We start from the raw sequence: 53,102 nt of genomic DNA on the forward strand, positions 1-53,102 counted from the left end.
CGGCGCCCTCGAGCAGAGCTGCCGCAGGCCCCCCCCCGCCCCCCCCCCCCCCCCCCCCCCCCCCCCCCCCCCCCCCCCCCCCCCCCCCCCCCCCCCCCCCGCGACCGGCGCGGGAGCGGCGGCGGCCTCCTCGGCGGCCTCGCTGCCCGCCGCGTCCTCGGGAACCGCGGCAGCCGCGGTGACCCCGGTGACCCCGCCGTCGCGGGAGCCGGACGCGGCGGCGGTCTCGGCGACAGCCGCGGCGGGCGCACGACCGCTCCCGTCACCGGACAGCTCGGCCACCTCGGCGCGGCACCCGTCCAGCTGCGCGCGCAGCTCCTCGTTCTCCGCGTTCAGGCGGCGCAGCTCGGCGACCACCTCGTCGAGGAAGTCGTCGACCTCGTCCTGCGCGTACCCCTCGCGCACGCGGGTGGGGTGGAAGCGCTTGTTGACGACGTCTTCCGGACTGAGCGGCATGGCAGGGCCTCCACCGTCTCGGCCGCCCCCGGCGGACGGCGGACCTCGTCACCGTAGCGGAGCGGCACCCGCGCGCCCGGGAGGCCGCGACGGTGGCTGGACGTCCGGCGGGAGGTCAGGCGTCAGGTCGGGGCGCTCAAGCCACGGCGGCCATGCGCTGCAGCACCGACAGCAGGATCGAGCACGCGATCGCCAGCACGAGGAACGCCAGGTCGAGCTGGACGGCGCCCAGGCGCAGCGGCGGGATGACGCGCCGCAGCGTCTTCAGGGGCGGGTCCGTCACCGTGTAGACGGCCTCGGCGAACACCAGCACCGCCCCGCGGGGGCGCCACTCGCGCGAGAGGGCCTGCACCCAGTCCAGCACCAGCCGCCCGATCAGGCAGAGGAAGAAGATCAGGACGATCAGGGCCAGGAACGAGAAGAGCGCAGACACCCGGTCATCCTGCCTGACGGACGGTGGTCGTAGAGGTCGTCACGACGGCGCAACGCCCCGCGGGACCCGCGGGTTCCGGCCGCTCACCCGTCCGGCGGGCCTCACGACTGGTTGAAGAAGGTGCGCTCCTGGGGACGCTCCTCCTCCTGCGAGGCCACCTCGACGTTCTGCGGCGACAGCAGGAAGACCTTGTTGGTGACGCGCTCGATCGAGCCGTGCAGGCCGAAGACGAGGCCGGCGGAGAAGTCGACGAGCCGCTTGGCGTCGCTGTCGCTCATGTCCGTGAGGTTCATGATGACCGGCACGCCGTCGCGGAAGCTCTCCCCGATGGTCTTGGCCTCGTTGTAGGTGCGGGGGTGGATGGTCGTAATGCGGTGCAGCTCCGGGCCGCTGGACTGCTGGACCACGTGGGCCACCTGCCTCCTGATCGGGGTCACCTGACCGGTGGTCTCCGCGCGCCCCGGCACCTCGGCAGGCTCCTCGCGCACGCGGTGCTCGACGCGCACCTGCTCGCGCGGCTCGGCGCGCACCTCGCGCACGGGCTCGGCGCGCGCACGGGTGGCCTCGGGCTCGTCCTCGGCGTAGCGGTCGTCCTCGGCGAGGCCGAGGTAGACCATCGCATTGCGCAGCGCGCCGGCCATCGCAGGCTCCTCGAGTGCTCGTCAGCTGGTGGTGCACGGTTCTTCTGCCGGGGCCGACCGGGGGCGGGCGGCTGCCCGGACGTTACCGCGGCGCCGGGCGCGGGCCGAGCACCGCGCTGCCGACACGCAGGTGTGTCGCCCCGGCCGCCACGGCCTGCTCCAGGTCGCCGCTCATGCCCGCCGACAGCCCCGTCGCCGACGGGTGGTCGCGGCGCAGGGCGAGGGACAGCTCGTGCAGGACCGCGAAGGCGCGGGCCGGGTCCACGTCCCGGGGAGCCACGGCCATGAGACCGGCCAGGCGCAGGGCGTCCGCCCCCGCCACGGCCTCGGCCAGGGCGGGCACGTCGGCGGCCACCGCTCCCCCGCGGCCCGGGTCGGCGTCCTGCCCCAGCGCGGGCGCGAGGTCCACCTGCAGGAACACGTCCAGCCGGCGCTGCGCGTCCTGCGCGGCCCGGTCCAGCGCCCCCGCCAGCCGGGCGCGGTCCACCGAGTGCACGGCCGCCGCGTAGCGGGCGACCGAGCGGGCCTTGTTGGTCTGCAGCTGACCCACGAAGTGCCAGCGCGGCGCCGCGGGCCCCAGCTGCGCGGCGACGTCGGCGGCCTTCGCCGCCGCCTCCTGGTCGCGGTTCTCCCCCACGTCGGTGACCCCGAGGCCGACCAGCTCGCGCACGTCCCGGGACGGGAAGTGCTTGGTCACCACGACCAGCGTCAGCTCGCCCGGGTCGCGGCCGGCCGCGCGGGCCGCGGCGCCCACCCGCCCGCGCACGGCCCCCAGGCGCTCGCGCAGCTGCTCGGCGCGGGCGGCCGTGTCCTCGACGGCGCTCACGGCGCGCCGGGCGCGTCCAGGACGACCGCGCCGCCGGAGCGGCCGGTCGTCCCCGAACGCCGGTAGGAGAACAGGGCGGGGTCCTCGACGGTGCACCCGCCGACCCGCGCCACGTCGCCGGCCGGCACGCCCGCCGCCGCGCACTGCGCGAGCACGCCCGCGGGGACGTCGACAGCCGCTGTGCCCCAGCGGGTCCGGGCGCGGGCGGCTGGCACGGCCGAGGCCACCGCGGCCGCCATCGGCTCGGGCACCTCGTAGCAGGCGCCGCACACCGACGGGCCCAGGCGCACCAGCGGGCGCCGGGCACCCAGGTCCCGCACCGCCGCGAGCAGCGCGGGCACGACGCCGGCCACCAGGCCGGGGCGCCCGGCGTGCGCGACGCCGACGACACCGGCGTCCGGGTCGGCGACCAGGACGGGCACGCAGTCGGCGACCACCACGGCCAGCGCGACGCCCGGGTCGGTCGTCACGAGGGCGTCGGCCTCCGGCGGGTGGGCCGCCAGCCGCTCCGCGTCCGCGGCGGGCACGTGCACGACGTCCGCGCCGTGCACCTGCGTGGGCACGAGGAGGACCCGGGCTCCCAGGGCGCGGCGCAGGGCGTCGCGGTGCCGGGCCACCCGGCCGGGGTCGTCGCCGACGTGCGCGCCGAGGTTCAGCCCGGCGAAGTCCCCGCCGCCCGCCTCACCGCCGGCCCGGGTCGTGAAGCCGCCGCGCACCCCCGCCGGCAGGCCCGCGTCCAGCAGGGGCGCGGGCGCGGCCCGTCCCCGGGTCGCGGCGCCCGTCGCGGTGGCGTCCGACGTCACTTCAGGAAGTCGGGGACGTCGAGGTCCTCCTCCTCGACCCGGCCGCGGCCGGGACGGCGGGTGGCGCCGGCGTCGGTGTTGGGCAGCTCGATGATCCGCGGCACCTGCACCGGGTCCTCGCCGGGCACCACGTGCGGCGCCGGCTGCTGCGCGTACGCGGGCTGCTGCGGCTGCTGCGGCGCCGGCTGCTGCTGCTGGGGCGCCTGCTGGCCGTAGTGCTGCGGCTGCTGCGCCGACGGCGCGTAGTGCACGGGCTGCTGCTCGGGCGCGGGCGCCTGCTGCGGGGCCTGCTGGGGCGCCTGATGCTGCGGGGCCGCCTGCTGCTGCCAGGCGTCCTGGCGGCCGCTGCGCGGGGGCACGGCGGCCGACTGCGGCACCGCGCTGCCCTGGGGCGAGCGGCCGGGCGCCTGCTGACCCAGGGCGCGCTCGTCGCGGCGGCGCACCGGGCTGCCGCTGTCGAAACCGGCGGCGATGACGGTCACGCGGACCTCGTCGCCCAGGGCGTCGTCGATGACGGCGCCGAAGATGATGTTGGCCTCGGGGTGCGCGGCCTCCTGGACCAGCCGGGCGGCCTCGTTGATCTCGTACAGGCCGAGGTCGGAGCCGCCCTGGATGGACAGCAGCACGCCGTGAGCGCCGTCGATGCTGGCCTCCAGCAGCGGCGAGGAGATCGCGCTCTCGGCGGCCTGGATCGCCCGGTCGTCGCCGCGCGCGGAACCGATGCCCATGAGGGCGCTGCCGGCACCCTGCATGACGGACTTCACGTCGGCGAAGTCGAGGTTGATCAGGCCCGGGGTGGTGATGAGGTCGGTGATGCCCTGGACGCCGGACAGCAGCACCTGGTCGGCCGACTTGAAGGCGTCGAGGATGCTGACCTGCTTGTCGCTGATGGACAGCAGCCGGTCGTTGGGGATGACGATGAGGGTGTCGACCTCGTCGCGCAGCTCGGCGATGCCCGACTCGGCGCTGTTGGCGCGGCGGCGGCCCTCGAAGGTGAAGGGGCGGGTGACGACGCCGATGGTCAGCGCGCCCAGGGAGCGGGCGATGCGGGCGACGACCGGCGCGCCGCCGGTGCCCGTGCCGCCGCCCTCGCCGGCGGTGACGAAGACCATGTCGGCCCCCTTGAGGACCTCCTCGATCTCCTCGGCGTGGTCCTCGGCGGCCTTGCGGCCGACCTCGGGGTCGGCGCCGGCGCCGAGACCGCGGGTGAGCTCCCGGCCGACGTCGAGCTTGACGTCGGCGTCGCTCATGAGCAGCGCCTGCGCGTCCGTGTTGACGGCGATGAACTCGACGCCCTTGAGGCCGACCTCGATCATCCGGTTGACCGCGTTCACCCCGCCGCCGCCGACGCCGACGACCTTGATGACCGCTAGGTAGTTCTGCGGAGCTGCCACGTCGAGTGCCTCTCGCCTCTTTCGCCGATGCCGTGCGTCGCTCCGGGAGGACCCGGACCGTTCCTTCAACCTTCACCCTCAGGTAGAGGGTCAACGTTATGTCATGTTCTGCTGGTGGAGGACCGTAGGGATCCGCAGGCTCCGCGTGCAACCGCCGCCCCGGCGTGTCGCCGAAGGACTTGCCGCAGGACACCGGATCGGCACAACTGAGGGCCCACACCCTCGAGCGGTGGTCGAGGGTCAGGAGACCGCCGGCACGTCGGGCGCCGACACGTCCACGCGCTGCGCCGAGGCGACGTCTTCCTCCTCCAGCATCCGCTGCAGGACCTCCGCCTTGCGCTCGGGGCGCTCCACCCCGCCCCACACGACCTCCGGGCCCTCCCGCAGCCGCAGCAGCACCTCGTCCGGCGAGCGGGCCGAGATGTCCGCCACCCGGTCGCGCACCACGGCCGGCAACGACGCGTTGACGTCCAGCGCCGCCTGCAGCGACCCGGGCAGCGCGCTCCCCACGTCCACGCTGATGAGCGGGACGCCCGGTGGCGGCACCGGCTCGGAGACCAGCACCCGGCCGGCGCCGTCCACGAGGTCGACACCGCCGTCGCGGCTGGGCACCGCCGCCACGGCCTGGCGCTCGGCGACCTCGACGACGAGCGTGTCCGGCCACTCCCGGCGCACCTGCGCAGACTGGACGAGCGGGAGCCCGCCGACCTCGGCGGCCAGGGAGCCCGCGGGGACGGCGGCCAGCGGGCGGCCCACCTGCGCCTGCACGACCCGCTCGACGAGCGCGACGTCGGTGCGCGCCGTCCCGGTCACCCGGACCTGCTCCACCCGCAGCCACGGCGAGCCCAGCAGCACCCAGCCGGCCAACCCGAGGAGCGCCACCAGCGGGAGCGCCACGGCGAGCAGGCGGCGCGGGCGACGACTGCCGGACCGGCGCGCGGGCAGGTCGGCGACGCGGTCCGGGCGCCGGGCGCCCGCGGCCGGCCGCACCGTGCCGCTCCCCCGCCCCGCACCACCGCGGGCACGACCGTCCGCACGGGCGTCCCTGCCGGTGCCCGCCTCGCGGCCCGTGCGAGCGCCGCGGGCCGGACCGGGGGCACCGGCGCGTCCACCGCCGGCGCGCTCCTCGGACGCCGGCGCCGGACGCGGCACCCGGCGGGCAGCGGGTGCGCCCGCCGACGGGCGGGCGGGACTCGCGCCGCCGGCCGCGCGCACGGCGCGCCGGCGCCGGGCCGGCCCCTGCACGGCGCCGGGCGGCGGGACGAGCTGGGAGGCGTCCAGGGCGTCGCCGCGCGCGGGGTCCACCGGAGGGCCGCCGGCCGCCCGGGGACCCGGCGCCGGGCTCGCGGGAGGGGTGCGGGGGCGGGTGGGGCGCGCCACTACGCCTGCCCCGGTCCGGCGGCCAGCCGCTCCAGCACGCGCGGCCCGAGCCGGGTGACGTCACCCGCGCCCACGGTCAGCAGCAGGTCGCCCGCGCGCAGCAGGCCGTCCAGCAGCTCCAGGGCGGCGTCGGCGCCGGGCACGTGGTGGACGCGGTCCGCCGGCAGCGGCACGGCGTCGGCCACCAGCGCCCCCGTCACCTCCGGGTCCGGGTCCTCGCGGGCGACGTAGACGTCGAGGACGAGGACGACGTCCGCCAGCGCAAGCGCCCGCGCGAACTCGCGCGCGAACGTGCGCGTGCGACTGACCAGGTGCGGCTGGAAGACGACCACGACGCGCCCGTCGCCCGCGACGGGGCGCGCCGCGCGCAGGAGGGCCTCCACCTCGGTGGGGTGGTGGGCGTAGTCGTCGACCACGCGCACCCCGCGCGCCTCGCCCTTGCGCTCGAAGCGGCGCCGGGCGCCGCCGAAGGAGGCCAGCCCGGCCAGGACCCCGTCGGCGGGGGCGCCCAGCCAGCGGGCGGCGGTCCAGGCGGCGGCCGCGTTGAGCACGTTGTGCTCGCCGGGCACGGCCAGCCGCAGCTCGTGGGCGCCGTCGCGGTCGTGCAGGAGCGCCGTCGGCTCCGCGCCGACGGCGACGTCGCTCAGGCGCACGTCGGCGCCGGCGGCGCGGCCGTACGTCAGGACCGCCCGGCCCGCGCGGCGCACGTCCTCGGCCAGGGCCCGCGAGCCCGGGTCGTCCGCGCAGGCGACGAGGACACCGCCGGGCAGCACCCGGGCGGCGAAGTCGGCGAAGGCCGCCGTGACGGCCTCCGCGGTGCCGTAGTGGTCCAGGTGGTCCGGCTCGACGTTGGTGACGACGGACAGGACGGGCGCGTAGGCCCGGAAGGAGCCGTCCGACTCGTCGGCCTCGGCCACGAAGACGTCGCCGGTGCCCTCGCGGGCACCGCCGTCGCTGCCGCCGACCAGCTCCCCGCCCACGGCCGAGGACGGGTCCAGTCCCGCGGCGCGCAGCGCGACGACGAGCATGGAGGACGTCGTCGTCTTGCCGTGCGTGCCCGCGACGGCCACGCCGCGCCGGTCCGCCATGAGCGAGGCCAGCGCCTCCGAGCGGTGCAGCACCCGCAGCCCGCGCCGGCGGGCCTCGACGAGCTCGGGGTTGCCCGGTCGCACGGCGGAGGAGACGACGAGCGTGTCGCCGGGGCCCAGGTCGCCCAGGTGCGCGGCGTCGTGCCCGACGTGCACGCGCGCGCCGAGCGCGCGCAGGCCGTCCAGGACCTCCGAGTCGGCGGCGTCGCTGCCCGAGACCACGACCCCGCGGGCGGCCAGCAGGCGCGCCACGCCCGAGACGCCCGCGCCACCGATCCCGACGAGGTGGACGCGGCCCAGCGCGGTGACGGGCACGGGCGCGGCGGTGCCCGGGGCGCCGGTGCCCGCGTCAGCCACGGACCCGCTCCTGCGCCCCGGAGGCCGCGGCCTCCACGAGGTCGGCCAGGCGCTCGGCCCCGTCGTGCACGCCGAACCCCGCGGCGGCGCGGGCGGCCACCGCCCGGCGCTCGCCGTCCACCAGCAGGGGCAGCACGCGCTCGCGCACCACGGCCGCGTCGAAGCGGGCGTCGTCCACGAGCTCGGCGCCGCCGGCGGCGACGACGCCCTCGGCGTTGCGCCGCTGCTCGCCGTTGCCGATCGGCAGCGGCACGTACACCGCGGGCAGGCCCAGGGCGGTCAGCTCGGCGACCGTCCCCGCGCCGCTGCGGCACACCACGAGGTCGGCCGCCGCGTAGGCGGAGGCCATGTCGTCCAGGTACTCGCGCACCAGGTAGCGGGAGCGGTCGACGCCCGCCGGCAGCGGCACGCCCTTGCCGCGGCCGCTGGCGTGCAGGACCTGGGCCCCGGCGGCCAGCAGGTCCGCGGCGGCGTCGGGCAGCACCTGGTTCAGGCGCTGCGCGCCCAGGGAACCGCCCGTCACCAGGAGGGTGGGGGCGTCCGGGTCCAGGCCGAGGGCGCGCCGGGCCGCCGCGCGCCGCTGCGCGCGGTCGGGCGCGGCGGCCAGGTCGGTGACCTCCCGGCGCAGCGGCATCCCGGTGCGCACCGCGCCCGGCAGCGGGGTGCCGGGGAAGGTGACGGCGACGGACCGGGCCCAGCGGGCCCCGAGGCGGTTGGCGACACCGGGCAGGGAGTTCTGCTCGTGCACGACGACGGGCACGCCGGCGCGGCGCGCGGCCAGGTAGGCGGGCACGGCCACGTACCCGCCGAAACCCACGACGACGTCCGCGGACGAGCGGGCCAGCGCGTCCGAGGCGGCGGCCACGGCCGCGCGCAGGCGCCCCGGCAGGCGCACGAGGTCCAGGGACGGCTTGCGCGGCAGCGGGACCCGCGGCACGACGGCGAGCTCGTAGCCGCGCTCGGGCACCAGCCGGGCCTCCAGCCCCTCGGCCGTGCCGAGGACGAGGAAGCGCGCGCCGGGCCGCCGGGCGCGCAGGGCGTCGGCCGTGGCCAGCAGCGGCGCGACGTGACCGGCGGTCCCGCCGCCGGCCAGCAGGACGGACAGGCTCACGAGGACCTCCGGCCGCGGCTGCGGTCGGGGGCGCCCGCGCCGCGCCGCGGCAGGACGGCGAGCGAGCGGCGCACGACCGACTCGCGGGCGCGCAGGGCTTCCGGCGCACCGGGTTCGGCGCGCGCGAAGGACAGCAGGACCCCGATGGCGAACAGGGTCAGGACGAGCGCCGAGCCGCCGGCCGAGATCAGCGGCAGCGGCACCCCGATGACCGGCAGCAGGCTCAGGACGACGGCGATGTTCAGCAGCGCCTGACCGATGATCCAGGTGCCGAAACCCACGACGGCGACCTTGACGAAGAGGTCCTGCGAGCGACGCACGAGCCGCACGCAGGCCAGGGCGAACGCCCCGAACAGCGCCAGGACGGCGAGCGTGCCGGGCAGGCCCAGCTCCTCGCCCAGGATGGCGAAGATGAAGTCGTTGTGGGCCTCGGGCAGCCACTGCCACTTCTCCCGGCTGGCGCCCAGGCCGAGGCCCCACCAGCCGCCGGAGGCCAGGGCGTACTGGCCCTGCACGGGCTGCCAGGCCAGGCCCTGGATGTCGGCCGTGGTGGCCGGGGACTCGGTGAGCCAGTGCGCGACGCGGTTCATGCGGTTCTGGCTGCTCAGCACGAGGGCGGCCGCGACCACCGCGCCCGCGCCGCCGGCGAGCGCGAAGAACCGCGCCGGGACGCCGACCACCCACAGCATCCCGGCGACCATCACCATCATGACGAGGGCGGTGCCGAGGTCGCGCTGCAGGATGACGAGCCCCGTGGTCAGGGCGCAGCTGGGCAGCAGCGCGCCCAGCAGCTGCACGGGCTTGTGCAGGACGTCGCGCTTGCGCACCAGGGCGAGCGCGCACGACAGCACGAGCGCCACCTTCGCCAGCTCCGACGGCTGCCCCTGCAGCGGGCCGAGCACGATCCAGTTGCGGTTGCCCTTGACCTCGTGGCCGATGCCGGGCACGAAGACGGCGAGCATGAGCACCGTCGAGACGCCCAGGACCGGCAGCGCCAGGCGCGACCAGGCGCGGGCGGGCACCCGGCTGGCCACCAGCAGGCCGAGGGCGCCCAGGACGGCGAAGGTCGCCTGGTTCTTGAACAGCGTGAACTGGGAGCCGTAGATCCGCAGGGACTCGACGCTGGAGCTGGACAGCACCATCACCAGGCCGATGACCACGAGCAGCGCCGTGGTGGCCAGCAGGATGTGGTGGGTCGCCAGCGGGGAGTCCAGCAGGCGGGTGCGCTCGCGCACCCACGCGTCGACGGCCTCCAGCCGGGCGTGGCGGGAGCGGGCGGGCGGGGCGGCCCGCGTCGACCCGCGCGGGGCGCCGCGGGAACCGGTGCCGGGAGGAGTGGTGGTGGCCACGGCTCAGCGCCCCGTCGCCCGCCGGCGCACGGCGGCGGCGAACTCGTCACCGCGGTGGGCGTAGGAGACGAACTGGTCCATCGACGCGCACGCCGGCGCGAGCAGGACGGTGTCGCCGGGGCGGGCGAGCTCCGCCGCGCGGGCCACCACGGCGTCCATCAGCGCGGGGGCGGCGGCGACCCGGGGGTCGGTGGGCGCGTCGGCGCCGGGGGCTGCAGCGGGCACCCCGGCAGTCTCCGGGAGGTCCACCTCGACGACCGGGACATCGGGGGCGTGTCGGGCCAGCGCCTCGCGCAGCACGTGCCGGTCGGCGCCCAGGAGGACCACGGCGCGCAGGCGCTCGCGGGCACCGGCGACGAGGTCGTCGAACCGGGCGCCCTTGGCCAGCCCCCCGGCGATCCAGACGACGTCGCCGAACGCGGCCAGCGACGCGGCCGCCGCGTGCCCGTTGGTGGCCTTGGAGTCGTCCACCCAGCGGACGCCGTCGAGGTCGGCGACGCGGGCGACGCGGTGCGGGGCGGGCACGAACCCGCGCACGCCGTCGCGCACCGCGGCCTGCGGGACGCCGTGCGCGCGCGCCAGGGCCGCGGCGGCCAGCACGTTGTCCACGGTGTGCGGGCCGGCGGGCACGCCGTCGCGCTCCAGGTCGGCCAGCGTGCACAGCTCGGCGGCGCTGCTGCGCCGCTCCGGCACGAACGCCCGGTCGCACAGCACGTCCTCGACGACGCCGAGCATCCCGACGGCGGGCACGCCGCGGGTCAGGCCGATCGCGCGGGCGCCCTCGACGACGTCGGCGTCGCGCACCAGCTGCAGGGTGCGCTCGTCGGCGTCGTGGTAGACGACGGCCCGCTCGGTGTTCTCGTACACCCGGCCCTTGGCCAGCGCGTACGCGTCCATCGAGCCGTGCCAGTCCAGGTGGTCGGGCGCGACGTTGAGGCAGGCGGAGGCCAGCGGGCGCAGCGACGCCTCCGTGTCGGTGGACAGCCAGTGCAGCTGGTAGCTGGACAGCTCCACCGCGAGGACCTCGTAGCCCTCGGGGTGGCGCATGGCCTCCACGAGCGGGGTGCCCACGTTGCCGGCCGAGGCGGCCTTCAGCCCGGCCGCGCGCAGCACCGCGACCGTCAGCTCCACCGTCGTCGTCTTGCCGTTCGTGCCGGTCAGCGTCAGCCACGGCGCGGCGCCGGTCTCCGGGCGCATCCGCCAGGCGACCTCCACGTCGCCCCACACCGGCACCCCGGCCAGTCCCGCGCCGGCCAGCAGCGGGGAGTCGGGCCGCCAGCCCGGGGAGGTCACCACGAGGTCGACGGCGCCCCAGCCGTCCGGCGGGGCGGCGAGGTGCTCGGGGCCCAGGTGCGTTCTCGCGCCCAGGACCTGGAGCAGCTGCGCCCTCTCCCGCTGCTGCTCGCCCGCGGCCGCGTCGACGACGACGACCTCGCAGCCGGCCTCCAGCAGGGCGTCGGCCACGGCGAAGCCGGACACGCCCAGACCGAGGACCAGCGTGCGCAGCCCCGCCCACGGCGAGCCGGCGTGCCGCAGCGCCCGCACCCGGTCGGTGTCGTCCGCGCGCGGCGACGGGTTGCCCAGCCAGCCGTCCGCCGCGCTGCGCCCCGTCATTCGCCGACCACCCACTCCGCGTAGAACAGCCCGAGGCCGAGCGCCACGAAGAGCCCGGCGATGATCCAGAACCGGATGACGATGGTGACCTCGCCCCACCCCGCCAGCTCGAAGTGGTGCTGCAGCGGGGCCATCCGGAACACCCGTCTGCCGGTGAGCTTGAAGGAGCCGACCTGCAGGATCACCGACAGCGTGATGAGCACGAACAGGCCGCCCAGCACGACGAGCAGCACCTGGGTGCGCGACAGGATCGCCAGGCCCGCCAGGGCGCCGCCCAGGGCCAGCGACCCGGTGTCGCCCATGAAGATCTTGGCGGGGCTGGCGTTCCACCACAGGAACCCGAAGCAGGCCCCCATCACGGCCGCGGCCACCACCGCCAGGTCCCGCGGGTCGCGCACCTCGTAGCAGCGGCGCTCGATCTCGGTGAGCGTGGCGCAGTTCTGGTTGGACTGGAACGTCCCGATGAGCACGTACGCGCCCAGCACCATCGTGGTCGCGCCCGTGGCCAGCCCGTCCAGGCCGTCGGTGAGGTTGACGCCGTTGCTGACCGCGGAGGTGATGACCAGCGCCCACACGACGAACAGCAGCGTGCCGCCCACCGTGCCGGCGAACGCCAGGTCGAAGCGGGTGTCGCGCAGGAACGAGATGTTCGTCGAGGCCGGGAACACGCCGTCGGCGGAGGGGAACTGCAGCGCCAGGACCGCGAACGCGATGCCGACCAGGCCCTGCCCGGCCAGCTTCGCCTTCGGCCGCAGACCCAGGCTCTGCTTGCGGGAGATCTTCAGGAAGTCGTCGAGGAACCCCACGACGCCCAGGCCGGTCATGAGGAACAGCACGAGCAGCCCCGAGGCCGTCGGCGGCCGCCACAGCACCAGGTGCGCCACCGCGTACGCCAGCAGGGACGCCAGGATGATGACGGCCCCGCCCATCGTCGGGGTGCCGCGCTTGACGTGGTGGGTGGTCGGGCCGTCGTCGCGGACGAACTGCCCGTAACCGCGGTGGACGAGCCAGCGGATGTACAGCGGGGTGCCGAACAGGGCGACGACGAGCGAGACGGCGCCCGCGATGAGCACGATCCTCACGCGCGCGCCCCCGTCGCCGCCGCCAGGCGCTCGGCCAGCGGGCCGAGACCGGCGGAGTTCGACGCCTTGACGAGCACGACGTCGCCGGGGCGCAGCTGCTCGCGCAGGAACTCCTCCGCGCTGGCGACGTCCGGCGCGAAGGCCGCCTCGTCGCCCCAGGAGCCCTCCATCACGGCGCCCGTGTACGCCGGGCGCGCGCCGGCGCCGACGACGAGCAGGCGCGAGACGTCCAGGCGCACCGCCAGGCGGCCCACGGCGTCGTGCTCGTCGCGGGAGGTGTCCCCCAGCTCGAGCATCTCCCCCAGCACCGCCCAGGTGCGGCGGCCGCCGGCCATCGCCACGAGGGCGCGCAGCGCGGCGCGCACCGAGTCGGGGTTGGCGTTGTAGGCGTCGTGGACGACGGTGACGCCGTCGGGCCGCTCGGTGACCTGCATGCGGCCCGGGCTGCGCGGCTCGGCGGCCGACAGGTCCCGCGCCACGTCGTCGAGGTCACGGCCGGCGACGAGCGCCACCGCCGCTGCGGCCAGCGCGTTCGGCACCAGGTGCTCGCCGTGCAGGCGCAGCGCCACGGGCGCCCGGCGGCCGTGCGCGACGAGGGTGAAGGAGGGGCGGGCGAGGTCGTCGAGGACGACGTCCTCGGCGCGCACGCCGGCGCCCGCCTCGAGGCCGAAGGTGAGCACGCGGGCGCTGGTGCGCGAGGCCATGGCGGCCACGCGGTGGTCGTCGGCGTTGAGGACGGCCGTGCCGTGCGCCGGCAGCGCCTCGACGAGCTCGCCCTTGGCGCGGGCGGTGACCTCCAGCGAGCCGAACTCCCCGACGTGGGCGGCGCCCACGTTGAGGACGACGGCCACGTCCGGCGGCGCGGTGCGGCACAGGGCCGCGATGTGCCCGGGACCGCGCGCGCCCATCTCCGCGACGAGCACGCGGGTGTCCTCCGTGATGCGCAGGACGGTCAGCGGCACGCCGACCTCGTTGTTGTAGCTGCCCTGCGGGGCGACGACGTCGCCCAGGGGGGCCAGGACCTGCGCGAGCAGGTCCTTGGTGGTCGTCTTGCCGGCCGAGCCGGTGACCCCGACGACGAGGGGCCCGGCGTCGGGCCCCTCGGCGCGCAGCCGGGCCAGCACGCCGGCGGCCAGCGCGCCCAGCGCCGCCTGGCCGTCGGCCACGCGCACCACCGCCGCACGCGCCGGGTCGCCCTGCGCCGGGGCGGCCAGGCCCAGGTCGGCCGGGTCGCGCTCGGACAGCACGACGACGGCGCCGGCGTCCACCGCGGCGCGGGCGTGCTCGTGCCCGTCGGTGCGCTCCCCGCGCAGGGCGACGAACACGGCGCCGGGGGCGGCCAGCCGCGAGTCGACGACCACGGGACCGGTCACCCGCGCCCGCGGGTCCCCGGCGACCACCTCGCCGCCCACCAGCTGCGCGACGTCCGCCGCGCTCAGCCCGATCACGCCCTACCTCCCCGCACGTCCACGTCCACGTCCTCGTCCACCGGGCCCGTCCCCGAGCCCTCCGCGCGCCCGTCCTGGTCGCGGTGCCACGCCAGCAGCGCCTCGCGGGCCACCTCGCGGTCGTCGAAGGGGTGCACGACCCCCGCGACCTCCTGACCGGTCTCGTGGCCCTTGCCGGCCAGCAGCACCGTGTCCTGCGGACCGGAGCAGCGGGCCAGCGCCCCGGCGACCGCCGCGCGCCGGTCGGGCACCTCCAGGACCTCCACGGCCCCCGCGGCGGCCGCCTCCCGCGCACCCGCCAGGACCGCGGCGCGCACGGCCGCCGGCTCCTCCGAGCGGGGGTTGTCGTCGGTGACGACCACGACGTCGGCGCCGGTCGCGGCCACCCGGCCCATCACGGGCCGCTTGCCGCGGTCCCGGTCGCCGCCCGCGCCCAGCAGGCACACCAGGCGGCCGGGCGTCTGCGCGCGCAGGGTGGCCAGGACGCGCTCCAGCGCGTCGGGCGTGTGCGCGTAGTCCACGACCACGAGCGGCTCGGGCGCACCCGTGCCGACCGGCTGCATGCGCCCAGGCACCCCGTCGGCGGCGGGCAGACCGCGCTCGACCTGCTCGGCGTCCAGACCGGCGGCCAGCGCCGCCACGGCCGCCAGCGCGGCGTTGTCGACGTTGAAGCGCCCGGGCAGGCCGACGCGCAGCCGCAGGCGGGTGCCGTCGCGGTGGCGCAGGGCGAAGGAGCTGCCCGCCCGCTCGGCGACGACGTCCGCGACCGTCCAGTCGGCCGCCCCGCCGCCGTGGCCGTCGGCGTGGTCGCCGCCGCGGCCGGTGGCGTCGGCGGTCGCGTCCTCCGTGGCGACGGTCGTCACGGGCAGCCCGGCCGCCGACGCCAGCTGCGCCACGCGCGCGCCCCAGCCGCCCGGCGCGTCTACGGCGACGACGGCGGCGCGGGCGCGCGCCGGGGTGAACAGGGACGCCTTGGCGAGGAAGTAGTCCTCGACGGTGCCGTGGAAGTCCAGGTGGTCCTGGCTGAGGTTGGTGAAGACGGCCACGTCGACGACCAGGCCGTCCACGCGGTGCAGCGCCAGGGCGTGGCTGGAGACCTCCAGCGCGCAGCCGCGCACACCGGCGTCGACCATGCGCCGCAGCAGCGCGTGCAGGTCGGGCGCCTCCGGGGTGGTGCGCACGCTCGCCACGCGCTCGCCCGCCACCCGCGTCTCCACCGTGCCCAGCAGGCCGGTCGTCCAGCCCGCCGAGCGCAGCAGCGCCTCCACGAGGTACGCCGTGGTCGTCTTGCCGTTCGTGCCGGTGATCCCCACGGTCGTCAGACGGTCACCGGGACGCCCGTGCACCAGGGCCGCCACCTCGCCGAGCACGGCGCGCGGGTCCTCGACCACCCAGGCGGGCAGGCCGGCGGCCGCGACGTCGGCGGCTCCCGCGGGGTCGGTCAGGGCCAGCCGGGCGCCGGCGGCCGCGGCCTGCCCGGCGAAGCGGGCGCCGTGCGCGCGGGCACCGGGCAGCGCCGCGTACAGGTCGCCGGGGGCCACGCGCCGGGAGTCGAGGGTGACGCCGGTGACGGGGGCGCCCGCCCCGGGTGCGGCTGTCGAACCGGCCGGCCGGGGCTGCGCGCCCAGGAGCCGGGAGACGTCGCCCACGGTCGCCGCCCCGCGGGCGCTGCCGCCGGCGGGGTCGTCGGTCATCGGCACGGGGGGAGGTTACCCGCCCGCACGGCCCGCCCCGGCGCGACGCTCCCGGTCACCGCGGCAGCACCGCCACCGGCCGCGCGGGCGTGGGCCGACGGGGGACCTGACGGGGGACCTGACGGGGACGTCACGGGGTGACGCCCCACTCCAGCGGCAGCCGCGCGGGCTCCGCGGACGAGGGCGGCACCCCGCGCTGGCGCAGCGCGTACGTCATGACGTCCTTGAACACCGGCCCGGCCGTGGAACCGCCGTAGTAGCTCGTGCGCGGGTCCTGCAGGATCACCGCGACGACCAGCTGCGGGTCGTCGGCGGGCGCCATCCCGATGAACGAGGCCGTGTACCCGTTGTAGCGCCCCACCTCGGGGTCGTAGCGCTGCGCCGTACCGGTCTTGCCCGCCACCAGGTACCCGGGGATGTTCGCGGCCTGCGCGGTGCCGCCCTCCTCGACGACGGCCTCCATCATCTGCCGCAGCGTCGTGGCGGTCCCGCTGCTGACGACCCTGCTCGAGGCGGGCGCCGGCGACGGCGTGTAGTCGCCGTCGGGGCTGGAGGTACCGGAGACCAGCGACGGTTCCACCCGCACCCCGTCGTTGGCGATGGTCGCGAACACAGAGGCGGCCTGCACGGCGTTGACGGACAGGCCCTGCCCGAACATCACCGTGAAACGCTGGGTGCCGGAGTAGTCCTCCGGCGGCGCGACGATGCCCGCCGTCTCGCCCGGGAACTCCAGCGCCGTGCGCGAGCCGAACCCGAACGCCCGCTGGTAGGAGTGGAGGGTCCCGGCGTCCAGCTTCTCCCCGGCCATGATGGTCCCGGTGTTGCTCGAGGTGGCGAGCACGCCGGCGAGGGTGAGGTTCTCGTCCTCGTGCGAGTGCGAGTCGTGGAACACGTTGTCGGCGCGCTCGATCTCGTCGGGCACCACGAAGCGGCTCGCGGGGGTCTCCACGCCCTCCTCCAGGACGGCGGCCATCGTGACGACCTTGGCGGTCGAGCCCGGTTCGAAGGCCTCGGTGAGCGCGGTGTTGTTCAGCTGCGTGTTGGTGAACCCGGTGAGGTTCGAGGGGTCGATGCTCGGCGCGCTGGCCAGCGCGAGCAGCCGCTGCTGGCGGTCCATCACCACCACGGTGCCCGACTGCGCACCCGTCTCCTCCACCTTGGCGGCGATCGCGGTCTGCGCCTTCCACTGCAGGTCGCGGTCGATGGTCAGGTGCAGCGAGTGCCCGTCGACGGCCTCGGTGGTCTCGCTCTCCCCCAGCGGGATCTGCTGGCCCTGCAGGCTGCGCTCGTAGCGCATCGAGCCGTCGGTGCCGGTCAGCAGCTCGTCGTCGGCCAGTTCCAGGCCCGACAGCGCCTGCCCGTCGCGGCCCAGGACGCCGACGAGCGTGGAGGCCGCGTCACCGGCCGGGTAGATGCGCTGCGTCGTGCGCTCGCTGGCGATGCCGGAGACGTCCAGGGCCACCACCCGCTGCCACGTCTCCGGGGTCAGCCCGCGCGCCAGCACGGCGTAGCGGCCCTCACCGGTCAGCTTGCCCGTCAGCGTCTCCTCGTCCACGCCGAGCACGGGCGCCAGCAGCCGGGCCGCACCCGCGGGGCCCTGCGGCAGCTCCGGGTCGCGCGGGCTGCCGTCGGCGCGCGTGTTGAACGAGGCGATGATCGACGGGTCGGCGACGACGGTGCGCCGCTCCACCGAGGTGGCCAGGACCACCCCGCGCGCGTCGAGGACCTCGCCCCGCTCGGCGTGCAGCGTCAGCTGCGAGGTGCGCTGGGCGAGCGCCCGCGCGGCCAGGGCCGACGCGTCGGCGCCCTGGAGCTGCACCAGCCGCGCGCACAGCAGCGCCATCACGAGCATCACGGCGAGCACCCACAGGCGCAGGCGGCGGTCGGGTCGCGCGCCGGCCCCGCGGGCACCGGCAGCGGCGCGGGAGGTGGGACGGGACGGGCGGGGCACGGTCGCTGCGGCTTCCTCTCGGGCGTCGTGGGGTCGGGGCGACCCGCTCAGGGCGTGGTCGTGTCGGCGGCGTCCGCCGCCGCGGCCTCGGCAGCGGCCGTGTCACCGGCCGTGTCACCGGCCGTGTCAGCGGCCGTCTCAGCGGCCGCGGGCGCGGCGTCCGCCACGGCCTCCGGCTCGGGCGGCGCGACGGCGGCGGTCGGCTCGCCGAGCGCCTCGTCGGCCGTCAGGTGCACCGGGGCCGGCGCGGGCACCATGCCCAGCTCGGCCGCGCGCCGCGCGAGCTCCTGCGGCGCGGCCTGCGCTGCCAGCGACTCCTGCGCGGCCTCCTGCTGCTCGGCCAGCCGCTGCGACTGCACCTGCAGGTCGGTGATGCGGTAGGCGTCGCCGGCGACGGCGATGTTCGTCATGAGCAGGCCGAACAGGCCGAGGGTGAGCAGCACGACGCAGGCGAGCGGCAGCGGCACGCGCAGCCGGCGCGCGGACGGCGGGGTGATGACGCGCAGCGCCGGGCGGTCCGCGGCGGCCTCGGCACGCGCGCGGGCTCCGCGGGCCGCGATCAGTGGCTGGCTCATCACCGGCTCCTTCCGTGCGTCGTGCCGATCGGGTGGTCCGGAACGCCCTGGCGCGTTCCCGGCGGGTCGTCCGCGCCGAGCGCGCCGGGTCGTGACCGGCGAGCGGGCCGCGGGCGGGACGGTTCCCGCCCACGATCATCCGGCGGTCGCCGGCGCACGGCGCGCAGGCGCGCCGAGGCCGCGCGGGGATTCCGGGCGAGTTCCGCCTCGCCGGCGCTCCGGCCGCGCAGCAGGAGTTCCGCGCGGGGTTCCGAACCCGGCGGCAGCACCGGCAGGTCGGGCGGCGCGGTCGAGGCCGACAGCGCCGCGAACGCGCGCTTGACGAGCCGGTCCTCCAGCGAGTGGAACGTCAGCACGGCGAACCTGCCGCCGGGGGCGAGGCGGTCGAACACCGCGGGGACCGTCCGCTCGACGACGCGCAGCTCGTCGTTGACGGCGATGCGCAGGGCCTGGAACGTGCGCTTGGCGGGGTTGCCGCCGGTGCGGCGCGCGGCCGCGGGGACGTTGGCGCGCACCAGGTCCACGAGCCGGGCGGAGTTCCGGAACTCCTCCTGCGCGCGGGCGCGCACGAGGGCGGACGCGATGCGGCCGGCGAACCTCTCCTCGCCGTACTCGCGCAGGACGCGGGCCAGTTCCGCCTGCGGCAGGGTGTTCAGGAGGTCGGCGGCCGTCGGGCCGTCGGAGGTGGCGTCCATCCGCATGTCCAGGGCCGCGTCGCGGGCGTAGGAGAAACCCCGCCCGACCTCGTCGAGCTGCAGCGAGGAGACGCCCAGGTCGAGGAACGCCGCGTCGACGACGGGCAGCCGCAGTTCGTCCAGGACGCGGGGCAGTTCGTCGGAGACGGCGTGCGCGAACGTGACGCGGCCGGCGAACGGGGCGAGCCGGGCGCGGGCCAGTTCGAGCGCCTGCGGGTCGCGGTCGACGCCGACCAGGTGCAGCCCCGGCAGGCGGCGCAGCAGTTCCTCGGCGTGCCCGCCCATGCCCAGCGTGCCGTCGACGCAGACGGCGCCCTCGTGCTGCAGCGCGGGCAGCAGGACCTCGACGCACTCGGCCAGCAGGACCGGGACGTGCCGCTCCTGCGCGGGCGCCCCGCCGTCCGGCCGACCCGTCACGTCCCCCTCCCCCGCGTCCGTCACGTGCCGCTCGTGGTGCTCCCGTCGGTGTGGCGGTCGCCGGCGCGGTGCGGGCGGTCGGACCGCCCACCTGCCGCCGGGCCAGGTCCCCATCCGCTCCGCGGTCCGCGGGCCTGGCGCCGGGGAAGTGGCGTCAGGGCAGCGGGGTGCGGGAGCGGCTGGAGGCCTCGCTCGACGGTCGGACCCCCGCGGGACGGGGGTGCGCGCACGGGTCAGACGATCCCGGGGAGCACCTCCTCGCGCTGGTCGGCGAAGGCGGGCTCGGCACCGGCCAGGTAGGTCTCCCAGGTCGGCAGGTCCCAGACCTCGACGCGCGAGCCGGCGCCGATGACCGCGACGTCGCGGTCCAGGCCGGCGTAGGCGCGCAACAGGGGCGGCACGGTGAAGCGGCCCTGCTTGTCCGGCTTCTCGTCCGAGGCGCCCGACAGGAAGACGCGCAGGTAGTCGCGCGTCTCCTTGCGGGTCAGCGGCGCGCGCCGCAGCTCCTCGTGCATCCGCTCGAACTCCTGCAGGGGGAAGAGGTAGAGGCATCGCTCCTGGCCCCGCGTGAGCACGAGGCCGTCGAGCAACTGGTCCCTGAACTTGGCGGGGAGGACCAGCCGCCCCTTGTCGTCCAGCCGCGGGGTGTACGTGCCCAGGAACACGCGCACCCCCGCCGGACGGCACTCACGGCCCCCGGTGCGAGCCGCTGCGCTCCACCGTACTCCACTTTCCTCCACCGTCAACGCGGACCCACCGTCCGTAGTCGTGTCGCGACGGCATCGCCGCAGGTCAGGGCGGTGGAGCGCGGTGGAGGGCCGCGCGCCCGCCGCGCCGCCCCTCCACCGGGCCCCACCACCGGGCCCACCGCGCCCACGGGGTCGCCCCGCGCCGGCCGCGCCGGTCCCGCCCGCCGCGGGGGCCGTCCGAGTCCCGGGCAGGGGCGTGGACGGGCAGGAGGGGGTGCCGGTGGGGCACAGTGGGGGGGCGTTCCCCCGGGCCGCCGGGCGGCGCGCGCCGCAGCACGAGGGCCGCCCAGGCCCCGCGACGAGACGAGGGCACGTGACGACGACGAGCGCACCCCCCGGCAGCCCCTCCGCGCCGGAGCCGGTGCCCTCCGGCGGGGACCCGGCGCAGGCGCTCGCCCGGCTCGCGGGTACCGCGGACCGGCTCGCCGCGGCCGTGGACCGCGTCATCCAGGGCAAGGACGAGACCGTCCGCCTGGCCATCACCGTGCTGTTCGCCGAGGGGCACCTGCTGGTGGAGGACGTGCCCGGCGTCGGCAAGACGATGCTCGCCAAGGCCCTGGCCCGCGCCGTGGACGGCAGCGTGCGGCGCGTGCAGTTCACCCCCGACCTGCTGCCCAGCGACGTCACCGGCTCCAGCGTCTGGAACCAGGAGCGCGGGGACTTCGAGTTCCGCCCGGGCGCCGTCTTCGCCAACGTCGTCATCGGCGACGAGATCAACCGCGCCTCCCCCAAGACGCAGTCGGCGCTGCTCGAGTGCATGGAGGAGGGGCAGGTCACCGTCGACGGCACCACGTGGCCCCTGGAGCGGCCGTTCATCGTCTTCGCGACGCAGAACCCGGTCGAGATGGACGGCACGTACCCCCTGCCCGAGGCCCAGCGCGACCGCTTCACGGCGCGCATCTCGATGGGCTACCCCTCCGCGGAGGCCGAGCTGCTCATGCTCTCCGAGCACGGCGCGGTGGAGCCGCTGGCCGGCCTGCGGCCCGTCGTCGACGTCGACGAGGTGCGCGAGCTCATCCGCGCGGTGCGCTCGGTGCACGCGGCGCAGGCGCTGCAGCAGTACGTCGTCGACCTCGTGCGCAGCACCCGCGAGCACCCCGACCTGCGGCTGGGCGCCTCGCCGCGGGCGGCGCTGCACCTGCTGCGCACCGCGCGCTCGCGCGCCGCGCTGGACGGGCGCGACCACGTGCTGCCGGACGACGTGCAGGCGCTGGCCGTGCCGGTCGTGGCGCACCGCCTGGTGCTGACCGCCGACGCCCAGCTGTCCGGGCGCACCGGCGAGGACGTGGTCGTCGACGTCCTGCGGCGCACCCCGCTGCCGGTCCCCCGGTGACACCGGCCGGCGGAGGCGCACCCTCGACCTCGGGTGGAGGTCCGGCTCCGGCGAGCGGCCGGACGCGGACACGCCCGACGGCGCGCGGGGCGGCCCTGGCCCTCGCGGGTGCCGCGGCCGCCGTCGCGGGACCGCTGCTGGGCCAGGGCGACCTGTTCAGCGTGGGGGTGCTCCTGCTCGCCCTGGTCACGCTCGGGACCGTCGCCGCCCACCGCGGCGCCGGCAGCCTCGACCTCGAGTCGAGGTCGAGGGACCTCGTCGTCGAGGCGGGTTCCCCCGCACCGGTCCGCCTCGCCGTCACGGTGCGGCGCCGGGCCCACGCCGCCCGGGTCGTCGTGGAGGACGCGGCCCCCGTGCTGCTGGGCGGCGGCGCCCGCCTGGGCGTGCCGCCGCGCGAGCCCGGGCGCACCGTGCCGCTCGAGCACGTCGTCACCTCCGAGGTGCGCGGCTCCTTCCGCCTCGGCCCCGCCGCCGTGCGCAGCGGCGACCTGTTCGGCCTGGCCCGCTCGCGGCGGCGCCTCGGGGAGGCCGTGGCGATCGACGTCCTGCCCCGCGTGCACCGCCTCGCCGAGCTCACGCTGGGAGACGTCGGCGGCTCCCGCGGCTCCTCGGCCAGCGCGGCCTCCACCAGCTCCCCCGACGACGCCTCCATCCGCGAGTACCGCGTCGGCGACGACCTGCGCCGCGTGCACTGGCGCTCGACCGCGCGCCGCGGCACGGTCATGGTCCGCTCCGACGAGCACCCCGGGCACCCGGACGCCGTCCTCCTGCTCGACGACCGCGCGGGCGCCCACCGGGGACCGGGACCGGCCTCCTCCCTGGAGCACGCCGTCAGCACCGCGGCCTCCGCCGCCGTGCACCTGCACCGGCGCGGCCACCGCGTCCGGCTCCTGCACGCCGGAGCGCTGGAACGCGTGCGCGAGGCGGACGAGCCGTCCGCCGTGCGCCACCTGCTGCGCAGCCTCGCCCGGCTGCGGCCGGCGCGCGAGGACTCCCTGGCGCGGTCGGTCCGCGCGCTCGGCCGCTCGGAGTCCACGCTCCTGGTCGCCGTCCTCGGCGACGTCGACGAGCGCGACGTCCAGCCGCTGCTCAGCGCCCGGCCGCTGGGCGCGCCCGCCCTCGCGGTCCTGCTGCGCACCCGCACCTGGGCGGGCACCGGCTCCGACGACCCCGACGCCGACCGGCGCCTCGACCGCGCGCGCCTGGTCCTCGCTCGCGCCGGGTGGCGCACCGCTGTCGCGGAGGCCGGCGAGCGCGTGCCCGACGTGTGGGCCCGCCTGGCCCGCAGCGGGCCCGTGGCCCGGCGCGCGGCGGCCCCGGGCGCGCCCGGCGGTCCCGGACCGGCCGGCGGGGGTGCGACCATCGAGGGGGAGGCCGACGCCGCGGGGACCCCGCCGTCCCCGCGACCCGCCGGCCGGCCCTCCGACCGACCGTCTGGCCGACCCCCGAGCGAGGTGCCGTGACCCGCAGCGCCCGGACCGCCTGCTGGGCGGGCCTCGCCTCCGCCGCCGTCGTGCTGTCCGTGCGGCCGCTGGTCTCCGGCACCGGCTGGCTCGTGCCCGCCCTCGCGGTCGTGGCCGCGGTCACCGGCACCGGGCTGCTCGTGCGCGCGCTGACCCGCCGGCCGGGGCTGGCCGCGGGCGTCCAGCTGCTCGTGCTCCTCGGCGCCGTCCTGGTCCTCTTCGGCGGCAGCACCACCGTGCTCGGCGTCGTCCCCACCTCCGCCACGTCCGCCCGCCTGGCCCAGCTGTTCGGCGACGGCGTGCAGGTGGTGCGCAGCTACAGCGTGCCCGCGGTGGACCTGCGCGGGCTGCGGCTGCTGCTCGTGGCCGGGGCCGGGCTGACCGCGTGGGCCGTGGACCTGCTCGCGGTGGCCCTGCGCCACCCCGCCCTCGCCGGGGTGCCCCTGGCCGCCGTGTACGCGGTGCCGGTCGTGCTGGCGCCGGGCGGCTCCTCCGGGTGGGCGCTCGCCCTCGTCGCGGTGCCGTACCTGGTCCTGCTGGTCACCGCCGGCGACGGGCACCGGCGCTGGCCGGGCCCCGCTCGCGCGGGTGTGCGCTCCGCCCGCACCGCGGCGGCCGCCGGGACGGGCGCGGTGGCGCTGGTGGCCGCGCTCGCCGTGCCCGCCGCCGTCCCCGGTCTCGACGAGCGCGCCCTCACCTTCGGCGGGGGCAGCGGCGACACCATCGCCGTCATCAACCCGATCCTCAACCTCAAGGCGAGCCTCGGAGCGCGCTCCGACGCGACGATCCTGTCCTACGAGACCGACGAGGACGACCCGGAGCCGCTGCGCATCGTCACCGCCGACGTCTTCGACGGGCAGACGTGGGCGCCCAGCACCGGCGCCGACATCCCCCGCCGCCAGCGCGTGCAGGACGGGCTCAGCGACCCGCCGGGGATGTCCGGCGCCGTGCGCGAGCAGTCCGCCGAGCGCCGGACCACCATCGCGGTGCGCGGCCTGGACCAGACGTACCTGCCGCTGCCCTACCCCAGCACCCGCGTCGAGATCGACGGCGACTGGCTGTACGAGACGAGCAGCCTCAACGTCGTGGGCGACGGGGAGACGACCCGCGGGCGCACCTACACCGCCACCCACCTGGAGGTCCGCCCCACCGAGGAGCAGCTGCGCACCGCGCCGCCCGCCCCCGGCGACGTCCAGGAGGTCTTCACGGCCCTGCCCGAGGGGCTGCCCGAGGTGGTGTTCGAGACCGCGCGCGAGGTGACCGCCGGCGCCGCCGACGCCTACGAGCAGGCAGCCCTCATGCAGCGCTGGTTCCGCTCGACCGGCGGCTTCACCTACTCCACGACCGCCCCCAACGACGGCGGCTCCGACGCCGTCGCCGCCTTCCTGCAGGAGAAGTCCGGCTTCTGCGTGCAGTACGCCTCGGCGATGGCCGTCATGGCCCGGACGCTGGACATCCCCGCCCGGGTGGCCATCGGCTTCCTGCCCGGCGAGGAGGTCAGCGACGGCCGCTGGCGCATCAGCGCCCAGGACGCCCACGCCTGGCCCGAGCTGTGGTTCTCCGGCGTCGGCTGGGTCCGGTTCGAGCCCACCCCGGCCACCCGGACCGGCCAGTCGCCCTCGTACTCGCAGCCGCGCACCCCCGTCACGCCCGTCGCCCCCGACACCACGGCGCCTGGGCCGCAGGCCCCGGGCCCGTCCGCGGACGCCCCGTCGCCGGAGGAGGAGACCAGCGCCGCCCAGGCGGGCGGCGCGGCGGGCGAGGACGGCGAGCTGACCGGCTGGCAGCGCGTCGCGGCCCTGCCCTGGGGCTGGGTGGCGCTCGGGCTCGCCGCGCTGGTCGCGCTGCTGCTGCCCGCGGCGTCGGCCGCGGTCCTGACGCGGCGGCGCTGGCGCGGCGCCGCGGACGGGGCGGCGGCCGCCGAGGCCGCCTGGGCCGAGCTCGTCGACCGCACCCGCGACCTCGGGGCGCAGTGGCCGGCCTCGGCCACGCCGCGGCAGTCGGCCGCCGCGCTGGGACGGCTGGTGGACCTGCCCGGGGACGCGCAGGAGGACCTGGCCCGGGTGCGCCGCGCGGTCGAGGGCGCCCGGTACGGCGCCGGGTCCCGGTCGCCCGCGCCCGGCGCGGGCGGGGGTACCGGGGTGCTGACGCGCACCGGGACCGGTGGCCGCCTCGTGCGCGCCGACGTGGACGCCGTGGTGGCGGCGGTGGCCCGGCAGCGCCCAGCCCCCGTGCGGTGGCGGGCGCGCCTGCTGCCCACCGCTGGGCTGCGGGCGCTGCTGGCCTGGTGGGACAGGGGCTGATCCCCCTCCGGTCCCCCGGACCGGTCCCCCGGTCCGCCCGTGGCGGGTCCGCTCCTGGGGGTCCGCCACCGGCGGTGCCACCTGGCGGGGACGTCCCCGGACGCGCGACACCCGGCCGTGCGGTGCACGGCCGGGTGTCGGGTCAGGTCGTCGGGCCGGGAGGCCGGCGCGGCGGGGTCACCACTGGTTGCGGCGGCGGTCCCAGCGCTGCTCCATGCGTTCCATGAACGAGCCGCTGCGGCGCGGCTTCGGCCCGCTGGGCGGGCGCGGGCCCGCTGCGGCGGGAGGCTGCCCGGCCGGCTTCGCGTCGGTCCCCCTGGCCGGAGAGAAGGCCCAGATGGTGCCGGCGAGCATGACGATGAAGCCGCCAGCCCCCAGCCAGATCTGGCTCGCGCTGACCCCGATGACGAGGAGCACGAGACCCACCACGACGGCGGCGATGCCGACGACGAGACGTCGGCGCGCACCCCCGGCACCGTGGCGGGAACCCCGCATGGCGTTGGCGAACTTCGGATCGTCCGCGGACAGCGCACGTTCCATCTGCTCGAGCAGACGCTGCTCATGTTCAGAGAGCGGCACCTGTACCTCCTGGCGTGCGCACGGTGAGGGTTCGAGGATAGGTCCCCGCGGGTGGGGGCGAAACTCGACTGGTCCATGGTCCCCCACCGCGTCCGCGTCCGGGGTCCGAACGCGTCGGTCGACGACCCGACGGCCCAACGCCCGGCCCCTACCAGGTGGTTCCCGCAGGCCCGCCGCCAGGTGCTCCCGGCCCGCCGGGCCCGCCCTGCCCGCCCTGCCCGCCCTGCCCGCCGGGCGGGCCGAGCAGGGTGGCGGGGCGGACCGCCCCGTCGCCGAACCGGGCACCGGCGCGGTCGACCGCCCCGTCGGCCTCGCGCCACCCCCGCTCGCGCTCGCCCAGCGCCAGCTGGTGCGGCTGGCCGGCCGAGCGGGCCAGCCCCTCCAGGCGCACCCCGACCAGCCGCACCCGCGCGCGCTGCAGCCCGAGGGCGTCGAAGAGGTCGCGGGCGACGGCGTGGACCTCGCGGGTGACGTCGGTGCGCTCGGCCAGCGTGCGCGAGCGGGTGATCGTGCTGAAGTCGGCGAAGCGCACCTTCAGCACGACGGTGCGCCCCGCCAGGCCCGCCGCGCGCGCCCGCGCGGCGGTCCGCTCCGCCAGCCGCAGCAGCTCCCGGTGCACGGGGCGGGGGTCGTCCACGTCGCGGGCGAAGGTGTGCTCCGCGCCGACGCTGCGCTCGGGGGCGGTCGCGACCACCCGCCGCTCGTCGCGCCCCCAGGACAGGGCGTGCAGCCGGCGCCCGGTGCCCTCGCCCAGCGCGCGCACCAGCGTGGCGGCGGGCGTGTGCGCGACGTCGGCCACCGTGCGCAGCCCCAGCCGCAGCAGGACCTCCTCGGTGCGCTCGCCCACCCCCCACAGCGCCCCCACCGGCAGGGCGTGCAGGAAGGCCACGGTCCGCGCGCGCGGCACCACGAGCAGGCCGTCGGGCTTGGCCGCCGCGGAGGCTAGCTTGGCGACGAACGGCGCCGGGGCCACCCCCACGGAGCAGGTGATGCCCTGCTCGTCGGCGACCCGGTCGCGCAGCAGCCGCCCGATCCGGGCGGGACCGCCCAGCCGGCGCACCGCGCCCGCGACGTCGAGGAACGCCTCGTCCAGGCCCAGCGGCTCCACCACCGGGGTGACGGAGCGGAAGACCTCCACGACCCCGGCCGAGACGCGCGCGTAGTCGTCGTGGTGGGGGGTCAGCACCGTGGCCTCCGGGCACAGCCGGCGGGCGCGGCTGACCGGCATCGCCGCGTGGACGCCGCGGCGGCGCGCCTCGTACGTGGCCGACAGCACCACCCCGCGCGGCCCGCCGCCCACGACGACCGGGGTGCCGACCAGGTCGGGCCGGCGCAGCAGCTCCACGGACGCGTAGAAGGCGTCCATGTCGACGTGCAGCACCGTGCACCCGGTGTCGTCGTCGTCCGCGCCCCAGCCGCCCGGGCGGGGCGGGTGGCGCCGGCTCACGCCGCACCGCCCGCACCCCGCGCCGCGCGGGCGGCGGGATCAACCCCGGGTGGCGTGCAGGTGCAGGTGCCCGGCCAGCGGCAGCAGCTCCGGCGAGCGCGAGGCCGCCGACTCCAGCGCGCGCAGCAGGGCGAGCTCGGCGTCGGACCCGGCGCTCGCCGAGGGCACCACGTCGGCGAAGGTGCGGGTGCCCTCGACGTCGGTGACGGTGAACCCGGCGCGCTCGGCCAGCTCGGTGGCCGAGGCGCGGTCGAAGCGGCGGCGCAGGGGGTCGGTGGCGCTCCAGCGGTGCGCCTCGTCGGACAGGGCGTGCAGCGCCTGCTCCAGCCGGCCGGCCAGGGCCCGGGACAGCACCGTCGCGGGCCACTGGGCCACGAGCAGGCTGAGCCGACCGCCCGGGCGCAGGACGTCGTGGGCCGCGCGCAGCGCGGCGAGCGGGTCGTCGACCACCTCGAGCACCCCGTGGCACAGGAGGAGGTCGGCGCTGCCCGCCGGCAGCAGCGACGCCAGATCGGCCGCGTCCCCCTGCACCGAGCGCACCCGGCCGGCGAGCCCGGCCTCCACCGTGCGCCGTTCGAGCGCGGCGAGCGCGTCGGGACTGGGGTCGACCACGACGACGTCGTGCCCCAGCCCGGCCACCCGCACGGCCAGGCCGCCGGTGCCGCCGCCGAGGTCCACCACGGCCAGGGACCCGCCGTCCGGGGCGGGCGGCAGGTCGGCGAGGAGGCGCTGCACGCCCTCCCAGAGGACCGTCGACGTCCGGGGGCGGCCCCGCTCCTTCGCCACGCGCTCCTCCAGGTGGTCCTCGTGCGGCGCGCCCCGTCCCGGCGCGCGTCCGCGCCCCACCCTAGACACGGCACCGGGCCGCGGTGCGGGACCTCCCGCGGCGCGGGAGGGGTTCGCGGGCGCGCGGGGACGGCGGCGGTCACCACCCCGAGCTGCCGGGGCTGGAGCGCCACAGCTTGCGGGGGGCGCCCGCTCGCCGGGCCTGCCCGGGGTCCCCCGGCGCGGGACCGGGCGGCAGGTCGCTCGGCAGGTCGGGCGGCGAGTCGGGCGCGGGACCGGGCACGGGACCGGGCGCGGGAGCGGCGGCCAGGACGCGCGCGCCGCGGGGGTCCGCGCCGGCCGGGCGGACGTCGGCGTAGGGCGACTGGCGGAAACCGCTGGCGTGCACCAGCACCCGCCGCCGGCCCGCCGCGCGCCCGCCGCCGGGCCCACCGGGCTGATCGGGCTCGTCGAGACCACCGAGCGCGCCGATCTCTCCGGGACCGCCGGCCGGACGCGCGCCGGTGCGCGGCAGGGGCGGGCGCGCCGCCACGGGCCGGCTGGAGCGGCTGGCGGCCGCCCCGGCGACCGCCGCCGGGGAGCCGAGCCCCGCCACGGGCGCCGCGGCGAGCAGCTCGCGCGCGGCCGCTTCCCCGCCGGCGGTCCACGCCTCCCACAGCGCGGGCAGCTCCCACGCCCCCGTCGCCCGCAGCGAGACACCGCGCGGGCCGGTGCGGCGCAGCACCCCCCGGACCAGGAGCAGCCAGGAGTGGAACACCGTCGCGGCGTACGGGCCCTGGACGTCCTCGAAGAACGTGGCGTCCAGCGGCCCGGTGGAGTCGTCCAGCGTCAGGAACACCACCCGCCGCCCCGAGCGGACGGGCGGTGTCTGGGTGGCCACCTTCACCCCGGCGACCAGGAGCTCGGCCGAGCTGCGGCGGCGCCGCAGGTCGCGGGCCGCCGTCACGCCCAGCGCCCGCAGCAGCGGCCCGTACGGCTGCATGACGTGCGCGCTGACGTCCAGGCCGAGGACGTCGAGCTCGGCGCGCACCCGCTCGGCGGCCGACAACTCCGGCAGCCCGGACGGCTCCAGCCGCTCGGGGGCGTCCCCCAGGTCCAGCGCCAGCTGGGCGCCGCGGTCGCCGTCGCCCGGGCGGCGGGGCGCGCGCGAGCGCTCCGCGGCGGCGGCCCGCACGTCCCCCGCCGCACCCGCCACGCCCGCCGGGTCCGTCGCGCCCGCGGGGTCCGGGATCGGGCGGCGCGGGGTGGGCGCGCCGCGGCGGCCGGCGCCCGGCCGGGCGCGCGCGGACCGGTCGAGCTCGGCGACCTGCAGCAGCAGGTCGCGGTGCGTGGTGCGCCCGCGGCGCGGCACCGGGTCGCCGTCCGGCCCGGCGGGGCGCAGGCCGTGCACGGCGTCCAGCGCGCCGGCCAGCACCAGCCGCTCGGCGACCGGCCGCGACGGGCGCGCCCGCTGCCACAGGTCGGCCAGCGACCGGTAGGGCTGCCCCGCGACGATCCGGGCCACCTCCGCCGCGGAGATCCCCCTGACCTCCGTCAGCGGCAGGCGCAGGCCGTACCCGGTGCCGTCGGCGACGCCGTCGCCCAGCCCGTCGGGGTCGCGCACCGGTGGGCCGCCCGACCACGGCGCGGGCAGCGCCGCACCGCCGGGACCCGGCCCGCCAGCGAGCGGGCCGGCGGTCGCGTCGTCGGGCAGGCGCTCGACCCGGTAGACGTCGCCGGAGCGGTCGACGTCCGGGCCCAGGACGGCGACGCCGAGGTGGCGGGCGTCGTCCAGCAGCAGCCGCTTGGGGTACATGCCCGGGTCGTGGGTGAGCACGCCCGCCAGGAACGCCGCCGGGTGGTGCGCCTTCAGCCACGCCGACTGGTACGTCGGCAGCGCGAACGCCGCCGCGTGCGCCTTGCAGAACCCGAAGGAGGCGAACGCGGTCAGCACCTCCCACACCGCGTCCACCGTCGCCGGCGGGTACCCGCGCTCGAGGGCGCGGCGCCGGAACTGCGGTTCCAGCTCCCGCTGGCCGGTGCGGGTGCCCAGGTGGCGCCGGTACTCGTCGGCGGCCGCGAGCCCGTGCCCGGTGGTCGCCTCGAGGATCCGGACCACCTGCTCGTGGAACACGACGACCCCGCACGTCTCCTCCAGCACGGGCCGCAGCCGCTCGTCCGGGTAGCGCGGCGCCTCCCAGCCCTGCCGGGCCCGCAGGAACGGCGTCACCATGTCCGACTTCACCGGCCCCGGCCGGAACAGGGAGATGTCGACGACGAGGTCGGCGAAGGTGGAGGGGGCGAACTTGCCGACCAGCTCCCGCTGGCCGGGCGACTCGACCTGGAAGCAGCCCAGCGTCCGGGTGGAGCGCACCAGCCGGAAGGTCGCCGGGTCGTCCAGCGGCACCTGCGCGCGGTCGTCGAGGTCGAGCTCGACGCCGTCGACGCGGACGACCTCCCGCACCGCGTGGGCCATCGCCGACTGCATCCTGATGCCGAGCACGTCGAGCTTGAGCAGCCCCAGGTCCTCCACGTCGTCCTTGTCGAACTGGCTGACGGGGAACCCCTTCCAGCTCGCCTCGACCGGGGTGCGCCGCAGCAGCCCCGTCCCCGACAGGACGACGCCGCAGGGGTGCAGGGCGAGGTGGCGGGGCAGGCCGTCCAGGCGCTCGACGAGGTCGAAGAACGCGTCCAGGCGCTCCTCGCCCAGACCGCTGCGGCGCAGCTCGGGCAGGTCGGCGACGGCGGCGCGCGCGTCGCGGGCCCGCACGTGCGGGAACGCCGTGGCGATCGCGGAGACCTCCGCCGGCGGCATCCCGAGGGCGGCGCCGACGTCGCGCACGGCGTGCCGGACGCGGTAGGTGTCCATCATCGACACGCACGTCACCCGCCGGCCGCCGAACCGGTCGAGCACCGCCCCGTAGACCTCCTCGCGGCGGGCGGACTCGACGTCGAGGTCGATGTCGGGCAGCTGCCCGCGCAGGGGGTTGAGGAACCGCTCCATCAGCAGGCCGTGCTCCAGCGGGTCGACGCCGGAGATCCCCAGCAGGTGGTTGACCAGGCTGCCCGCCCCGGACCCGCGGGCGGCGACCCGCACCCCCAGCCCGCGCACCAGGTCGCACACGTCGGCCACGGTGAGGAAGTAGGCGGCGAAGCCCGTCGCGGCCACGGTGCGCAGCTCCTCCTCCAGGCGCCGGCGCACCCGCTCCTCCTGCGCGGGCCCCGCCCCCGGGTAGCAGCGGCCGACGCCCGCCTCGCAGCGGGCGCGCAGCACGGCGTCGGGGTCCTCGCCCGGCGCCAGCCCGAGCGCCTCGCGGTCGGGCAGGTGGTGCTCGCCGATCCCGAGGTCGGCGCGGGGGTCCAGGCGCGCGCGCTGCGCGAGCGCCCGGGTGGCGGTGAGCAGCTCACGGGCCAGCTCGTCCCCGCCGCCGGCCGCGCGGGCGACGTCGGCCGCGGTGCGGGCCATGTCCGCCGACGGCAGCAGGTGCTCCTGCGCCGTGGTGCGGTCCACGTGCCGGGTGTCCAGGGGCACGAGCCGGCGCACCGCGTCGAGCAGGTCGGCGGTGGGCGCCTCGCGCGCGGTGGCGCAGCGCGCCGCGGCGGTCAGGACCGCGGGGACACCGGCCTCGCGGGCCAGCAGCAGCGTGCGCGCGGCCTGGTCGAGGGCGCCGGGGGTGCCCGGCCGGGCGTGGTGGTGGACGACCTCCACGTGCAGGCTGCCCGGCGGCAGGAGCCGCGCCCACCGGTGCAGGTGCTCGCGGGCGAGGTCGTCGCGGTGGGTGAGCACCGCCCGCCCCACCGGCGAGGACGGCCCGAGCAGGACCGCGAGGGCCGCGCCCCCGCGCGGGGCGTGCGCGTGGGCGGCGACCAGCTCGGCGGGCGCGAGCGGCCGGCCGCGCTCGGCGCCCAGGTGGGCGGCGCTGACCAGCTCGCACAGGGCGCCCCAGCCGTTCCCGGCGCCGGCGTCGCCCAGGGCCAGGACCGTCGCGCGCGGCAGCCGCGGGTCGACCGCCCGCCCACCGCGGGCGGGTGCGCGCCGGTCCGTCCCCGGCCGGGCGGTGCGGGGCCCTCCGGCGGACCGCGCGCCGGAGGAGCCGCTGGAGGGCCCGGTGGCCAGGTCGACCCCGAGGACCGGAGCCAGGCCGGCGTCCTGGCAGGCGCGGACGAACTTCACCGCCCCGTACAGACCGTCGCGATCGGTCAGCGCCAGGGAGTCCATCCCGAGCGCGGCGGCCCGCTCGACGAGTGCCGCCGGGGTGGAGGTGCCGTGGCGCAGCGAGTACCCGGAGGCGACGTGCAGGTGGGTGAACGGCGGTGCGGGCCGGGCGGGGACGGCAGCAGCGGCGCGGGGGGCGGTGCGGGGGGTGGGGACGGGGTGGTGCATCGGGTCCTCTGCGGTCACGCCCGCGGGGAAGGACGGAGCAGCGGTGGTTCGTGGTGCTGGTGGTGGTGCGGTGCTGGTGGTGCGGGTGCCGGCGGTCAGCCCGCCAGCGGGTGCGTGCGCGAGAGCCCGAGGACGTCCTCGACCGCGTGGTGGAACGCCTCCGCCGCCGCGAGCAGGGTGTCGGCGGCCGCGGCGTCGACCACCCCGGTGCGGCCGGCCTCGACCGCGGCGCGGCGCGCGGCGCTGGCGGTGAACTCGGCGGCCCAGACGGTCAGCTCGGGCGCCAGCTGCGGCAGCACCTCCCAGACGCTGCGCGGGCCGCCGCGGCGCCGGCGGGGGGCGGCCGGTGCCCGCCCGGTCGCGGTGCCGCTCCGGCGGGCGGGCGTCGCGGGGACGGGCCCGGGGTGGACGGCCAGGACGGCCGCCCCGGCGCGCAGGGCGGCGAGGTGGGCGTGCACGTACCGCTCGGCGGGGTCCTCGGCGCGGAAGGCGGCGAGCAGCTCGCGCTCGGAGCGGTCGAGCAGGTCGAGGGCGGCGGTCGTGAGGGGCCGCGGCCCCGGCTCCGGCGCGTCCGGCGCGTCCGGCGGGACGCCGTACCGCGCGGTGGCGCGCCGGCCCCGCGAGGTGTCGGCCGCGGTGGTCATGGTCCTCCTCCCGCGCCGGCCGGAGCCGGCGCCTGCGTGCTGTCGTCCCACCCGTCGTGCTGGTGCTGCGGTGCTGGAGCGGTGCTGCTGGAGCGTTGGAGGTGCGTGGCGCGCGGTGCGCGGGACCGGTGCCCGCCGCGCGGTCAGTCCGCGACGCGCAGCAGGACCCACTCGTCGTCCCCGGTGGTCCCGTCCCCGGCGCCAGGGCCAGGGGTACCAGCCGCCTCCGACACGAGCCCCCGTCCGCGACCACCGCCGTCCGCGGCGGCCGTGCCGGGAGCGGCCCGGCGGGCGAGGTCGTACACGCCGACGGCGGAGACCCGGCCGACCCCCGCCTCGACCCGCCAGACCTCGCGCTCGAGGTCGCCGACCTCCAGGACGGACCCGGCGCGCTGCGGTGCGGGCGCCGTGCCCGCGGTGCCGGCGCCGTCGCCGTGGACGGCGGCGACGGCTGGCTGCTCCCACCAGGCCAGGCGCTCGCGCCAGTGCGAGAGCACGGAACGGACCACGTACAGACGGCCGCGCCAGACGAACTGCACCGGAGCGGCCTCGTCGTCGCCGATCGCGCCGGAGCGGACGTGCACGGTGTCGCAGAACCGTCTCACCGGACCTGCCTCCCCTCCTCGAGCCGGCGCCGCCGGAGGGCTCCGGCGGCGGGCGAGCCGGGGGAAGACGGCTCCACGACGCACCCGGCGGGCGGACGGGCGGGAGCTTCCCCTCTCCCGTCCACCCGCACCGCCGGGCGGCCGCGGCGTTCGAACACCTGTTCGAACTGTGATCGACGGTACACCACGCCTCCCCGACCGCGTCAACGGGGAACGGCGCCCCGGTGGACGCCGGGGCGCCCCGGCCGGGGACCCGGTCCACCGCGCCGCGGGTCCCCCCGCGGCCTACCGTGCAGGGGCATGAGGTGGACGCCGCCCGTCCTGCTGCACCGCTCCCCCGCGCGCGGGAACCGGGTGCGCGACGGTCCGGGGCCGACCGGGGTGACCGGGCCGGCGCGGACGGCCACCGCCCCGCGGGACGAGCCGAGCGGGCACCCCGGTGAGCACCCCGCGGTCGTCGCCACCGCCGCCGCCCTGGCGGCCCTCGCCGCGGCCGGCACCGTCGTGGAACTGCCGCCCGGTCTCGACGACCCCGCCGCCCGGGCCGCCCACCTCGGCGTGCCCCCCGAGGCCCTGGCGGTGACCGGGGTGCTCGTGGCCCGCTGCAGCCGGGCGGGCCTGCCCGCGGGCGCGATCGGCACCGGCGGGGTCGACGTGCGCCCGGACGAACCCGTCCTCGTGGTCCGCGCGGGCGTGCACCGCACCCTGCCGGGCGTGCTCGCGGGGGTCCTGGGCCTGGCGCGGCTGGACCCCGCCGACGACGCGCTCGCGCACCGGCTCACCGGGGCCGCGCCGGGCAGCGCCGCACCCGTGGGCCTGCCCGCGGCCCTGACGACGTTCGTCGACGTCGCGCTCGCCGTGCACCCGGTCGTGCAGGTCCCGGCGGGCCACCCCCGCGCGGTGTTCCGCACCCGCTACGACGAGCTGCTGCGCCTGACCGCCGGGCACCCGGTCGAACTGGGCTGACCCGCGACGGCCGGTGAGCGGCGGGCGGGAACCGCCCGCGCCTCCCGGGCGTGCACGGGACGTGGGCGCGACAGCACCGGGGGCCGGCACCGGGCCGGAGGGGTTGTGCACCACGGCCCCGGGGACCGGCGACCCGGCGGCGCCCCGCGTGCTGCTCGTGCACGGCCTCGGCGGCGCCTCGACCGCGTGGGCGCCCGTCACGGGCGACCTCGGGCGCGACCACCGGCTGCTGCTGGTCGACCTGCCCGGGCACGGGCTCAGCCCCGCCCTGGGCCCGGCCGACGGGGCGGACGCCATGGCGCCGGCCGCCCTGGGCCGGCGGCTGCTGCGGCTGGCGGTGCGCCTGCGCGGGGAGGACGGCCGCCCGGTGCACCTGGTCGGGCACTCCTTCGGCGGGTGGGTCGCGCTGGAGGCCGCCGCGCGGGACGACCCGTCGACCCCCGCGCTGGCCAGCCTGACCGCCCTGACCCCGGCGGGGCTGTGGCGCAGCGCGCGGCGACGGCCACCGCTGCTGCCGACCGGCCAGCGGCTGGCCCGCTGGGCGCGGCACCTGCCCGAGGGGTTCGTCACGGGGGCGGTCGGGCGCACGCTGGCGTTCACGGCGACCAGCGCGGCCCCCCGCGCGCTGCCGGTGGCGCTCGCGCGGGACGCCCTGGAGGCGGTCGCCTCAGCACCGGGCTACCCCGCGGCGGACGCGGCCCTCGCCGCCGGGTCGTTCACCCGCGCGGCGGACGTGCGGGTGCCGGTCGTCGTCGTGACCGGTGCCCGCGACCGCGTCCTGCCGCCGGAGTACCTGCGGCGCGAGCTCGCCCCGCCGGGCGCGCGCTGGGAGCGCTGGGAGCGCTGCGGGCACGTGCCCGCGTGGGACCGGCCCGCCGACGTCGCCCGCCTGGTGCGCGCCCACGTCGCCGCCCACGAGCCCGGGCGTGGAGACGGGGGCGGGGACGACGGGCGGGCCGCGCCCGCGGGACGGACGTAGGGTCCGCTGGTGCCCGCCCAGCCCCCCGAGCAGCCCGCCGAGCCGCCGCCCGCGCTGGTCACCCTCCACCTGTGGACGGTGCCGCCCCGCGCCGTGCCCCTCGCCCTGGGGCGGATGGCCCTGGACCGGGTCCTGCTCGCCCGCACCCCCGGCGCGCGCTTCCGCAAGATGCTCGGCACCGGGGACGGGCGCACCTTCACCGTCCGCGACGCGGACCCGCTGCGCTGGGCCGCGCTCGTCGCCTGGGACTCCGCGGCCGACGCGGCCGCCTTCGAGCGCTCCGCGACGGCGCGCGCCTGGCGGCGGGCGGCGAGCGAGACGCTGCGCGCCGAGCTGCGGCCGCTGAGCAGCCGCGGCCGCTGGTCGGGGCGCGAGCCGTTCGGTCCCGCCGCGGGCGCGCCGCACGCGGGGCCGGTGGCCTCGGTGACGCGGGCCCGCCTGCGCCCGGGGCGGGCGCTGTCCTTCTGGCGGGCGGTGCCGCCGGTGGCCGCGGAGCTGCGGACGGTGCCGGGCCTGCGGTTCGCCGTCGGCCTGGGCGAGGCGCCGCTCGGCTACCAGGGCACCTTCTCGCTGTGGGAGTCCGCCGACGCGCTGAGCGGGTTCGCCCACCGGGGCGCCGCGCACCGCGACGTCATGGTCCGCACCCCCCGCGAGGGCTGGTACGCCGAGGAGCTGTTCGCGCGCTTCGCGGTCGAGGGGCTGGAGGGGACGGTCGACGGGCGCACCCCGTGAGGTCGCGGTGGCGCTCGGGCTCCTGGCGCTGCGGTGGCTGCTGCCGTCCTGAGCGTCGCGGGGGCCGGCACGGAGGTCCCGCGGGGCCGGTGTCGCCGCCCGTCCCTAGAGTGACCGGGTGCCCCACCGCCCGCCCTCCCGCGCCCTGCGCGCGGTGACCGGCGTCCTGACGGGCGCCGCCGTCCTGAGCCAGGTCGCCCACCCGCTGCTGCGCGGGGAGCGGCTGCGCCGCACGACCATCGGCTCGGTGGGGGTCTTCAGCGCGGCGGCCGTGGCGGACGCCGCGCGCCGCGGCGGGGCGCGCGGGGCGGTGCGCACGCTGGCCGTGGCCGGCGGGCTGGGGCTGCTGGCGGAGGCCGTCGGCACCCGCACCGGCCGGCCGTTCGGCCGCTACCGCTACGCCGGGACGCTGGGCCCGCAGGTGCTGGACGTGCCCGTCGTCGTGCCGCTGGCGTGGACGATGGTGGCGCACCCGGCCGTGCAGCTGGGCCGCCGGCTGGCGCGGCGGCTGCCGCCGGGCCGCCGTCGCGACGGCGCGGTCGTCGCCGCGGCCGCGTGGACCCTGGCCAGCTGGGACCTGTTCCTGGACCCGCAGATGACGGCCGCGGGGCACTGGGCGTTCGAGGTGCCGCACCCGCACCTGCCCGGGCTGCCGGGGATCCCGCTGAGCAACTACGCCGGGTGGCTGCTGACGGCCACGGCCGTGTGCGCGGGCCTGCACCTGCTCGTCCTGGAGGAGCCCGGCACCGGCGCGGGCGCCGCGGGCCCGTCGCAGCGGGTGCCCGCCTGGCTGCTGGGCTGGACGTGGCTGGGCTCGGCGCTGGGCAGCGCGGCGTTCTTCGGCCGCCCGGCCGCGGCCGCCTGGGGCGGGGCGGCGATGGGGCTGACCGTGGGCCCGTACCTGCGCGACCTGCGGGCGGGCGCGTGAGGCGCGCCGCCGGCGCGGGCCGGGCGCTGCTGCGCGCCGCGGTGCGCGGCGGGTCGGCGGCGGCCGTGCTGCTGACCGCGCACACCGCGCTGAACGCCCGCGCCCTGCGCCGCCCGCCCGTGGACCCGCCCGTCGTGGCCGAGCGGGTCAGCGTCCTGCTGCCCGCGCGCGACGAGGCCGACCGGGTGGGCGCGTGCCTGGCGGCGCTGCTGGACCAGGTGCAGGTGGGCGAGGGGTACGAGGTGCTGGTGTGCGACGACCGGTCCACCGACGCGACGGCGTCCGTGGTGCGGGCCGTCACGGCGGGCGATCCGCGCGTGCGGCTGCTGGAGGGCGCGGACCCGCCGCCGGGGTGGCTGGGCAAACCGGCCGCGTGCGCCCGCCTGACCGCCGAGGCCCGCGGGGACGTCCTGGTCCTCGTGGACGCCGACGTGGTGCTGGCCCCGCACGCGGTGGCCTCCGCGGTGGCCCTGCTGCGCGGCAGCGGCCTGGACCTCGTCAGCCCGTACCCGCGCCAGCTGGCGCTGACGTGGGCCGAGCGGCTCGTGCAGCCGCTGCTGCAGTGGTCGTGGCTGACGACGCTGCCGCTGCGGGCGGCGGAGACGTCGCGGCGGCCGGCGCTGGCGGCCGCGAACGGGCAGTTCCTCGTCGTCGACGCGGCGGCGTACCGGCGCGCGGGCGGGCACGGGGCGGTGCGCGGGGAGGTCCTGGACGACGTCGCGCTCGTGCGCGCGGTGAAGGCGGCCGGCGGCGCCGGCGGGGTCGTCGACGGCACGGACCTGGCCGTGTGCCGGATGTACGGGGGCTGGTCCGAGCTGCGCGCGGGGTACGCGAAGTCGCTGTGGTCGGCGTTCGGCGGCCCCGGCGGCGCGGTGGCCGTGGGCGCCGGGCTGCTCGTGGTCTACGTGCTGCCGCCGCTGGCGGCGCTGGCCGGGTCGCGGGCGGGGGCGGTGGGCTACGCGGCGGGGGTGGTGGGCCGCTACCTGGCCGCCGAGCGCACGGGCGGGCGCTCGCTGCCGGACGCGCTGGCGCACCCGGTGTCGGTGGCGCTGCTGGTGGGGCTGATCGCCGACTCCCACGCCGGCCGGCGGCGGGGTGCGCTGCGGTGGAAGGGGCGTCGGGTCGCGTGAGGCACCGGTGAGCCGGGTCGTCGTCGTCGGGGCGGGGCTGGGCGGGTTGTCGGCGGCCGCGCGCCTGGCCGCGCGCGGGCACCGGGTGGACCTGGTGGAGCAGGCGCCGGGGGTGGGCGGCAAGCTCGGCTGGTTCAGCCGCGACGGCTTCTCCTTCGACACCGGTCCCTCGCTGCTGACCCTGCCGGCCGTGCAGCGCGACCTGTTCCTGAAGACCGGCGCGCCGATCGAGGACGTGCTGGACGTGGTGCCGCTGGACCCGGTGGCGCACTACCGCTTCGGCGACGGCACGCACCTGGACCTGCCCGGCGGCGGGGTGCCGCGGGTGGTGCGCGCGCTGGACGATGCGCTGGGCGCCGGCACGGGCGCGCAGTGGGCGGCGTTCCTGCGCCGCGCCGCGCAGGTGTGGGACGTGGCCCGCGAGCCGTTCCTGGAGTCCCCGCTGCACGGCGTGTCGACGCTGCTGCCGCTGGCGCGCGACGTGCGGGCGCTGCGGACGGTCGCGCCGTGGCGCAGCCTGCGCGGGCTGGGCCGGCAGTACCTGCGCGACGAACGGCTGCGGGTGCTGCTGGACCGCTACGCCACCTACTCCGGCTCGCACCCGGCCAAGGCGCCCGCCGCGCTGGCGACGGTGCCGTTCGTGGAGCAGGCGTTCGGCGCCTGGTACGTGCGCGGGGGGCTGCACCGCCTGGCGCTGGCGGTGGCCGAGCGGGCCGCCGAGCGGGGGGTGCGGGTGCGCACGGGCACGGCGGTCGCGGAGGTGACCGCGGCCGGCGGGCGGGTGAACGGGGTGCGGCTGGCCGACGGCGGGGTCCTGCCCGCCGACGTCGTCGTCTCGGCCGTGGACGCGGCGCAGCTGTACGGCCGGCTGCTGCCGCGGCCGCGGCTGCGGCCCTCGCCGCGGCGGCGCTCCTCCTCGGGCTTCGTGCTGCTGCTGGCCCTGGACGGGCGCACCCCGGGCCTGCGCCACCACACGGTGCTGTTCCCCGGCGACTACGACGCGGAGTTCCGCGACCTGGCCGCGGGACGGCCGGTGGCCGACCCGACGGTGTACGTCAGCGCGCCGGACGACCCGGCGCTGCGCCCGGACGAGCGCACCGAGGCGTGGTTCGTGCTGGTCAACGCGCCGGTGCACGACCCGGGCGGGGCGCCGCCGGGCGGCACCGACTGGCGCGCGCCGGGGCTGGCGGAGTCCTACGCGCGCACGGTGCTGGACGCGATGGCCGCGCGCGGCCTGGACGTGCGCGACCGGCTGCGCTGGTGCGAGGTGCGCACGCCCGCGGACCTGGCCGAGCAGACGCTCAGCGACGGCGGCGCCATCTACGGCTCCTCCAGCGACGGGGCCCGCTCGGCGTTCCTGCGGCCGGCGAACCGCTCCCCCGTGCCGGGCCTGTTCCTGGTGGGCGGCAGCGCGCACCCCGGCGGCGGGCTGCCGCTGGTGGGGCTGTCGGCGCGCATCGTCGCCGACCTCGTGGGCGACGCCTGAGCGGCGGCCGGTCAGGGGCCGGTCAGGGAGCTGCGTCGACCTCCCGCAGCCGCCGCCCCAGCGCCACGGCGACCTGGACGGCGGCCACGACGCCCAGCACCAGCCACACCCCGGCGGCCAGCGACGCCCACGGCGGCCCCGGGCGCACGACGCCGGCCGCGGCGGCCGAGGCCGCCAGCGCGATCCGCACGGGCCGCTCGGCGACGCTGACGACGCCCACCTCGGCGACCCCGGCGCCCTGGACGCGGGCGCGGGCGTACTCCTGCAGCTGGGCCAGCCCGCCGGCGGCCAGCGCCAGCGCGGGCGGTGCGCCGCAGCCGAGGAGGACGAGGGCGCAGCAGGCGTCGCCGACGCGGTCGCAGACGGCGTCGAGCACGGCGCCGAGCGCGCTGGTCGCCGAGCGCAGCACCGCGACCGCGCCGTCGAGGTTGTCCAGGACCCCGCCGGCGGCCAGCAGGAGCGCGGCCGCGAGCGCCGCGGCGCCGCCGGGTCCGCCGCGCACGGCCAGGACCGCGGCGGCCACCGCGGCCAGCGCGCCGGCGAGGGTCACGGCCGAGGGCGGGACGCGCGCGGCGGCCAGGGGGCGGGCCAGCGCGTGCGCACCGGTCAGCCACACCCGGACCACACCGGTGGGGGCGGCACCGCCGTGCAGGGCGGACCAGCGCCGCAGGTAGGTGTCCCGGTCCACGCGGGCGACCCTAGGGGCAGCGACCGGGCGGCCGTCGGGGCGGCGGGCGGGACGGACGTGCCCGGCGGTGTGACTTGCGCCCACCCGCTCGCCCGCGACCCTCAGCCTGCTTAGAGTGCGGCTGTGCCGCCTCCCCCGCCCAGCCCCAGCACCGGAGCGCCCACGGTCGAGGAGACCCTGGAGCTGTCCTGCGGTGACGACGCCGTGCGCCTGCCCGCCGCGGTGCTGGACGAGGCGCGCAGCACCACCGCGTGGTTGCGCGCCGCGGTGGAGGACGAGCTGGCGGTGTTCGTCGGCGAGCAGGAGCTGCTGCTGCGCGAGGTGGACCCGGAGACCGGCCCCGTGCTGGACGCGGTGCGGGCCCTGCTGTCCGGCGGCAAGCGGCTGCGCCCGTCGTTCTGCTTCTGGGGCCACCGCGGCGCCGGCGGCGACGGCGGCGAGGAGGGCCGCGGCATCCTGCGCGCGGCGGCGGCGCTGGAGCTGTTCCAGGCCGCGGCGCTGCTGCACGACGACGTGATGGACGACTCCGACACGCGGCGGGGCCAGCCGGCGGCGCACCGCCGCTTCGCCGCCCAGCACCGGGCGGCGGCGTGGTCGGGCAGCCCCGAGCGCTTCGGCCTGGCCGGCGCGGTGCTGGCCGGGGACCTGTGCCTGGCGTGGAGCGACGAGGTGTTCGCCCGCTCCCCCTTCCCCGCGGAGCGGCTGTGGGCCGGGCGGCGGGTCTTCGACACGATGCGCACCCAGCTGATGGGCGGGCAGTACCTGGACATGCTGGAGCAGGCGTCCTCGGCCTCGCGGGGCGCGGCCGGGGCGGTGGAGCGCGCGCGGCGCGTCGTGCGGTTCAAGAGCGCCAAGTACTCCATCGAGCACCCGCTGCTGCTGGGCGCGGCGCTGGCCGGCGCCGACGACGCGCTGGTGGCCAGCTACTCGACGTTCGGGTTGGCGCTGGGCGAGGCGTTCCAGCTGCGCGACGACGTGCTGGGCGTGTTCGGCGACCCGTCGGTGACGGGCAAGCCCGCCGGGGACGACCTGCGCGAGGGCAAGCGGACGGTGCTGGTGGCGCTGGCGGTGCAGGCGGCCGACGCGAACCAGGCCGCGCTGGTGGAGCGGCTGCTGGGCGACCCCGCGCTGGACGAGCGGGGGGTGGACGCGCTGCGCGAGGTCCTGGTGGCCACGGGCGCGCTGGAACGGGTGGAGGAGCTCATCACCACGCAGGTCGAGGTGGCGTGCACGGCGCTGGAGGAGGCGGACGTGGACGCGACGGCGCGCGCGGCGCTGCACGAGCTGGTCGTCGCGGCGACGGCGAGGCGCTCGTGAGCCGCCTGTCGCGGACCCTGGACTGGCTGCCGGGGCGCACCCGGCACGTCGAGGGCCCCAGCGAGCACGTGGTCGTCGTCGGCGCCGGGCTGGCGGGCCTGTCGGCGGCGATGCGTCTGGCCGGCGCGGGCCGGCGGGTCACCGTCCTGGAGCGCGAGGACGTGCCGGGCGGGCGGGCCGGGCTGGTGGTGCGCCTGGGCACGGGCACCGACGGCAGCGCCGGGGAGTACCGCTTCGACACCGGCCCGACGGTGCTGACGATGCCGGACCTCATCGCCGACTGCTTCGACGCCCTCGGCGAGGACATGGGCGACTGGCTGGACCTGCACCCGGTGGACCCGCTGTACCGGGGCCGCTTCGCCGACGGCAGCTCGCTGACGGTGTCCTCGGACGTGGACCGCACGGCGGACGCGATCGCGGAGCTGGCCGGCGGCGCGGAGGCCGACGGGTACCGCCGCTTCGTCGAGCACGTCGGTCGGCTGTACCGGTACGAGATCCGCGACTTCATCGACTCCAACATCGACACGCCGCTGGACCTGCTGCGCCCCAACCTGGTGCGGCTGGTGGCGGCGGGCGGGTTCGGCAAGCTGGCCCCGCACGTGGCGCGGTACCTGAAGGACGAGCGCGTGCAGCGGATGTTCTCCTTCCAGGCGCTGTACGCGGGCCTGGCCCCGCAGGACGCGCTGGCGCTGTACGCGGTGATCGCCTACATGGACTCGGTGGCGGGGGTGTTCTTCCCGCGCGGGGGCATGCACGCCCTGCCGACGGCGATGGCGGCGGCCGCGGAGAAGCACGGGGTGGAGTTCTCCTACGGCGCCGAGGTGACCGCGGTGGAGCACCGCGGCGGGCGGGCGCGCGCGGTGCTGACGGCGGACGGCCGGCGGATCGAGGCCGACGTGGTGGTGCTGAACCCGGACCTGCCGGTGGCGCACCGCGACCTGCTGGGCCGCGACCCGTGGCGGGTGCGGCACCTGACGTACTCGCCGTCGTGCTACCTGCTGCTGGCGGGGTCCTCGGCGGACTACCCGGACCCGGTGCACCACAGCATCCACTTCGGCGAGCAGTGGGACCAGGTGTTCCGCGAGCTGCTCGACGGCCGCCTGATGAGCGACCCGTCGGTGCTGGTCTCGCGCCCGACGGTCTCGGACCCGGGGCTGGCCCCGACGGGCAAGCACGTCTACTACGTGCTGTTCCCGACGCCGTCGCTGTCGGCGGGCCGGGCGCGCCTGGACTGGGACCGCATCGCCCCGCGCTACCGCGAGCACGTCATGCAGGTCATGGAGCAGCGCGGCTACCCGGGGTTCGAGCAGGCGGTCGAGGTGGAGGACGTCACGACGCCGGCGGACTGGGAGCGGCGCGGGATGGCCGACGGCGCGCCGTTCGCCAGCTCCCACGCCTTCCGCCAGACGGGCCCGTTCCGGCCGGGGAACCTGTGGGGCGAGAACGTCGTGTTCACCGGCTCGGGCACGCAGCCGGGCGTGGGCGTGCCGATGGTGCTGGTGTCGGGGCGGCTGGCCGCCGAGCGCGTCACCGGCCGCGACCGCACCTACCGCTCGCGCGCCTGGCGCTGAGGTCGCCGCTGAGGGCCCACCCCGGGTCCTCGGCGGGGTCCTCACCCCGGCAGGTGCCGCTCGGGCGGGCCGGAGTACGCCGACAGCGGGCGCACCAGGGCGTTGTCGGCGCGCTGCTCGACCACGTGCGCGGTCCAGCCGGGCAGGCGGGCGGCCGCGAACACGGGCGTGAACAGGGGCGTGTCCAGACCGGTGAGGGCGTAGGCGGGCCCGGCGGGGAAGTCGAGGTTCGGCTTGAGGCCCTTGCGGCGGGCCACGCCCTCCTCCAGCGCCGCGTACAGCTCCAGCACGTCGGTGCGCCCCAGGGAGCGGGCCAGCCGCTCCAGCGCGGCGCGCATCGTCGGCACGCGCGAGTCGCCGTCGCGGTAGACGCGGTGGCCGAAGCCCATGACCCTGCGGTGCGCGGCGAACGCCTCCTCCAGCCACGCCTCGGCGCGCTGCGCGGCCCCCCGGCCCGGGCCGATCTCCTCGAACAGCTGCCAGACGGCCTCGTTGGCGCCGCCGTGCAGCGGTCCCTTGAGGGCGCCGACGGCGGCCGTGACGGCCGAGTGCAGGTCGGCCAGCGTCGAGGTGACCACGCGCGCGGTGAACGTGGAGGCGTTGAAGGAGTGCTCGGCGTACAGCACGAGGGAGACGCGGAACGCGTCGACGGCCTCGGGGCCGGGCACGGCGCCCAGCGCGGCGTGCAGGAAGTTCTCCGCGTACCCCAGGTCCTCGCGCGGCGGCACCGGGTCGAGCCCGTGCCGGCGCCGCTGCAGGTGGGCGACGACCCCGGGCAGCGCCGCGAACAGCCGCTCGGCCTTGGCCAGCTCGGCCTCCGGCGAGCTGTCGGCGGCCAGCGGGTCGTGCAGGCCCAGCACGCTGACGGCGGTGCGCACGAGGTCCATCGGGTGCGCGGCGGCCGGGGCGGCGTCCAGGACGTCGGTGACCTGGCGGGGCAGGGTGCGCGCGGCCCGCTCGCGCGCGCGGAACGCCTCCAGCTGCGCCGCGTCCGGCAGCTCCCCGTGCCACAGCAGCAGCGCCACCTCCTCGGGCGAGCAGCGGGCGGCCAGCTCCTGCACCGGGTACCCCCGGTACAGCAGCGAGTTCGTCGCCGGGTCGACCCGCGAGACGGCCGTGGTGTCGGCCACGACCCCGGCCAGGCCCTTGCGGACCTCCCCCGCGCCCCCGGTCGTCCCGGTGGTGCCCGTGCCGCTCGTCCCGCTGCTCCCCGTGCCGCTCTCGGTCGTGCTCACGTGTCGCTCCTTCGCGTCGTCGCGTGCGGTGGGTGGGGGCCCGGTCAGCCCGGCCGGTGCGTGCGGTTGCCCTCGAGGGTGAAGTCGTAGACCTGCGCGTCGAAGGCGCCGTAGGAGGCGTAGTCGAGCAGGTCGTACAGCTCGGCGCGGGTCTGCATGCGCTCCACCTCCCCGGCCAGGGTGCCCTCGCGCAGCAGGGCGTCCAGGGCGCGGTCGGCGGCGCCCATCGCCAGCCGCAGCAGCGAGACGGGGTGGATGACCACGCGGACGCCGGCGTCGCGCAGCTGCTCGTGGGTGAACAGGTCGCTGCGGCCGAACTCGGTCATGTTCGCCAGCACCGGCACCTCGACGGCGCTCGCGAGCGCCTCGAACTCGCCCAGGTCGGCCAGCGCCTCGGGGAAGACGACGTCGGCGCCGGCGTCGACGAGGGCCCGGACCCGCTCGACGGTCGCGTCCAAGCCCTCCAGCGCGCGCACGTCGGTGCGGGCGACGACGACGAGGCCGTCGTCGCGGCGGGCGCCGACGGCGGCGGCGACGCGGCGCACGGCGGTGGGCAGGTCGACGACCTGCTTGCCCTCCAGGTGCCCGCAGCGCTTGGGGTTGACCTGGTCCTCCACGTGCAGGGCGGCGACCCCGGCGTCCTCGAGCACCTGCACGGTGCGGGCCAGGTTGAGCGGCTCGCCGAAGCCGGTGTCGGCGTCGACGAGGACGGGCAGGTCGGTGGTGCGGGCGACCTGGGCGGCGCGCTCGGCGACCTCGGACAGGGTCGTCAGGCCGACGTCGGGCAGGCCGAGCTCGGCGGACATCACGGCACCCGACAGGTAGACGCCCTCGAACCCCTTGCGCTGCACCAGCCGCGCCGACAGCGGGTTGACGGCGCCGGGGAAGCGCAGCAGGTCGTCCCCGGCCAGGGCGGCGCGCAGGGCGGCGCGCTTCGCGGCGGGGGTGGTGGTGGCGTGCAGCATCAGAACAGCCCTCCGGGCAGCGGGACGGAGGCCAGCAGCTCGTCGGGGGCGACGACGCCGAGGGCGCGCACGCCGGCGGCGTCGAGCTCGGGCAGGTGCTGGGCCAGGTCGGCGAAGCGGTCGACCTCGGCGTCGGGCAGGACGCCGGCGGCCAGGGTGCGCAGCTTGGCCAGGTACTGCGGGCGGGCGAAGGGGCGCGCACCGCGCGGGTGGGCGTCGGCGACGGCGATCTCGTCGGCGACGGTGCTGCCGTCGGCCAGGACGGCCTCCAGGCGGGCGCCGAACGCGCGGCGGTCCGGGTCGGGGTCGTGGTACCGCGCGGTCCACACGGGGTCCTCGACGGTGGTGATCCTCCGCCAGAGCGCGACGGTGTCGGGGCGGGCGGCGCGCTCGGGGGCGTAGGAGTCCTCGTGGTGCCAGCGGCCGTCCTGCAGGGCGACCGCGACGATGTAGGGCACGGAGTGGTCGAGGGTCTCGCGGCTGGCCGACGGGTCGTACTTCTGCGGGTCGCCGGAGCCGGAGCCGATGACCGTGTGGGTGTGGTGGCTGGTGCGCAGCACGATCGAGCGCACGCGGTCGGGATCGGCCAGCTCGGGCTGCTCGCGGTGCAGGCGGCGGGCGAGGTCGATCAGCGCCTGCGCCTGGTACTCCGCGGAGTGCTCCTTGGTGTAGGTGTCGAGGATGGCGCGCTTGGGCTCCCCCGGCTCCGGCAGCGGCACCTCGTAGACGGCGTCGGGGCCGTCGAGCAGCCACGCGACGACGCCGTCCTCGCCCTCCCAGACCGGTGCGGGCGACGTCTGCCCCCTCATCGCGCGGTCGACGGCCTCCACCGCGACCTTGCCGGCGAAGGCGGGCGCGTACGCCTTCCACGTGGAGATGGCGCCCTTGCGGGACTGGCGGGTGGCGGTGGTGGTGTGCAGGGCCTGCCCGATCGCCTGGTACGTGGTCGCCACGTCGAGCCCGAGCATGGTCCCCAGGCCCGCGGCGACGGCCGGGCCGAGGTGGGCGACGTGGTCGATCTTGTGCCGGTGCAGGCAGATCGCGCGCACCAGGTCGACCTGCACCTCGTAGGCGGTGACGATCCCGCGCAGCAGGGCGGCGCCGTCCAGGCCGAGGTGCTGGGCGACGGCCACCAGCGGCGGGACGGTGTCGCCGGGGTGGGAGTAGTCGGCAGCCAGGAAGGTGTCGTGGAAGTCCAGCTCGCGCACGGCGACGCCGCCGGCCCACGCGGCCCACTCCGGGGAGGCGACCTCGCGGGTGCCGGCGACCAGCGCCCCGGCGCCGCCGCGCGAGGGCGGGTGGGCCAGCGCCTGCGCGCGGGCGGCGACCACGGGCGCCCGCAGCAGGGAGGCGGCCGTCACGGCGGCGTCGTCGATGACCCGGTTGACGACCATCTCGGCCACGTCGTCGTCGACGGGCACGGGGTCGGCGGCCACGACGGCCAGCTGGTGGGCGAGCTCGGTCTCGCGGGGCGGGCCGGCGTCGCTGCGGTGCACGCGGACGGTGTGCGTCCTCACGCGGGGACCTCCTGGGGTCGGTCGGCGGGCTCGACGGGCGGGGCGCCCGCCTCCTGCCGCGCGACGGCCTCGACGAAGCGGGCGCGGCTGCGGTGCAGGTGCACGCCGACGGCGTGCACGGCGAGGACGGCGTCGCCGGCGGCGACGGCCTCGGCCACCAGCTGGTGCTCGGCGGCGGCCTGGCGCAGCCGGGCGGGGTCGTGCCGGGCCAGGCGGCGCACGCGGGCCAGGTGGGTGCGCACGGCCGTCAGCGCCTGCACGAGGTGGGGGTTGTCGACGGCCTCGTCGAGAGCGGCGTCGAAGGCCTCGGTCAGGGCGTAGTAGCGGTCGAGGGCGTCCTCGCCGGGCTCACCGGGCTCCTCCTCCAGCAACCGCGGCGCTCGGGCGAAGTCCTCGGCCAGGCGGGCGAAGACGGCAGGGTCGCGCCGGACGGCGGCCAGGCGCACGGCCTGCTCCTCCAGCGCGGAGCGCACGTCGTACAGCTGCTCGACGCTGCGCGCGGACAGCGCGCTGACGACGAGGCCTCGACCGGCCAGCGGGCTGGCCAGCCCGTCGCCCAGCAGGCGCGCGAACGCCTCGCGCACGGGGGTGCGCGAGACGCCGAGGCGCCGGCTCTGCTCGACCTCGGCGAGGACGTCGCCGGGGGCCAGGACGCCGTCGAGGACGTCGCGGCGCAGGCGCCGGTAGACCCGCTCGCTGGCGCGCACCCCGACCTCCTCGTCGTCCCCGGCAGCCGCTGCCGACGACGACTGTATGCACAGACCCCGCCGGAGCGCCAGAGCCACGGCTCGAGGAGCCCGCTGTGCATGCACAGCGGGCTCGTGCGCCCCGCGGCGCACGAGCGCGGCGGGGCGTGGCAGCATCCCGCCGGTGAGCAGCCGCGACCTCGACTCCGCCGCCCGCACCGACCCGGCGCTGGCCGACCCGGAGCTGCGGGCCGCCTTCGAGGAGTGCCGGCGGCTGCACGCCGAGCACGGCAAGACCTACTACCTGGCCACGCTGCTGCTGCCGCCGGCCAAGCGGCCCTACGTATGGGCGCTGTACGGCTTCGCCCGCTACGCCGACGAGTTCGTCGACTCCCTCACCGACCCGGACCCCGACGCGCTCGTGGCCTGGGGCGACGCGTTCCTGCAGGGGCTGTCCGGCACCGGCCCCACCGACCCGGTGGGCCGGGCGATGGCCGCCACGATGCGCCGCTGGGACATCCCCGTCGAGCACGTCGAGGCGTTCCTGGCCTCGATGCGCCGGGACATCACCGACACCGGCTACGCCACCTACGAGGACCTGCGCGGGTACATGTACGGCTCGGCGGCCGTCATCGGCCTGCAGATGCTGCCCGTGCTGGAGCCCGTGGCCCCCGGCGCGGAGGGCCCGGCCCGCGCGCTCGGCGAGGCGTTCCAGATGTCCAACTTCGTGCGCGACGTCGGGGAGGACCTCGAGCGCGGGCGCGTCTACCTGCCCGCCGAGGACCTGGAGGCCTTCGGCGTCACCCGCGAGGACCTGCTCGCCGGCCGCCGGGCGCGCAGCACCCCCCGCGCCGTGCGGGAGCTGCTGGCGTTCGAGGTGGAGCGCACCCGCGCCGTCTACGCGCAGGCCGAGCCGGGCATCGCGATGGTCCACCCGACCAGCCGCGACTGCCTGCGCACGGCCTTCGAGCTGTACGGGGGCATCCTCGGCGCGGTCGAGCGCGCCGGGTACGACGTGCTGTGGCGGCGCGTGTCGGTGCCGCTGCCCCGGCGGCTGGCCGTGGCGCTGCCCGCGCTGGGCCGCGCCCAGCTGGCCCGCCGGCGCGAGGCGCGCTGGCGGCAGCTGCCGGCCTGACCCGGCGGCGGGCCGGGCGCGGCTCGGCAGGGGTCCGGGAGGACCTCAGAAGGACAGTGCCTGCGCCCGGCGGCGCACCTCGGTCTTGCGGTTGGCCGCCAGGGCGGCCACCGGTGTGCCGGGCAGGGTGTCGTCGGGCGTGAACAGCCAGCGGACGGCCTCGGCGTCGGAGTAGCCGGAGTCCAGCAGCACCGACAGGGTGCCGCGCAGGTGCTGCAGCGGGCCCTCGGGCGTGACGAACGCCGCCGGCACCGACACCACGTGCCGCTCGCCGCGGCGGACCGCGACGAGCTCGCGCTCCTGCAGCAGGCGGCGCACGGTGCGCAGCTCCACGCCCATCCGCTCCGCCACGTCGGGGACGGTCAGCCACTCGCCGACCACGTCGTCCAGGTCGTCGCCCTCGTCGCGGGCGACCTCCGCCCTCACCGGTCCAGCCACCCCCTCAGCCTGCCACCCGCGTCCGACGCGCGCGCACGGGGCGGCCCCCGGCGCGTCCTGTCGACTCCTGGCGCGCTCCCCACCCCCCGCGGGCCGGGCGGGGGTGGTGAGCGCGCCAGGAGTCGGCCAGGGACGGGCGGACGACGCGCCCGGCGGTCGCGGCGGGTGCTGACCGGGCCGCGGGGCGCCGGTCGGGTAGGTTCGCGCTCGACCGGCGATCACCGCCGGGGCCCGCCCGATCGCCCGCACCCCCGACGACCGCGGAGGACACCCGCCCCATGGCCGAGCACAGCGACCCGTCCGAGGACCGTCCCGAGGAGCGGGCACCGCAGCCCGGCGAGGGCCGTCGCGGCGAGCAGAGCGCCGCCGAGCGCCGGCGCGGGCGGTGGCTGGCCGCCGCCCTCGTGGGCGCCGCCGCACCGGGCGCCGTGGCCGGCACCGCCTCGGCCGCGACCCCCGCCCAGGTGAGCGCGCAGGCACCCGCCCAGGTCGCGGCGCAGGCACCGGCGCGGGTCGCCGCAGCACCCGCCGCGCCCGCCGGCGAGACCCTCGTCACCGTGCGGCGCGGGGACACCGTCGGGCACATCGCCGCCCGCACGGGTTCCAGCGTGCGCGCGATCGTGGAGGCCAACGGCCTCGACGCCCGCGCCCGGGTCCGCGAGGGCCAGGAGCTGCGCGTGCCCGCCCCCGGCGGTGCCGCGGACGCCGGCGCGAGCGCCGCCCCCGCGGAGATCACCGTGCGCGCCGGCGACACCCTCGGGGCCCTCGCCGCCACCCACGGCACCACCGTGGGGGCCCTGCGCGACGCCAACGGCCTGGACGCGCGCGGCTTCATCCGCGAGGGCCAGGTCCTGCGGCTGACCGGCCCGTCCGCCGCGGCGCCCGCCGCGGACCAGGCGTCGGGCGGGCGCTACACCGTCCGCGCGGGCGACACCCTCGGCGCGATCGCCGCCGCCCACGGCACCAGCGTCGCCGCGCTCGTGCGGGCCAACGGCCTGACCGCCGACGGCTTCATCCGCGAGGGGCAGGTCCTCGACCTCGGCCCGGGCGCGCAGGCGCCCGCCCCCTCCCCCAGCTCGTCGGCCGCCCCGGCGGACGGCACCACCCGCGCCGGCACCATCGCCGGCGCCGTGGCACAGAACCAGGCACGGCTGGCGTCGGCGGACCTGCCCGGTCGTGAGGAGATGCGCGAGATCGTGCGCTCCACGGCCGTGCGCCTGGGCGTCGACCCCGCCCTCGCGCTGGCGGTCTCCTACCAGGAGTCCGGTTTCAACATGCGCGTGGTCTCCCACGCCAACGCCATCGGCGCCATGCAGGTCATCCCCAGCTCCGGCGAGTGGGCCTCGAACCTGCTCGGCGAGGACCTGGACCTGTTCGACCCGCACGACAACGCCAAGGCCGGGGTCGTCATCCTGCGCACCCTCACCGCGCGCAACGACCTGGACGTGGCGATCGCCTCCTACTACCAGGGCGAGGCGGGCGTCCGCTCCCGCGGCATGTACGACGACACCCGCCGCTACGTGGCCAACGTGCGCACCCTGATGTCGAGGTTCGGCTGACCGTCCCGGCGCGGGGAGCCGGGGGCGGCCGCCGGCCGACCTAGACTCGCTGCCCGTGGACGCCACCCTCTCCGACCCGCTCGTCGGGCGCGTGCTCGACGGGCGGTACCGCGTGCTCGGGCGGATCGGGCGCGGCGGCATGGGCGTCGTCTACCGCGCGCTGGACACCCGCCTGGACCGCGAGGTGGCGCTGAAGGTGCTGCGCGCCGACCTCGCGCACGACCTGGACGCGCGCCAGCGCTTCGTGCGCGAGGCCAAGTCGGCCGCGCGGCTGGCGCACCCGGGCATCGTCAGCGTCCTGGACCAGGGCAGCGACGAGGAGACCGCCTACCTCGTCATGGAGCTGGTGCCGGGGCGCACGCTGCGCGACGTGGTGCGCGAGCACGGCCTGCTGACCCCGGGCGAGGCCCTCGCCGTGGCCTCCGACGTGCTCGACGCGCTGTCGGAGGCCCACCGCAAGGGCGTCCTGCACCGCGACGTGAAGCCGGCCAACGTCCTCGTCGGCGACGACGGCCGCGTCAAGGTCGCCGACTTCGGGCTGGCGCGCTCGGCGGCCGCGACCGCGCAGTCCACCGCCGGCAACGGCGCCGAGCTGCTGGGCACGGCGGAGTACCTGGCCCCCGAGCGGGTGGCCCGGGGGGTGGCCGACGCCCGCAGCGACGTCTACGGCGTGGGCGTCCTGCTCTTCGAGATGCTCACCGGGCAGCCGCCGTTCACCGGGGACACCCCCGTGCGGCTGGCCTACCGGCACGTCTACGACGACCCGCCGGCCCCGTCCTCGCTGGTGGCGGGCCTGCCCGCCGCCCTGGATCGAGCCGTGCTGAAGGCCCTGGCCAAGGACCCCGACGAGCGCTACGCCGACGCGGCCGCCTTCCGCGCCGAGCTGCGCGCGGCCCGCGCCGCGCTGACCCCGGCGGAGCTGTCGGCCCGACCCGCCCGCCCGGCGCCGGGCGGCGCCGGCGACACCGTGCGCATCGACCTGACGGGGCTGGAGCGCGACGGGGAGGCGGGCCCGCCCGCGGGCGCCGGCGCCCTCAGCGCCCTCGTCGCGCCGGCCTCGGCGGGCGGCACCGCGGACGAGGCCCCCGACGCCGCGGTGGGGAGCGCCACCGGTCCGCGCGCCCGCACCGCCGACGTCGGCTGGGGGCCGCAGGGCGGCCGGCGGCGCCGCAGCGTCGTGCTCATGGTCGCCACCCTCGTCGTGCTGGCGCTGGCCGCCGGCCTGTCGTGGTTCTTCCTCGCCGGCCCCGGAGCGTGGACGACGACGCCCGACGTCACGGGCCGCGACCCCGACCGGGCCGCCGAGGCCCTGGCCGCCGCCGGCCTGGCCGTGGAGCGCGAGGAGGCGTACAGCGACACCGTGCCCGCCGGCGTGGTCGCCGCCACCGACCCCGCGGCCGGGGACCGGGTGCGCCGCGACGGCACGGTGACCCTCGTGGTCAGCCTGGGCGTCGAGCAGCACCCCGTGCCGGACGTCGTCGGCGACCCCGAGGCCGACGCCGCGCGCGCCCTGACCGACGGCGGCCTGGCCGTCGGCGAGGTGCGTCGCGAGCACAGCGAGGACGTGCCCGAGGGTGACGTCGTCGCCACCGACCCGGCGGCCGGGACGGTCCTGGACCACGACACGCCCGTCGCGCTCGTCGTCTCGCTGGGCCGGCAGCCGATCGACGTGCCCGACGTCACCGGCGACACCGTGGCCGAGGCCCGCGCCGCCCTGGAGGACGCCGGGCTCGTCGTCGGCGGCACCCGCGAGGAGACCAGCGAGAGCGTCCCCGCGGGCGCCGTCGTCTCCCAGGACCCCGACGACGGGACCCTCTTCCGCGGCGACGCGGTCGACCTCGTCGTCTCCACCGGCCCGCCGCTGGTCGAGGTCCCCGCCGTGCAGGGCCGCCAGGTGGCCGACGCCCGCGCCGCGCTGGAGGAGCTGGGCTTCCGCGTGCGGGTGGAGAACGTGCTCGGCGGCATCTTCGGCACGGTGCGCTCCTCCGACCCGGACGCGGGCCGCGCGGTGCCGAGGGGCTCGACGATCACGCTCACCGTGGTCTGAGCACCCGCGAGAACGCCGCCCGCGGACGACGAGGGCCCCCACCGGCGCGGCGGTGGGGGCCCCCCTCACCCCGGACCGGTCAGGCGCGGCTGATCATCTACGCCGGCACGAACCCCAGCTCCACCGACTGCTGGTGG

The 53,102-nt window shown here is 78.2% G+C and carries 44 protein-coding genes; 14 read left to right on the forward strand and 30 right to left on the reverse strand.

The window, feature by feature from the left end; all coding sequences use genetic code 11:
* From ACRYMY_RS13415 to mraZ, 18 genes are all read right to left on the reverse strand, one after another.
* On the reverse strand, window positions 1-456 hold a 456-nt coding region (locus ACRYMY_RS13415), incomplete at its 3' end, for a DivIVA domain-containing protein (RefSeq protein ID WP_432547761.1).
* Window positions 457-592: 136 nt separating this feature from the next.
* A complete protein-coding gene (locus ACRYMY_RS13420; protein WP_432547762.1) occupies window positions 593-889 on the reverse strand; it encodes a YggT family protein in 297 nt (98 codons plus the stop codon).
* A gap of 101 nt (window positions 890-990) precedes the next feature.
* Complete coding sequence (locus ACRYMY_RS13425) at window positions 991-1,530, reverse strand: cell division protein SepF (protein WP_432547763.1); 540 nt, start codon at window positions 1,528-1,530, stop codon at window positions 991-993.
* An 82-nt stretch (window positions 1,531-1,612) separates the two neighbouring features.
* Window positions 1,613-2,356, reverse strand: coding sequence for a YggS family pyridoxal phosphate-dependent enzyme (locus ACRYMY_RS13430; protein WP_432547764.1), 744 nt, complete (start codon window positions 2,354-2,356; stop codon window positions 1,613-1,615).
* On the reverse strand, window positions 2,353-3,159 hold the full coding sequence (locus ACRYMY_RS13435) for a polyphenol oxidase family protein (protein ID WP_432547765.1): 807 nt from the start codon (window positions 3,157-3,159) through the stop codon (window positions 2,353-2,355). The genes ACRYMY_RS13430 and ACRYMY_RS13435 overlap by 4 nt, the downstream gene beginning before the upstream one ends.
* Complete coding sequence (gene ftsZ / locus ACRYMY_RS13440; protein ID WP_432547766.1) at window positions 3,156-4,553, reverse strand: cell division protein FtsZ; 1,398 nt, start codon at window positions 4,551-4,553, stop codon at window positions 3,156-3,158. The genes ACRYMY_RS13435 and ftsZ overlap by 4 nt, the downstream gene beginning before the upstream one ends.
* A gap of 240 nt (window positions 4,554-4,793) precedes the next feature.
* Entirely contained in the window at window positions 4,794-5,543 is a 750-nt protein-coding gene (locus ACRYMY_RS13445) for a cell division protein FtsQ/DivIB (protein ID WP_432547767.1), read from the reverse strand.
* 389 nt (window positions 5,544-5,932) lie between these two features.
* Complete coding sequence (gene murC, locus ACRYMY_RS13450) at window positions 5,933-7,378, reverse strand: UDP-N-acetylmuramate--L-alanine ligase (RefSeq protein WP_432547768.1); 1,446 nt, start codon at window positions 7,376-7,378, stop codon at window positions 5,933-5,935.
* On the reverse strand, window positions 7,371-8,483 hold the full coding sequence (murG, locus tag ACRYMY_RS13455; RefSeq protein ID WP_432547800.1) for an undecaprenyldiphospho-muramoylpentapeptide beta-N-acetylglucosaminyltransferase: 1,113 nt from the start codon (window positions 8,481-8,483) through the stop codon (window positions 7,371-7,373). Before murG ends, murC begins: the two co-directional genes overlap by 8 nt.
* 2 nt (window positions 8,484-8,485) lie before the next feature.
* Window positions 8,486-9,838 carry a putative lipid II flippase FtsW gene (gene ftsW, locus ACRYMY_RS13460; protein ID WP_432547769.1) on the reverse strand — a complete coding sequence of 451 codons (1,353 nt, stop codon included), beginning with the start codon at window positions 9,836-9,838 and terminating at the stop codon, window positions 8,486-8,488.
* 3 nt (window positions 9,839-9,841) lie between these two features.
* Complete coding sequence (gene murD, locus ACRYMY_RS13465; protein ID WP_432547770.1) at window positions 9,842-11,452, reverse strand: UDP-N-acetylmuramoyl-L-alanine--D-glutamate ligase; 1,611 nt, start codon at window positions 11,450-11,452, stop codon at window positions 9,842-9,844.
* Window positions 11,449-12,534 (reverse strand): phospho-N-acetylmuramoyl-pentapeptide-transferase, encoded by a 1,086-nt coding sequence (gene mraY / locus ACRYMY_RS13470; protein WP_432547771.1) that lies wholly within the window; start codon window positions 12,532-12,534, stop codon window positions 11,449-11,451. Before mraY ends, murD begins: the two co-directional genes overlap by 4 nt.
* Window positions 12,531-13,982, reverse strand: coding sequence for a UDP-N-acetylmuramoyl-tripeptide--D-alanyl-D-alanine ligase (locus ACRYMY_RS13475; RefSeq protein ID WP_432547772.1), 1,452 nt, complete (start codon window positions 13,980-13,982; stop codon window positions 12,531-12,533). The genes mraY and ACRYMY_RS13475 overlap by 4 nt, the downstream gene beginning before the upstream one ends.
* Window positions 13,979-15,676 carry a UDP-N-acetylmuramoyl-L-alanyl-D-glutamate--2,6-diaminopimelate ligase gene (locus ACRYMY_RS13480; RefSeq protein ID WP_432547801.1) on the reverse strand — a complete coding sequence of 566 codons (1,698 nt, stop codon included), beginning with the start codon at window positions 15,674-15,676 and terminating at the stop codon, window positions 13,979-13,981. Before ACRYMY_RS13480 ends, ACRYMY_RS13475 begins: the two co-directional genes overlap by 4 nt.
* A 130-nt stretch (window positions 15,677-15,806) precedes the next feature.
* On the reverse strand, window positions 15,807-17,627 hold the full coding sequence (locus tag ACRYMY_RS13485; RefSeq protein ID WP_432547773.1) for a peptidoglycan D,D-transpeptidase FtsI family protein: 1,821 nt from the start codon (window positions 17,625-17,627) through the stop codon (window positions 15,807-15,809).
* Window positions 17,628-17,674: 47 nt separating this feature from the next.
* Window positions 17,675-18,202: a hypothetical protein gene (locus ACRYMY_RS13490; RefSeq protein ID WP_432547774.1), complete on the reverse strand. Its 528-nt coding sequence runs from the start codon at window positions 18,200-18,202 to the stop codon at window positions 17,675-17,677.
* On the reverse strand, window positions 18,202-19,314 hold the full coding sequence (rsmH, locus tag ACRYMY_RS13495) for a 16S rRNA (cytosine(1402)-N(4))-methyltransferase RsmH (protein WP_432547775.1): 1,113 nt from the start codon (window positions 19,312-19,314) through the stop codon (window positions 18,202-18,204). The genes ACRYMY_RS13490 and rsmH overlap by 1 nt, the downstream gene beginning before the upstream one ends.
* A gap of 233 nt (window positions 19,315-19,547) precedes the next feature.
* Window positions 19,548-19,979, reverse strand: coding sequence for a division/cell wall cluster transcriptional repressor MraZ (gene mraZ / locus ACRYMY_RS13500; protein WP_369053543.1), 432 nt, complete (start codon window positions 19,977-19,979; stop codon window positions 19,548-19,550).
* A 397-nt stretch (window positions 19,980-20,376) separates the two neighbouring features.
* Between mraZ and ACRYMY_RS13505 the strand changes: the two genes are divergently transcribed.
* The 3 genes from ACRYMY_RS13505 (at window position 20,377) to ACRYMY_RS13515 (ending at window position 25,162) form a co-directional block, all read left to right on the forward strand.
* A complete protein-coding gene (locus ACRYMY_RS13505; protein WP_432547776.1) occupies window positions 20,377-21,396 on the forward strand; it encodes an AAA family ATPase in 1,020 nt (339 codons plus the stop codon).
* Between the two features lie 167 nt (window positions 21,397-21,563).
* Complete coding sequence (locus ACRYMY_RS13510; RefSeq protein WP_432547777.1) at window positions 21,564-22,859, forward strand: DUF58 domain-containing protein; 1,296 nt, start codon at window positions 21,564-21,566, stop codon at window positions 22,857-22,859.
* Window positions 22,856-25,162 carry a transglutaminase family protein gene (locus ACRYMY_RS13515; protein WP_432547778.1) on the forward strand — a complete coding sequence of 769 codons (2,307 nt, stop codon included), beginning with the start codon at window positions 22,856-22,858 and terminating at the stop codon, window positions 25,160-25,162. The genes ACRYMY_RS13510 and ACRYMY_RS13515 overlap by 4 nt, the downstream gene beginning before the upstream one ends.
* A 177-nt stretch (window positions 25,163-25,339) precedes the next feature.
* Here ACRYMY_RS13515 and ACRYMY_RS13520 read toward each other — a convergent pair whose 3' ends face one another.
* From ACRYMY_RS13520 to ACRYMY_RS13545, 6 genes are all read right to left on the reverse strand, one after another.
* A complete protein-coding gene (locus tag ACRYMY_RS13520; RefSeq protein WP_432547779.1) occupies window positions 25,340-25,741 on the reverse strand; it encodes a DUF3040 domain-containing protein in 402 nt (133 codons plus the stop codon).
* A gap of 148 nt (window positions 25,742-25,889) precedes the next feature.
* Window positions 25,890-27,188, reverse strand: a complete 1,299-nt coding sequence (dinB, locus tag ACRYMY_RS13525) for a DNA polymerase IV (RefSeq protein WP_432547780.1) — start codon at window positions 27,186-27,188, stop codon at window positions 25,890-25,892.
* A 39-nt stretch (window positions 27,189-27,227) separates the two neighbouring features.
* Window positions 27,228-27,974: a methyltransferase domain-containing protein gene (locus ACRYMY_RS13530; RefSeq protein ID WP_432547781.1), complete on the reverse strand. Its 747-nt coding sequence runs from the start codon at window positions 27,972-27,974 to the stop codon at window positions 27,228-27,230.
* A gap of 139 nt (window positions 27,975-28,113) precedes the next feature.
* A complete protein-coding gene (locus tag ACRYMY_RS13535) occupies window positions 28,114-32,337 on the reverse strand; it encodes a DNA polymerase III subunit alpha (RefSeq protein ID WP_432547802.1) in 4,224 nt (1,407 codons plus the stop codon).
* A gap of 95 nt (window positions 32,338-32,432) precedes the next feature.
* Window positions 32,433-32,981, reverse strand: a complete 549-nt coding sequence (locus ACRYMY_RS13540; RefSeq protein ID WP_432547782.1) for an SAV_6107 family HEPN domain-containing protein — start codon at window positions 32,979-32,981, stop codon at window positions 32,433-32,435.
* A 143-nt stretch (window positions 32,982-33,124) separates the two neighbouring features.
* A complete protein-coding gene (locus ACRYMY_RS13545) occupies window positions 33,125-33,586 on the reverse strand; it encodes a DUF6504 family protein (RefSeq protein WP_432547783.1) in 462 nt (153 codons plus the stop codon).
* Between the two features lie 300 nt (window positions 33,587-33,886).
* On the opposite strand from ACRYMY_RS13545, the gene ACRYMY_RS13550 reads away from it, so the two are divergent.
* The 6 genes from ACRYMY_RS13550 to ACRYMY_RS13575 all read left to right on the forward strand — a co-directional run bounded on the left by ACRYMY_RS13550 (window position 33,887) and on the right by ACRYMY_RS13575 (window position 39,807).
* Window positions 33,887-34,552, forward strand: coding sequence for an aminoacyl-tRNA deacylase (locus ACRYMY_RS13550; protein WP_432547784.1), 666 nt, complete (start codon window positions 33,887-33,889; stop codon window positions 34,550-34,552).
* A gap of 148 nt (window positions 34,553-34,700) precedes the next feature.
* Entirely contained in the window at window positions 34,701-35,531 is an 831-nt protein-coding gene (locus tag ACRYMY_RS13555; protein WP_432547785.1) for an alpha/beta fold hydrolase, read from the forward strand.
* 9 nt (window positions 35,532-35,540) lie between these two features.
* A complete protein-coding gene (locus tag ACRYMY_RS13560; RefSeq protein ID WP_432547786.1) occupies window positions 35,541-36,263 on the forward strand; it encodes a monooxygenase in 723 nt (240 codons plus the stop codon).
* 118 nt (window positions 36,264-36,381) lie between these two features.
* Window positions 36,382-37,191, forward strand: coding sequence for a carotenoid biosynthesis protein (locus tag ACRYMY_RS13565; protein ID WP_432547787.1), 810 nt, complete (start codon window positions 36,382-36,384; stop codon window positions 37,189-37,191).
* A complete protein-coding gene (locus ACRYMY_RS13570) occupies window positions 37,188-38,321 on the forward strand; it encodes a glycosyltransferase family 2 protein (protein WP_432547788.1) in 1,134 nt (377 codons plus the stop codon). Before ACRYMY_RS13565 ends, ACRYMY_RS13570 begins: the two co-directional genes overlap by 4 nt.
* 7 nt (window positions 38,322-38,328) lie before the next feature.
* Window positions 38,329-39,807 (forward strand): phytoene desaturase family protein, encoded by a 1,479-nt coding sequence (locus ACRYMY_RS13575; RefSeq protein ID WP_432547789.1) that lies wholly within the window; start codon window positions 38,329-38,331, stop codon window positions 39,805-39,807.
* Between the two features lie 22 nt (window positions 39,808-39,829).
* On the opposite strand, the gene ACRYMY_RS13580 is transcribed toward ACRYMY_RS13575, so the two are convergent.
* Window positions 39,830-40,495, reverse strand: coding sequence for a CDP-alcohol phosphatidyltransferase family protein (locus tag ACRYMY_RS13580; RefSeq protein ID WP_432547790.1), 666 nt, complete (start codon window positions 40,493-40,495; stop codon window positions 39,830-39,832).
* Window positions 40,496-40,717: 222 nt separating this feature from the next.
* Here ACRYMY_RS13580 and ACRYMY_RS13585 point away from each other — a divergent pair, with 222 nt between their 5' ends.
* Complete coding sequence (locus ACRYMY_RS13585; protein WP_432547803.1) at window positions 40,718-41,812, forward strand: polyprenyl synthetase family protein; 1,095 nt, start codon at window positions 40,718-40,720, stop codon at window positions 41,810-41,812.
* The gene (gene crtI / locus ACRYMY_RS13590; protein WP_432547791.1) at window positions 41,809-43,383 is read left to right on the forward strand and encodes a phytoene desaturase family protein; all 1,575 of its coding nucleotides are present in this window, start codon (window positions 41,809-41,811) and stop codon (window positions 43,381-43,383) included. Before ACRYMY_RS13585 ends, crtI begins: the two co-directional genes overlap by 4 nt.
* Window positions 43,384-43,424: 41 nt before the next feature.
* On the opposite strand, the gene ACRYMY_RS13595 is transcribed toward crtI, so the two are convergent.
* From ACRYMY_RS13595 to ACRYMY_RS13610, 4 genes are read right to left on the reverse strand one after another with little or no spacing between them, the layout of a single operon-like run.
* A complete protein-coding gene (locus ACRYMY_RS13595; protein ID WP_432547792.1) occupies window positions 43,425-44,618 on the reverse strand; it encodes a bifunctional 2-methylcitrate synthase/citrate synthase in 1,194 nt (397 codons plus the stop codon).
* A gap of 44 nt (window positions 44,619-44,662) precedes the next feature.
* On the reverse strand, window positions 44,663-45,583 hold the full coding sequence (gene prpB / locus ACRYMY_RS13600; RefSeq protein WP_432547793.1) for a methylisocitrate lyase: 921 nt from the start codon (window positions 45,581-45,583) through the stop codon (window positions 44,663-44,665).
* Window positions 45,583-47,100, reverse strand: a complete 1,518-nt coding sequence (locus tag ACRYMY_RS13605) for an MmgE/PrpD family protein (RefSeq protein ID WP_432547794.1) — start codon at window positions 47,098-47,100, stop codon at window positions 45,583-45,585. The genes prpB and ACRYMY_RS13605 overlap by 1 nt, the downstream gene beginning before the upstream one ends.
* Window positions 47,097-47,807, reverse strand: a complete 711-nt coding sequence (locus ACRYMY_RS13610; RefSeq protein ID WP_432547795.1) for a GntR family transcriptional regulator — start codon at window positions 47,805-47,807, stop codon at window positions 47,097-47,099. The genes ACRYMY_RS13605 and ACRYMY_RS13610 overlap by 4 nt, the downstream gene beginning before the upstream one ends.
* Before the next feature lie 163 nt (window positions 47,808-47,970).
* Between ACRYMY_RS13610 and ACRYMY_RS13615 the strand changes: the two genes are divergently transcribed.
* Window positions 47,971-48,921 carry a phytoene/squalene synthase family protein gene (locus ACRYMY_RS13615; RefSeq protein WP_432547796.1) on the forward strand — a complete coding sequence of 317 codons (951 nt, stop codon included), beginning with the start codon at window positions 47,971-47,973 and terminating at the stop codon, window positions 48,919-48,921.
* 45 nt (window positions 48,922-48,966) lie between these two features.
* Here ACRYMY_RS13615 and ACRYMY_RS13620 read toward each other — a convergent pair whose 3' ends face one another.
* Window positions 48,967-49,359, reverse strand: coding sequence for an Rv2175c family DNA-binding protein (locus ACRYMY_RS13620; RefSeq protein ID WP_432547797.1), 393 nt, complete (start codon window positions 49,357-49,359; stop codon window positions 48,967-48,969).
* 278 nt (window positions 49,360-49,637) lie between these two features.
* Here ACRYMY_RS13620 and ACRYMY_RS13625 point away from each other — a divergent pair, with 278 nt between their 5' ends.
* Together ACRYMY_RS13625 and pknB are read left to right on the forward strand one after the other, a co-directional pair.
* Window positions 49,638-50,918, forward strand: coding sequence for a lytic transglycosylase (locus ACRYMY_RS13625; RefSeq protein ID WP_432547798.1), 1,281 nt, complete (start codon window positions 49,638-49,640; stop codon window positions 50,916-50,918).
* A gap of 55 nt (window positions 50,919-50,973) precedes the next feature.
* Window positions 50,974-52,965, forward strand: coding sequence for a Stk1 family PASTA domain-containing Ser/Thr kinase (pknB, locus tag ACRYMY_RS13630; protein WP_432547799.1), 1,992 nt, complete (start codon window positions 50,974-50,976; stop codon window positions 52,963-52,965).
* The last annotated feature ends 137 nt before the right edge of the window (window positions 52,966-53,102 follow it).

Origin of the sequence: Kineococcus haloalkalitolerans (assembly GCF_050871905.1) — a bacterium.
Lineage (GTDB): Bacteria > Actinomycetota > Actinomycetes > Actinomycetales > Kineococcaceae > Kineococcus.

Bases quoted from the DNA above. Each gene is read 5' to 3' on its own strand.
- prpB (WP_432547793.1), bottom strand. From the start codon at position 45,583: ATGCTGCACGCCACCACCACCCCCGCCGCGAAGCGCGCCGCCCTGCGC.
- ACRYMY_RS13480 (WP_432547801.1), bottom strand. From the start codon at position 15,676: ATGACCGACGACCCCGCCGGCGGCAGCGCCCGCGGGGCGGCGACCGTG.
- ACRYMY_RS13540 (WP_432547782.1), bottom strand. From the start codon at position 32,981: ATGACCACCGCGGCCGACACCTCGCGGGGCCGGCGCGCCACCGCGCGG.
- murD (WP_432547770.1), bottom strand. From the start codon at position 11,452: ATGACGGGGCGCAGCGCGGCGGACGGCTGGCTGGGCAACCCGTCGCCG.
- ACRYMY_RS13425 (WP_432547763.1), bottom strand. From the start codon at position 1,530: ATGGCCGGCGCGCTGCGCAATGCGATGGTCTACCTCGGCCTCGCCGAG.
- ACRYMY_RS13490 (WP_432547774.1), bottom strand. From the start codon at position 18,202: ATGAGCCAGCCACTGATCGCGGCCCGCGGAGCCCGCGCGCGTGCCGAG.
- ACRYMY_RS13535 (WP_432547802.1), bottom strand. From the start codon at position 32,337: ATGCACCACCCCGTCCCCACCCCCCGCACCGCCCCCCGCGCCGCTGCT.
- ACRYMY_RS13550 (WP_432547784.1), top strand. From the start codon at position 33,887: ATGAGGTGGACGCCGCCCGTCCTGCTGCACCGCTCCCCCGCGCGCGGG.
- ACRYMY_RS13625 (WP_432547798.1), top strand. From the start codon at position 49,638: ATGGCCGAGCACAGCGACCCGTCCGAGGACCGTCCCGAGGAGCGGGCA.